This window comes from Hydrogenophaga sp. (assembly GCF_011390835.1).
Taxonomy (GTDB): Bacteria; Pseudomonadota; Gammaproteobacteria; order Burkholderiales; family Burkholderiaceae_C; genus Hydrogenophaga.
Genome location: NZ_JAABRQ010000018.1, coordinates 1 through 57,487, shown reverse-complemented (window position 1 = coordinate 57,487; position 57,487 = coordinate 1). Strand labels below are relative to the sequence as shown.

49 protein-coding genes and 4 tRNA genes (1 of these 53 cut by a window edge) are annotated in these 57,487 nt (G+C 65.6%); 30 read left to right on the top strand and 23 right to left on the bottom strand.

What is annotated here, in order from left to right:
- The 11 genes in view from GPT34_RS11955 to GPT34_RS11905 are tightly spaced (at most 55 nt apart) and all read left to right on the top strand, a layout consistent with a single transcriptional unit that may run on beyond the window.
- Positions 1-3,747, top strand: partial view of a magnesium chelatase subunit H gene (locus tag GPT34_RS11955; protein WP_291012666.1) — the 3' portion only. It extends 114 nt beyond the left edge of the window; only the last 3,747 of its 3,861 coding nucleotides appear in the window; the start codon falls outside the window, past its left edge; the stop codon is at positions 3,745-3,747.
- Positions 3,744-4,667 (top strand): ferredoxin:protochlorophyllide reductase (ATP-dependent) iron-sulfur ATP-binding protein, encoded by a 924-nt coding sequence (bchL, locus tag GPT34_RS11950; RefSeq protein WP_291012663.1) that lies wholly within the window; start codon positions 3,744-3,746, stop codon positions 4,665-4,667. Before GPT34_RS11955 ends, bchL begins: the two co-directional genes overlap by 4 nt.
- 13 nt (positions 4,668-4,680) lie before the next feature.
- Positions 4,681-5,394, top strand: coding sequence for a magnesium protoporphyrin IX methyltransferase (gene bchM / locus GPT34_RS11945; protein WP_291012660.1), 714 nt, complete (start codon positions 4,681-4,683; stop codon positions 5,392-5,394).
- A gap of 32 nt (positions 5,395-5,426) precedes the next feature.
- Positions 5,427-6,824, top strand: a complete 1,398-nt coding sequence (locus GPT34_RS11940) for a BCD family MFS transporter (RefSeq protein ID WP_291012657.1) — start codon at positions 5,427-5,429, stop codon at positions 6,822-6,824.
- Between the two features lie 55 nt (positions 6,825-6,879).
- Positions 6,880-7,638: a photosynthetic reaction center subunit H gene (gene puhA, locus GPT34_RS11935; RefSeq protein ID WP_291012656.1), complete on the top strand. Its 759-nt coding sequence runs from the start codon at positions 6,880-6,882 to the stop codon at positions 7,636-7,638.
- On the top strand, positions 7,635-8,327 hold the full coding sequence (gene puhB / locus GPT34_RS11930) for a photosynthetic complex putative assembly protein PuhB (protein ID WP_291012653.1): 693 nt from the start codon (positions 7,635-7,637) through the stop codon (positions 8,325-8,327). Before puhA ends, puhB begins: the two co-directional genes overlap by 4 nt.
- Positions 8,324-8,794 (top strand): photosynthetic complex assembly protein PuhC, encoded by a 471-nt coding sequence (gene puhC / locus GPT34_RS11925; protein ID WP_291012651.1) that lies wholly within the window; start codon positions 8,324-8,326, stop codon positions 8,792-8,794. Before puhB ends, puhC begins: the two co-directional genes overlap by 4 nt.
- On the top strand, positions 8,791-9,918 hold the full coding sequence (gene acsF / locus GPT34_RS11920) for a magnesium-protoporphyrin IX monomethyl ester (oxidative) cyclase (RefSeq protein WP_291012649.1): 1,128 nt from the start codon (positions 8,791-8,793) through the stop codon (positions 9,916-9,918). Before puhC ends, acsF begins: the two co-directional genes overlap by 4 nt.
- Before the next feature lie 15 nt (positions 9,919-9,933).
- Positions 9,934-10,785 (top strand): putative photosynthetic complex assembly protein PuhE, encoded by an 852-nt coding sequence (puhE, locus tag GPT34_RS11915; protein WP_291012647.1) that lies wholly within the window; start codon positions 9,934-9,936, stop codon positions 10,783-10,785.
- A gap of 9 nt (positions 10,786-10,794) precedes the next feature.
- Positions 10,795-12,381, top strand: coding sequence for a phytoene desaturase (locus GPT34_RS11910; RefSeq protein ID WP_291012645.1), 1,587 nt, complete (start codon positions 10,795-10,797; stop codon positions 12,379-12,381).
- Between the two features lie 14 nt (positions 12,382-12,395).
- A complete protein-coding gene (locus tag GPT34_RS11905) occupies positions 12,396-13,487 on the top strand; it encodes a phytoene/squalene synthase family protein (RefSeq protein ID WP_291012643.1) in 1,092 nt (363 codons plus the stop codon).
- Positions 13,488-13,499: 12 nt separating this feature from the next.
- On the opposite strand, the gene GPT34_RS11900 is transcribed toward GPT34_RS11905, so the two are convergent.
- Entirely contained in the window at positions 13,500-14,216 is a 717-nt protein-coding gene (locus GPT34_RS11900) for an SUMF1/EgtB/PvdO family nonheme iron enzyme (RefSeq protein ID WP_291012641.1), read from the bottom strand.
- A gap of 113 nt (positions 14,217-14,329) precedes the next feature.
- Between GPT34_RS11900 and GPT34_RS11895 the strand changes: the two genes are divergently transcribed.
- Positions 14,330-14,728: a DUF393 domain-containing protein gene (locus GPT34_RS11895; protein WP_291012638.1), complete on the top strand. Its 399-nt coding sequence runs from the start codon at positions 14,330-14,332 to the stop codon at positions 14,726-14,728.
- Positions 14,718-15,284 carry a pyridoxamine 5'-phosphate oxidase family protein gene (locus GPT34_RS11890; protein WP_291012636.1) on the top strand — a complete coding sequence of 189 codons (567 nt, stop codon included), beginning with the start codon at positions 14,718-14,720 and terminating at the stop codon, positions 15,282-15,284. The genes GPT34_RS11895 and GPT34_RS11890 overlap by 11 nt, the downstream gene beginning before the upstream one ends.
- Positions 15,285-15,304: 20 nt before the next feature.
- On the opposite strand, the gene GPT34_RS11885 is transcribed toward GPT34_RS11890, so the two are convergent.
- From GPT34_RS11885 to hpnC, 22 genes are all read right to left on the bottom strand, one after another.
- Positions 15,305-15,526 (bottom strand): TIGR02450 family Trp-rich protein, encoded by a 222-nt coding sequence (locus tag GPT34_RS11885; RefSeq protein WP_291012633.1) that lies wholly within the window; start codon positions 15,524-15,526, stop codon positions 15,305-15,307.
- A gap of 25 nt (positions 15,527-15,551) precedes the next feature.
- The gene (locus GPT34_RS11880; RefSeq protein WP_291012631.1) at positions 15,552-16,457 is read right to left on the bottom strand and encodes a carotenoid 1,2-hydratase; all 906 of its coding nucleotides are present in this window, start codon (positions 16,455-16,457) and stop codon (positions 15,552-15,554) included.
- The gene (gene crtD / locus GPT34_RS11875; protein WP_291012628.1) at positions 16,391-17,947 is read right to left on the bottom strand and encodes a 1-hydroxycarotenoid 3,4-desaturase CrtD; all 1,557 of its coding nucleotides are present in this window, start codon (positions 17,945-17,947) and stop codon (positions 16,391-16,393) included. Before crtD ends, GPT34_RS11880 begins: the two co-directional genes overlap by 67 nt.
- The gene (locus GPT34_RS11870) at positions 17,944-18,756 is read right to left on the bottom strand and encodes a hypothetical protein (protein ID WP_291012625.1); all 813 of its coding nucleotides are present in this window, start codon (positions 18,754-18,756) and stop codon (positions 17,944-17,946) included. Before GPT34_RS11870 ends, crtD begins: the two co-directional genes overlap by 4 nt.
- An 11-nt stretch (positions 18,757-18,767) precedes the next feature.
- A complete protein-coding gene (gene ispH / locus GPT34_RS11865) occupies positions 18,768-19,709 on the bottom strand; it encodes a 4-hydroxy-3-methylbut-2-enyl diphosphate reductase (RefSeq protein WP_291012623.1) in 942 nt (313 codons plus the stop codon).
- A gap of 41 nt (positions 19,710-19,750) precedes the next feature.
- Complete coding sequence (gene pufC / locus GPT34_RS11860) at positions 19,751-20,830, bottom strand: photosynthetic reaction center cytochrome PufC (protein WP_291012620.1); 1,080 nt, start codon at positions 20,828-20,830, stop codon at positions 19,751-19,753.
- Entirely contained in the window at positions 20,830-21,807 is a 978-nt protein-coding gene (pufM, locus tag GPT34_RS11855; RefSeq protein WP_291012617.1) for a photosynthetic reaction center subunit M, read from the bottom strand. The genes pufC and pufM overlap by 1 nt, the downstream gene beginning before the upstream one ends.
- Positions 21,808-21,828: 21 nt before the next feature.
- Positions 21,829-22,668: a photosynthetic reaction center subunit L gene (gene pufL / locus GPT34_RS11850; RefSeq protein ID WP_291012615.1), complete on the bottom strand. Its 840-nt coding sequence runs from the start codon at positions 22,666-22,668 to the stop codon at positions 21,829-21,831.
- 116 nt (positions 22,669-22,784) lie between these two features.
- Positions 22,785-22,985: a light-harvesting antenna LH1, alpha subunit gene (gene pufA / locus GPT34_RS11845; protein WP_291012613.1), complete on the bottom strand. Its 201-nt coding sequence runs from the start codon at positions 22,983-22,985 to the stop codon at positions 22,785-22,787.
- Positions 22,986-22,997: 12 nt separating this feature from the next.
- The gene (locus GPT34_RS11840; RefSeq protein ID WP_291012610.1) at positions 22,998-23,222 is read right to left on the bottom strand and encodes a hypothetical protein; all 225 of its coding nucleotides are present in this window, start codon (positions 23,220-23,222) and stop codon (positions 22,998-23,000) included.
- A gap of 40 nt (positions 23,223-23,262) precedes the next feature.
- Positions 23,263-23,406 carry a light-harvesting antenna LH1, beta subunit gene (pufB, locus tag GPT34_RS11835; RefSeq protein WP_291012607.1) on the bottom strand — a complete coding sequence of 48 codons (144 nt, stop codon included), beginning with the start codon at positions 23,404-23,406 and terminating at the stop codon, positions 23,263-23,265.
- A gap of 142 nt (positions 23,407-23,548) precedes the next feature.
- Positions 23,549-25,042: a chlorophyllide a reductase subunit Z gene (gene bchZ / locus GPT34_RS11830; protein WP_291012604.1), complete on the bottom strand. Its 1,494-nt coding sequence runs from the start codon at positions 25,040-25,042 to the stop codon at positions 23,549-23,551.
- 118 nt (positions 25,043-25,160) lie between these two features.
- The gene (gene bchY, locus GPT34_RS11825; RefSeq protein WP_291012601.1) at positions 25,161-26,702 is read right to left on the bottom strand and encodes a chlorophyllide a reductase subunit Y; all 1,542 of its coding nucleotides are present in this window, start codon (positions 26,700-26,702) and stop codon (positions 25,161-25,163) included.
- A gap of 3 nt (positions 26,703-26,705) precedes the next feature.
- Positions 26,706-27,713, bottom strand: coding sequence for a chlorophyllide a reductase iron protein subunit X (locus tag GPT34_RS11820; protein WP_291012598.1), 1,008 nt, complete (start codon positions 27,711-27,713; stop codon positions 26,706-26,708).
- Positions 27,713-28,681 (bottom strand): chlorophyll synthesis pathway protein BchC, encoded by a 969-nt coding sequence (gene bchC, locus GPT34_RS11815; protein WP_291012596.1) that lies wholly within the window; start codon positions 28,679-28,681, stop codon positions 27,713-27,715. The genes GPT34_RS11820 and bchC overlap by 1 nt, the downstream gene beginning before the upstream one ends.
- A gap of 32 nt (positions 28,682-28,713) precedes the next feature.
- On the bottom strand, positions 28,714-29,934 hold the full coding sequence (locus GPT34_RS11810) for a methyltransferase (protein ID WP_291012594.1): 1,221 nt from the start codon (positions 29,932-29,934) through the stop codon (positions 28,714-28,716).
- Positions 29,935-29,945: 11 nt separating this feature from the next.
- A complete protein-coding gene (locus tag GPT34_RS11805) occupies positions 29,946-30,905 on the bottom strand; it encodes a polyprenyl synthetase family protein (RefSeq protein WP_291012592.1) in 960 nt (319 codons plus the stop codon).
- Between the two features lie 79 nt (positions 30,906-30,984).
- Positions 30,985-32,259, bottom strand: a complete 1,275-nt coding sequence (locus GPT34_RS11800) for a Coenzyme F420 hydrogenase/dehydrogenase, beta subunit C-terminal domain (protein ID WP_291012590.1) — start codon at positions 32,257-32,259, stop codon at positions 30,985-30,987.
- Positions 32,256-33,161 (bottom strand): alpha/beta fold hydrolase BchO, encoded by a 906-nt coding sequence (gene bchO / locus GPT34_RS11795; RefSeq protein ID WP_291012587.1) that lies wholly within the window; start codon positions 33,159-33,161, stop codon positions 32,256-32,258. Before bchO ends, GPT34_RS11800 begins: the two co-directional genes overlap by 4 nt.
- 2 nt (positions 33,162-33,163) lie before the next feature.
- The gene (locus tag GPT34_RS11790) at positions 33,164-34,963 is read right to left on the bottom strand and encodes a magnesium chelatase subunit D (RefSeq protein WP_291012584.1); all 1,800 of its coding nucleotides are present in this window, start codon (positions 34,961-34,963) and stop codon (positions 33,164-33,166) included.
- On the bottom strand, positions 34,960-35,988 hold the full coding sequence (gene bchI, locus GPT34_RS11785; RefSeq protein ID WP_291012581.1) for a magnesium chelatase ATPase subunit I: 1,029 nt from the start codon (positions 35,986-35,988) through the stop codon (positions 34,960-34,962). The genes GPT34_RS11790 and bchI overlap by 4 nt, the downstream gene beginning before the upstream one ends.
- A 110-nt stretch (positions 35,989-36,098) precedes the next feature.
- Positions 36,099-36,998, bottom strand: coding sequence for a squalene synthase HpnC (gene hpnC, locus GPT34_RS11780; RefSeq protein ID WP_291012579.1), 900 nt, complete (start codon positions 36,996-36,998; stop codon positions 36,099-36,101).
- Positions 36,999-37,237: 239 nt separating this feature from the next.
- Between hpnC and GPT34_RS11775 the strand changes: the two genes are divergently transcribed.
- The 17 genes from GPT34_RS11775 to GPT34_RS11695 all read left to right on the top strand — a co-directional run bounded on the left by GPT34_RS11775 (position 37,238) and on the right by GPT34_RS11695 (position 57,349).
- Positions 37,238-38,344: an efflux RND transporter periplasmic adaptor subunit gene (locus GPT34_RS11775; RefSeq protein ID WP_291012577.1), complete on the top strand. Its 1,107-nt coding sequence runs from the start codon at positions 37,238-37,240 to the stop codon at positions 38,342-38,344.
- A 7-nt stretch (positions 38,345-38,351) separates the two neighbouring features.
- Positions 38,352-41,507 (top strand): efflux RND transporter permease subunit, encoded by a 3,156-nt coding sequence (locus GPT34_RS11770; RefSeq protein WP_291012574.1) that lies wholly within the window; start codon positions 38,352-38,354, stop codon positions 41,505-41,507.
- Between the two features lie 80 nt (positions 41,508-41,587).
- On the top strand, positions 41,588-42,469 hold the full coding sequence (locus GPT34_RS11765) for a MurR/RpiR family transcriptional regulator (RefSeq protein WP_291012572.1): 882 nt from the start codon (positions 41,588-41,590) through the stop codon (positions 42,467-42,469).
- A 39-nt stretch (positions 42,470-42,508) separates the two neighbouring features.
- Complete coding sequence (locus GPT34_RS11760) at positions 42,509-43,870, top strand: aspartate aminotransferase family protein (RefSeq protein WP_291012570.1); 1,362 nt, start codon at positions 42,509-42,511, stop codon at positions 43,868-43,870.
- 167 nt (positions 43,871-44,037) lie between these two features.
- The gene (locus GPT34_RS11755; RefSeq protein WP_291012567.1) at positions 44,038-45,015 is read left to right on the top strand and encodes a TAXI family TRAP transporter solute-binding subunit; all 978 of its coding nucleotides are present in this window, start codon (positions 44,038-44,040) and stop codon (positions 45,013-45,015) included.
- Positions 45,016-45,142: 127 nt separating this feature from the next.
- The gene (locus tag GPT34_RS11750) at positions 45,143-47,734 is read left to right on the top strand and encodes a TRAP transporter permease (protein ID WP_291012564.1); all 2,592 of its coding nucleotides are present in this window, start codon (positions 45,143-45,145) and stop codon (positions 47,732-47,734) included.
- A gap of 29 nt (positions 47,735-47,763) precedes the next feature.
- Complete coding sequence (locus tag GPT34_RS11745; RefSeq protein ID WP_291012562.1) at positions 47,764-48,408, top strand: aspartate/glutamate racemase family protein; 645 nt, start codon at positions 47,764-47,766, stop codon at positions 48,406-48,408.
- A gap of 131 nt (positions 48,409-48,539) precedes the next feature.
- Positions 48,540-48,626 (top strand) — tRNA-Leu (locus GPT34_RS11740).
- A 69-nt stretch (positions 48,627-48,695) separates the two neighbouring features.
- Positions 48,696-50,006, top strand: coding sequence for a trigger factor (tig, locus tag GPT34_RS11735; protein ID WP_291012560.1), 1,311 nt, complete (start codon positions 48,696-48,698; stop codon positions 50,004-50,006).
- Positions 50,007-50,196: 190 nt separating this feature from the next.
- Positions 50,197-50,814, top strand: a complete 618-nt coding sequence (gene clpP / locus GPT34_RS11730; protein ID WP_291012558.1) for an ATP-dependent Clp endopeptidase proteolytic subunit ClpP — start codon at positions 50,197-50,199, stop codon at positions 50,812-50,814.
- Between the two features lie 152 nt (positions 50,815-50,966).
- The gene (clpX, locus tag GPT34_RS11725) at positions 50,967-52,232 is read left to right on the top strand and encodes an ATP-dependent Clp protease ATP-binding subunit ClpX (protein ID WP_291012556.1); all 1,266 of its coding nucleotides are present in this window, start codon (positions 50,967-50,969) and stop codon (positions 52,230-52,232) included.
- A gap of 103 nt (positions 52,233-52,335) precedes the next feature.
- Complete coding sequence (gene lon, locus GPT34_RS11720; protein ID WP_291012554.1) at positions 52,336-54,768, top strand: endopeptidase La; 2,433 nt, start codon at positions 52,336-52,338, stop codon at positions 54,766-54,768.
- Positions 54,769-54,858: 90 nt separating this feature from the next.
- Positions 54,859-54,934 (top strand) — tRNA-Gly (locus GPT34_RS11715).
- An 86-nt stretch (positions 54,935-55,020) separates the two neighbouring features.
- Positions 55,021-55,094 (top strand) — tRNA-Cys (locus GPT34_RS11710).
- Positions 55,095-55,171: 77 nt separating this feature from the next.
- Positions 55,172-55,264, top strand: a tRNA-Leu gene (locus tag GPT34_RS11705).
- A gap of 53 nt (positions 55,265-55,317) precedes the next feature.
- The gene (locus GPT34_RS11700; RefSeq protein WP_291012552.1) at positions 55,318-55,950 is read left to right on the top strand and encodes a DUF6806 family protein; all 633 of its coding nucleotides are present in this window, start codon (positions 55,318-55,320) and stop codon (positions 55,948-55,950) included.
- Positions 55,951-56,029: 79 nt separating this feature from the next.
- Positions 56,030-57,349, top strand: coding sequence for an MFS transporter (locus tag GPT34_RS11695; protein ID WP_291012550.1), 1,320 nt, complete (start codon positions 56,030-56,032; stop codon positions 57,347-57,349).
- Positions 57,350-57,487: the final 138 nt, after the last annotated feature.

Sequence of the window (57,487 nt, the reverse complement as noted above, 5' to 3'; positions counted from 1 at the left end):
GCGCGTGCCCTGCCGGGCTTGTCGCTCAGCGTGCACGCCGCCGCCGAATGGACCGACGAGCCCGAGGCGCTGCGGCGCTGCATTGACGACATCGCGCGCGGCGACGTCGTGATCTGCACCATGCTGTTCATGGAAGACCACTTCCTGCCGGTGTTGCCCGCTCTGCAGGCGCGGCGCGACGCCTGTGACGCCATGGTCTGCCTGATGTCGGCCACTGAGGTCACGCGCCTCACGCGCATGGGCCGTTTCGACATGAGCGGTCCAGTCAGCGGGCCTATGGCGTTTCTGAAAAAGCTGCGCGGCAAAGGTACGGCCGACGTCAACGCCTCACCGGAAGACAAGAGCACCGCTGGCGCGCGCCAGATGCGCATGCTACGCCGTCTGCCCAAGATCCTGCGTTTCATCCCAGGCACGGCGCAGGACGTGCGCGCCTATTTCGTGTCCATGCAGTACTGGCTGGCCGGTTCTGAGGAAAACATGGTGAGTCTGGTGCAGTTTCTGGTGTCGCGCTACGCCGCGGGTTCGCGTGCTGGTTTGAAGGCTCGCTGCAACGTGGTCGCGCCGCTGGACTACCCCGAGGTGGGCGTGTATCACCCACGCATGAAAGCGCGCTTGTCGGCCGATGTGTCGGCACTGCCCCGCGTAGCCATCACCGGCCAGCGCGGCACGGTGGGCTTGCTGGTGATGCGCTCCTATTTGCTGGCGGGTAACACCGGGCACTACGACGGCGTGATCACCGCGCTGGAAGCGCGCGGCCTGCGCGTGATTCCGGCCTTTGCCACCGGGCTTGACAACCGGCCTGCGATCGAGGGCTACTTCCTGAAAGAAGGTCGCCCGGTGATCGACGCTCTGGTCTCGCTCACCGGCTTTTCGCTGATTGGCGGGCCTGCTTACAACGATGCCCATGCCGCTGAAGAAGTGCTGGCCCGGCTGGATGTGCCTTATCTCGCGGTCACGCCAGTGGAGTTCCAGACGCTGGACCACTGGGGCGGCTCAGCCCGGGGGCTGTTGCCAGTGGAATCCACGATGATGGTGGCGATTCCCGAGCTGGACGGCGCTACAGGCTCCATGGTGTACGGCGGTCGCGGCGGTGCGGCTTCGGTGCAGTGCATTGGTTGCAGCAAAGGTTGCCACTTCGACAACCCGCAAGACGTGCACGACATGCAGACCTGCAGCGAGCGTGCCGATGCGCTGGCGGCGCGCGTCGGTCGCCTGGTCGATCTGCGTCGATCGGATCGCGCCGGGCGCAAGGTGGCGGCGGTCATCTTCAACTTTCCCCCCAATGCCGGCAACACCGGCACCGCCGCTTTTCTGGGCGTGTTCGAGTCGCTTTACAACACTCTGGCCGCGATGCAGCGCCAGGGCTACACGGTGGAGCTACCGGCCAGCGTGGACGCCTTGCGCGAGCGCATCATCACCGGCAACGCCGCGCAATACGGTGCGCCAGCCAATGTGCACGCCCTCATCGGTGTGGACGATCATGTGAAGCGCGAGCGTCACCTGCGTGAGATCGAAGCCCAATGGGGCCCTGCGCCGGGCCAGCAGCAAAGCGATGGCAGCCGCATCTTTGTGATGGGCGAGCGCTTTGGAAATGTGTTCGTCGGCATCCAGCCCGGGATGGGCTACGAAGGCGACCCGATGCGCCTGCTGTTCGAGCAAGGCTTCGCACCGACTCATGCCTTTTCCGCTTTTTATCGCTGGATTCGCGAAGACTTTGGTGCCCACGCCGCGCTGCACTTCGGCACCCACGGCGCGCTGGAATTCATGCCCGGTAAACAGAACGGCCTGAGCGCCCTGTGCTGGCCCGATCGCCTGATCGGCGACCTGCCCAACATGTACCTCTACGCGTCGAACAACCCGTCGGAAGGTACGATCGCCAAGCGCCGCGCCGCCGCCACCCTCATCAGCTACCTCACGCCGCCGGTGGCGCAGGCGGGGCTGTACCAGGGGCTTCTTGAACTCAAGGATTTGCTGGAGCGTTTCCGCAGCCTTGAGCCCGAGGCCGCCGACGAACGCGACGAGCTGGCTGAACTCATTCACACGCAAGCGCAGGCGCTGGACCTGTGCGACGAACACGACGGCTGGGCCGGCGACCGCGACGCCTGCCTGGTCCGCCTGAACGCCGCGGTGCTGGAACTGGAGTACACGCTCATTCCCTGCGGCTTGCACGTTGTCGGTCAGGCACCGAGCGCCAGTGAGCGCATCGACATGCTGCTGTCCTGCGCCGAAGCCAGTCATGGTCTGATCGGCCAGAGCAGCGCGCTGCGAGAAGGTGTGCAGCGACTGGTGGATGGCGGGAGCGCCGAGGAGGCTGCCGCGCACACACTGACCAGCTTGCAGTCTGCCAGTTCGGCGCCCGTGGACGCCGCCACTGTGTCAGCGCTGATGACCGAGCTCGCCCGCATCGACGGCATGCTGGTGCAAGACCATGAGATCGAGGGCATTCTTCGCGCGCTGGATGGCCGTTTCCTGCGGCCCGCTCCCGGCGGTGATTTGCTGCGCACGCCGGCCATCCTGCCCACGGGCCGCAACGTGCACGGCTTCGATCCGTTTCGTATCCCCAGCGCCTACGCCGTCAAGGACGGCGCGCGCCAGGCCGAGCGGTTGCTGGCGCGCCACATGGCCGACGGCAATGCCTTCCCCGAGTCCATTGCCATGGTGCTATGGGGCACCGACAACTTGAAGAGCGAGGGCGGCCCGATCGGCCAGGCGCTCGCCTTGATGGGTTCGCGTCCGCGCTTCGACAGCTATGGCCGCCTGGCAGGAGCCGAGCTGATCCCGCTGATTGAGCTGGGTCGTCCGCGGGTTGACGTGGTGATCTCCCTCTCGGGCATCTTCCGCGACCTGCTGCCGCTGCAGATCCGCCTGCTGGCCGAAGCAGCATTCATGGCCGCCAGCGCCGACGAGCCGGTGGCCGAGAACGCGATTCGCCGCCACGCGCTGGCCTACCAGGCTCAACACGGCGTGGACCTGGAAACCGCCTCACTGCGCGTGTTCGGCAACGCCGAAGGCGCCTATGGCTCCAACGTAAACAGCCTGATTGACAACAGCCGCTGGGAAGACCCCGACGAGCTGGCCGAAACCTACAGCCGCCGCAAAGGTTTTGCGTACGGGCGTGGCGGCCGCCCGGTGCAGCACAGCCAGTTGCTCAGCAGTGTCCTGGCCGATGTGAACCTGGCATACCAGAACCTCGATTCGGTGGAGCTGGGCGTGACCACGGTCGACACCTATTTCGACACCCTGGGAGGCGTGAGCCGAGCCATTCAGCGCGCCAAGACCCGCCAGCACGGTAGCGCCGCCGAAGTGGCGCCGGTCTACATCGGCGACCAGACGCGCGACAGCCATGGCGGCGGTACGGTGCGCACGCTGGGCGAGCAGGTCGCTTTGGAAACCCGCACCCGCATGCTCAACCCCAAGTGGACCGAGGGCATGCTCAAGCACGGCTTCGAGGGCGTGCGCCAGATCGAAGTGCACCTCACCAACACCATGGGCTGGTCGGCCACCACAGGTCAAGTCCAGCCCTGGGTGTACGAGCAACTGACACAGGCTTTTGTGCTCGACCCTGCCATGCGCGAGCGCCTGGCCAAACTCAACCCCACCGCGTCCGCGCGTGTGGCCAGCCGCCTGATCGAGGCGTCTGAGCGCCAGTTCTGGCAACCCGACCCCGAGGTGCTGAAGGCACTTCGTCTTGCCAGCGAAGAGCTGGAAGACCGGTTGGAAGGCATCTTTGAAGGAGCCCCCGCATGATCACCGAATCCACCGTGCCGCTGACCGACCTGAGGCGTGCCTCAGGCCGCGCCGGTCGAGCCGATGGCGAAGGCAGCCTGCAGGTGCAGCTTGACCCTTCTGTCAAGATCGGCAACGCCAAGGTCTTTGCCATCTATGGCAAGGGGGGCATCGGCAAGAGCACCACCAGCTCCAACCTGTCCGCTGCGTTCTCCCACCTCGGCAAGCGGGTGCTACAGATAGGCTGCGACCCCAAGCACGACAGCACCTTCACCCTGACGAAGAAGATGCTGCCTACCGTGATCGACGTGCTGGAAACGGTGGATTTCCACGCCGAAGAACTGCGTGTGGAAGATTTTGTATTCCCGGGCTACAACGGTGTGATGTGCGTCGAGGCGGGCGGCCCGCCAGCGGGTACCGGCTGCGGCGGCTATGTGGTCGGCCAGACCGTCAAGCTGCTGAAAGAGCACCATCTGCTGGAAGACACCGACGTGGTGATCTTTGACGTGCTGGGCGATGTGGTGTGCGGCGGTTTTGCCGCGCCCCTGCAGCACGCCGACCGCGCACTCATCGTGACCGCTAACGACTTCGATTCCATCTTTGCGATGAACCGCATCGTGCAGGCGATTGGCGCCAAGGCGAAAAACTACAACGTGCGCCTGGGCGGCGTGATCGCCAACCGCAGCGCGGCCACTGACCAGATCGACAAGTACAACGACCAGATCGGCCTCAAGCTCGCTGCGCACTTCCCCGACCTGGACGTGATCCGCCGCAGCCGTCTGAAAAAGTCGACCTTGTTCGAGATGGAGACCTCGCCCGAGCTGGAAGCGGTGAAAAAAGAGTACATGCGTCTGGCCGCCTCGCTCTGGGCTGGCGTGGAGCCGCTGGCTGCGGTACCCATGAAGGACCGCGACATCTTCGACCTGCTGGGTTTTGACTGATCGGGACACACAGATGAAAACTTCAAACGCCAACTACCTGGAGCGGCGCTCCGAGATCGAAAACTATTTCGATCGCACCGCTGCGCAAGCCTGGGAGCGCCTGACCTCCACCGCGCCGGTCGGCCGCATCCGCGCCTCGGTGCGCGCTGGACGCGACCAGATGCGCGACACCTTGCTGGGATGGCTGCCGGCTGACATGCGCGGCCTGCGCTTGCTGGATGCTGGTTGCGGCACCGGCGCGCTGGCTATGGAAGCCATGCAGCGCGGCGCCGAGGTGGTCGCTATCGACCTCTCGCCCACGCTGGTGCAACTCGCCCGCGACCGCAGCACCACGCTCGCCCCCAACGGCAGCGGTGGCAGCGTGCAGTTCCTGTCTGGCGACATGCTGGACGATGCGCTGGGGCACTTTGATCACGTGGTGGCGATGGATTCCTTGATCCACTACGACACGCCCGATATCACGCAGGCCTTGCAGCGCCTTTCGCAACGCACGCGCAGCAGCATGCTGTTCACCTTTGCGCCGCGCACGCCGCTGCTGGCTGCCATGCACAGCGTGGGGCGCTGGTTTCCGCGGACCGACCGTTCTCCGGCGCTCACGCCGGTGTCGCAGTCGGTGTTGCGCCTGGGGCTGCTGCGCGGTATCGGGTCCGATGGTTGGAGTGAACGCCGATGCGAGCGAGTGGCCAGCGGCTTCTACACCTCACAGGCCTGGGAGTGGACGCGGTGAACCTAACCAAGCTGCTCTCACCCGCCTGGGCGATGAAAATCACCCAGCGCTATGTGCCGTTTGCCGACGCTGCGTCGAGCGAACTGCCCTTGGGTCGGCTGCTTCGCCTCTCCCTGTTCCAACTGTCCATCGGCATGACCATGGCCCTGCTGGTGGGCACGCTCAACCGCGTAATGATCGTGGAGCTCGGGGTTCCCGCTTGGTGGGTCGCGCTGTCGGTGGCGTTGCCGCTGGTGTTCGCACCGCTGCGCGCTCTCATTGGCTACCGCAGCGACACGCACCCCTCGGCCCTGGGCCTCAAGCGTATGCCCTACATGTGGATCGGCACTCTGCTCATGTTTGGTGGCCTGGCCATCATGCCTTTTGCCTTGCTGCTGCTTTCACTGCCCGCCGGGCATGGCATGGAAGTCTGGGCTGGTCGTGTGGGCGCCGCGCTGGCCTTTCTGCTGGTCGGTGCGGGCATGCAGATCACCCAGACTGCCGGCCTGGCCCTGGCCAGCGACATCTCGGCGGAAGACAAGCGCCCTCGTGTCGTGGCGCTCCTGTACGGCACGCTGCTGGTGGGCATGATCCTGGGCAGCGGCCTGCTGGGCTGGGTACTGCAAGACTTCAGCCCCACGCGCCTGGTTCAGGTGGTGCAGGGCGCTGCGGTGCTGGTGGCGGTGCTCAACATCACCTCGCTCTGGAAGCAGGAGCCGCGGCGGGCCAGGCGCGGTGCGCGCGCGGCCAATGGCTTCAGCCAGAGCTGGGCTCGGCTGATGGCCATGCCCAAGATTCGCCGCTTTCTATGGACCGTGGGTCTGGGCACGGTGGCGTTCAGCATGCAGGACGTGGTTCTGGAACCCTATGGCGGCCAGGTGCTGGGCATGAACGTGGGACTCACCAGCGCACTTACCGCCATGAGCGCGGGCGGCGCCTTGCTCGCATTTGCGCTGTCGGCCCGCATCTTGGGTAAGGGGCTGGACACCATCCGCCTCGCCGCCATCGGTGCCTTGCTGGGTTTGCCCGCGTTTGCCCTGGTGATCTTTTCGGCGCCAATGGCCTCGCCTCTGATGTTCCAGATCGGCGCTGCGCTGATCGGATTTTCCGGTGGCCTGTTTTCGGTCGGCATGTTGCTGACCGCCATGGCCTTTCCCGAGCGTGAACTCACCGGCCTGGTGCTGGGGGCCTGGGGCGCAGTGCAAGCGACCGCCGCTGGCGTGTCTATGGCGTTGGGCGGCGTGCTGCGCGATGCCGTCTCGGCCCTGGCCACGGGCGGCTGGCTGGGTGAGGTGCTGAACTCACCCGTCACCGGCTACAGCTTCGTGTTCCACCTGGAAATCTATTTGCTCTTTGTCGTGCTGATTGCACTGGGCCCGCTGGTCCGGCGCAGCGGTTCGGCACCGTCCCGATCCGCGCAACCCATCGGCCTGGCCGAACTGCCCGGCTGAGCCATCTCTATTTCTCCCCATCACCGAGCCCCGTACCCACCGAAGGAGTATCACCATGGAAACAGGCGCCATCACCCAGTATGTCGACGTCGCACAGCTCGTGCTGTACGCGTTCTGGGCCTTCTTTTTTGGCCTCATTTATTACCTGCAGCGCGAAAGCCACCGCGAGGGTTACCCGATGGACCCCGGTCGCGAGAACGGCCCCAAGATCGATGGCTGGCCGTCGGTCGAGTCCAAGACTTACAAGCTGGCCGATGGCCGCGAGATGCTCAGCCCCGACCCGAACCGCGTCGATGGCACTTACCACGGTCAGCCCAGCCACGGTTGGATCGGTGCACCGTTGGAGCCAGTGGGCGATCCGCTGCTGGCCGGTGTGGGTCCTGGCGCCTGGGCCGCGCGGGCTGACCATCCCGACATGACCTTTGAGGGTGAGCCCAAGATCGTGCCGCTGCGCGTGGCCGATGACCACGGCGTGGCGGTGCAGGACACCGACCCGCGGGGCCTGTCGGTGTTCGGTGCCGATGGCGAGGTGGCCGGTACGGTCAAAGACCTGTGGGTTGACCGCTCGGAGATGATGTTCCGCTACATTGAGCTCGATCTGCCGAGCGGCCGTTCGGTGCTGCTGCCGATGAACTTCGCGCGCATCAAGAAGAGCGGCATCTACGTGCACGCCTTGCTGGCCGAGCAGTTCGTCAACGTGCCCGGGGTGCGCACACCCAACCAGATCACGCTGCTGGAAGAAGAAAAGATCATGGCTTACTTTGGCGCCGGCCTGCTGTACGCCACACCCGATCGCCAGGAGCCGCTGGTATGAACGCGCACCACGAACATGAGTTCGAGGCAGCCCCCGGCTTGCCCGAGCCGCTACCGAAGGGTGAGCGCCTGTTGTGGCAAGGCAGTCCCAACTGGGTGCAGCTGGCGCTGCACGCCTTCCATGTTCGCAAGCTGGCGCTGTACTTCGTCGCCATGCTGGCGGTGCAATGGTTGTACCTGCTGGGCGACCCACAGGCGGCGCTCCTGCGCCCGTTGCTCACCAGTGTCGTGATGGCTTCGCTGGCTCTCGGCCTGCTATGTCTTACCGCTTGGTTCTCGGCGCGCACCACGCTCTACAGCCTCACCGACCGCCGCGTCATCATGCGCGTCGGCATCGTGCTCACGCTGACCTTCAACCTGCCGCTCAGGCAGATCGCGGGCGCCTCGATCAAGCCCTACGCTGACGGCCAGGGCGACATCGCAATCGCCCTCAAAGGCGAAGACCGCATCGCCTGGCTCAACCTCTGGCCCCACGCGCGCCCCTGGCAGCTCAAGCGACCCGAGCCCAGCCTGCGTTGTTTGCCGGACGCCGCGGCGGTGGCCGCTCGCCTGCAGACCGCCTGGCAGCTGGCCAACCCGACCGAGCAAGTGGTTGTGGGTGCAGAGGCTGCTGGGGTGGACATGCCGTTGCCGGTTCGGGTGCGTGCGGTGCGTGATCCGTCCATGCCTCACCACACGGCGGCGGTATGAGCGCGCAATACTCCGCGCCGCTCGGCACGGGAACCCCTTGGCCGATCTGGCTGATTGGCGCGGTGCTGGTGTCCACGCTGGCTGGCGTGGCCTGGGAGCGCCATGTCAGCGGTGGCGTGATTGCCAGTGAGACCCCTGCTGTCGCCTGGCAGCAGACCCTGCGCTTTGAAGACCGCCCCAACGGCGATGTGGCCGCGATTGACGCCGCCAGCGGCCAGGAGGTGGCGCGGTTCAAGGGCGAGCAAGGTTTTGTTCGGGGCAGCCTGCGTGCCCTGGCGCGCGAGCGGGCAACTCGTCAGCTTGGCCCTGAAGCCCCGTTTGAACTGATCGGCCATGTGGACGGCCGCGTCACTTTGCGTGACACCGCCACCGGCGAGCGCATCAACCTCGAATCCTTCGGCCCGACCAACGCCGCGGTCTTCAGCCAGCTGCGCTGGGCCCAACCCACCCAAGGAGTGAAGCCATGAACCCAGTTCTCGATACCGCCCGCACCGACACCCAGACCGACCATGTGGCTCTGCTGATGGACTCGATGGACGCCACCAAGGATTCCACCGCCCGCGCCGCGCAAGACACCATGCTCACGCCGCGCTTCTACACCACCGATTTCAAGGCCATGGACGCGCTCGACGTCACGCCGGTACGTGCCGAGTGGGACAAGATGATGGCCGAGTACGAGGGCGACAACAACCAGGACCACTTCAAGCGCGATGCTGCGTTTGCCGAGGAGCTCAAGGTCCTCGTGCCCCAGCTCTCGCCCGAATTGCGAAAGGAGTTTCTCGATTTCCTCATCAGCTCCTGCACTTCCGAGTTCTCCGGCTGTATCCTCTACAACGAGATCCGCAAGAACATCAGCAACCCCGACATCAAACAGCTGATGGCCTACATGGCGCGCGACGAATCGCGTCACGCTGGCTTCATCAACCAGTCGCTCAAGGATTTCGGTCTCGGCATCGACCTCGGCGCACTGCGCAAGACCAAGGCCTACACCTACTTCAAACCCAAGTACATCTTCTACGCCACCTACCTGAGCGAGAAGATTGGCTACGCACGTTACATCACTATCTTCCGCCAGCTCGAACGTCATCCCGACAAACGTTTTCACCCGATCTTTCGCTGGTTCGAGCGCTGGTGCAACGACGAATTCCGCCATGGCGAATCGTTTGCGCTCATGATGCGCGCCCAGCCTCACCTGCTGACTGGTGTCAACAAGCTCTGGATCCGCTTCTTCATCCTCGCGGTCTACGCCACCATGTACGTGCGCGACCACACGCGGCCGATGCTGCACGAGGCCATGGGTTTCGAGTCCACCGAATACGATTACGCGGTTTTCCGCATTACCAGCGACATCTGCCGCCAGGTGTTCCCGGTCGAGGTCGACATCGACCACCCGGTGTTCCGCCGCTGCATGGACCGCCTGCTGGCGATCTCGCTGGAAAACGACAGGGCGCGCGAACGCGGTGGCATGGTGGGTGCGGTGCAGCGAGCCAGCTGCGCGGTGCGCGCGTTTTTCACCTTCGGCCGGTTGTACCTGGTGCCGGTGATCCAGCGTGAACTGCCCAAGGACATCCGGCTGGAACCAGTCTGGTGAGCCTGAGCGTTTGAAATGATCGACACCTTGGCTGATTTCACCGACTCACTCACTGCACCCGCGCTGTTCGCGTTGGTGTGCTGGTGGTTCGGCACGGGTGCGCTGTTGTGGCTGGTGCGCCGGCCGGTGGCCAGTTTCCGCTGGAGCCTGTTGGCGTTCTCCGGACTGCTGGGAGCCAGTTTTTGGACCACCTGGCAAAGCATGCAGGCCCACACCGTGGCCAACGCCTACCTAGCGTTCGCCAGCGTGATCGTCATGTGGAGCTGGCACGAACTGGCGTTTCTCACTGGTTGGCTGGCTGGGCCTCGCAAGTTGCCTCTGCAGGCTGGCGCCACCGGCGCGAAGCGCCTCGCGCAGTCGCTGCAGGCTGTGCTGTGGCACGAACTGGCCTTGTTGGCTAACTTTGGCCTGTTGTGGTGGATGCAGCAAGGCCAGCCCAGCCACACCGCCATCTGCACTTTCGCTTTGCTGTGGTGCATGCGCGCCTCGGCCAAGCTCAACCTGTTCCTGGGCGTTCCCGAGGTTGGCGAACAGTACCTGCCCAAGCACCTGGTCTACCTGGGCTCCTACTTTAAGCGGGGGCCGGTTACCGCTTTTTTTTATGTGACGGTGGGCGGCGCCTGCGGGGTCTGGGCCTGGATGCTCTGGCAGGTGCCAGGCGGTGACGCGGCCATCACCACCGGCTGGGTGCTGCTGGCGGCACTGTTGGGGCTGGCCATCGTCGAGCATGTGCTCATGGTGCTGCCGGTACCCATGCAAAAACTCTGGGGCTGGGCGATGTCGCAGCGGCCCGCCAAACCGTTCACCAAAGCCGGAAAAGTCCAGGTCATCTCACCCAGCACCCGCCCGGTGATCAAACCAGACTGACGCTTTCGCATGAACGCTTTTCGCACCGAAGAAGACCGCTGGGAATTGCCTCCCTCGGCCACTCCCCAGTCGCCTCAACACCCACCTGGCACGCCGCACGCCGTCATCATCGGCAGCGGCTTTGGTGGCCTGGCGTCAGCGGTTCGCCTGGCTGCCAAGGGCTGGCGGGTCACGGTGCTGGAGAAGCTCGATGCGCCCGGTGGCCGCGCCTATGTGCACCATCAGGGCGGCCATGTGTTCGACGCCGGCCCGACCATCATCACCGTGCCGTTTCTGTTTGACGAACTCTGGGCTCTGGCGGGCAAGCGCCGCAGCGACGACGTCGAGTTGCGTTCGCTCGATCCGTTCTACCGCATTCGCTTTGACGACGGCGACCACTTCAATTACAGCGGCGATCCGGACAAGCAGCGCGCCGAGGTGCGCCGCATCAGCCCGAGCGATGCGGCGGGCTACGAGCGCTTCATGGCAGAGGCTGACTATTGCTACAAGCTCGGCTTCGAGGCTCTGGGCGCCAAGGCATTCGACACCGTAGGCGACCTCATCAAGGCCAGCCCCGCGATCTTCCGCATGCGCGGCTGGCGCAGTCTGCACGCCATGGTGGCCAGCCATATCAAGCACCCCAAGCTACGTATCGCGATGAGCCTGCAAAGCCTGCTGATCGGCGGCAATCCGTTTTCGGTCACCTGCATTTACAGCCTCATCAACGCGCTGGAACGCCAGTGGGGCGTGCATTGGGCGGTCGGCGGCACCGGCAAGCTGGTGCAAGGTCTGGCAGGCCTTTTGAAGGGGCAGGGCGGCACGCTGCGCTGCAACGCCGAGGTGCGGCGCATCGATATTGAAAACGGCCGGGCGCGCGGCGTCACCCTGGCCAGCGGTGAACACATCGCCGCCGACATCGTGATCTCCAACGGCGACACCGCGTGGACCTACCGCAACCTCGTGGCGCCCGAGCACCGCCGCCACTGGACCGACCGCCGCATCGATCGCGGGCGCTATTCCATGAGTCTGTTCGTCTGGTACTTCGGCACCAAGCGCCAGTACCACGACGTGCCTCACCACACCATGCTGCTCGGACCGCGTTACAAGGAGCTGCTGAAAGACATCTTCCGCCGCCATAAGCTGGCACCTGATTTCAGCCTTTACCTGCACCGCCCCACAGCGACCGACGCCAGCATGGCGCCACCCGGTCACGACACCTATTACGCGCTGGCACCGGTGACGCATCTGGACAGCGGCACGGACTGGGCCGAGCAAGCGGAGCCCATGCGCCGCGCGGTGGCCGAGGTGCTGGACCGCACGGTGATGCCTGGGTTTGAGCAGCAGCTCAGCGCCTCCTTCGTGCGCACGCCGCAAGACTTTCACGACCGCCTGCTGTCCTTCAAGGGCGCGGCCTTTGGCCTGGAGCCGTTGCTGATGCAAAGCGCCTGGTTCCGCCCGCACAACCGCAGCGAAGATGTGGACGGCCTTTACATGGTGGGCGCGAGCACCCACCCGGGAGCCGGTGTGCCGGGTGTGCTTATGTCGGCCAAGGCGCTTGACTCGGTGGTGCCCCACGCCCAGTTGTATGCCCAGGCCCGTGCGGCCCAAGGCGCATGATGCCGAGCTCCGCTTTGGAACAAGCCGCTGTGCAACGTGCTGCGGGCGCCGATGATCTGGCCGCCTGCGTGGCGCTGATGCGCACCGGCTCGCGCACCTTCTTCGCGGCCAGCCGCCTGCTGCCGCCCCGCGTGCGCTGCGCCGCGATTGCGCTCTATGCGTTTTGCCGCGTGGCCGACGACCTGGTCGACGATGGTGACCTGAGGCTGGATCAGGCCTTGGCCCAGCTCGGCCTGCGGCTGGACCATATTTACGACAACGATCCACTCGACCACCTGGAAGACCGCGCCCTGGCCGAGGTGGTGCGCCGCCACGACCTGCCGCGCCCGCTGCTTGATGCCTTGCTTGACGGCTTTGCTTGGGACGCGCAAGGCCGCGCCTACGACACGCTCGAAGACCTGCACGACTACGGCGCCCGTGTGGCCGGCAGCGTAGGGGCAATGATGTGCTGGATCATGGGCGTGCGCAGCGCACAGGCTCTGGCCCGAGCCTGTGAGCTGGGTGTGGCGATGCAGCTGACCAACATTGCGCGTGATGTGGGTGAAGACGCGCGCAAGGGTCGCCTCTATCTTCCGCGTCAGTGGCTGGTCGACGCCGGCATCGATGCCGATGCGTGGCTCGCCCGCCCAGGCTGCAGCCCGGCGCTGCAAAGCGTGGTCGATCGCTTGCTGGTGGAGGCCGACCAGCTTTATACGCAGGCCAGCAGCGGCATCGCGCTGCTGCCGCGAGACTGCCGTTCGGCCATCTTGGCCGCGCGCCTGGTCTACGCCGAAATCGGGCAGCAGCTGCGGCGCAACGGACTCGATCCGCTGGCGCAGCGCGCGGTGGTGCCGCGCTCACGCAAGCTGGTCCTGCTGGCCTGTGCCGGTGTGCAATCGGGCTGGGTGAGCCGCCGCCCGCCGGTGGTCCCGCCGCTGGCCGCGATTGCTTACCTGGTGGAGCATTGCCATGCCTCGGCCCTGGCACTGTCTGACGGCGAAGCGATGGCCAGTGCGTCGATCAACGGCCGGGTGGCCTGGATGCTCGATTTGTTCGAGCGGCTGGAAGCGCAGAAGCTGGCGCAGCGCGAAGGCGTGCCGCGCGCCCACCCTCGACTGTCGCACTGAGCCACCGCCCACTCAGCGGTTCGGGTAGACGCAGCGAAAGCCGATATAGACCGCGGCGAAGTCGGCGTCTTTCCAGGCGTTGACCTCGGCGCGCATTTGAGATGCGCCGTACCACCAGGAACCACCCATGGTTCGCCGCTCGGCGCCGCGCGCATCGCTCACCCATTCCCATGCGTTTGCCCCCATGTCGAGCAGGCCGTTGACGCCAGCGGCGGTGGCGCCTGCTGGCGCTGCGCGGGGCCAAGCGTCAGGCGCGCTGGTGTTGGCGCCTTGCGGACTGTCGCCGGTGGGGTAGTCGTAGGTCTTGCCACGTTGCCAGGGTGACGGTGGAGACGACCGCTGTTCGGTGTAGGCCGCGCTCATCCACTCGGCCGCCGTCGGTAGTCGTCCGCCAGCCCACTGGCAATAGGCTTGTGCCTCGCCGTGCGTGAGGTGAACCGCCGGCAGCTGGTCGCTGGCGATGGGGCTGCCGTCGGGCGTGCGCCAGGTCCAGCCAGCGCGTTGCTGCCAGCCCCCCACGTATTCAAAGCCACCGCCTTCGCGCTCGGCCCGCGTGCGCAAGCCTGTAGCAGCGGCGAAGCGGGTGAACTGGGCGATGGTCACCTCGGTGCGGTCGATGACGAAGTCGGGCAGTGTCACGCGGTCGGCGGGTTGGGCGGCAGCGCCGCAGACGGCGGTCAACAACGCGAGAGGCAGCGTTCGGCGATCAAGGGCGGCTGGAAAGGGCATGGCGCTATCGTGCCGCGATCGGATTTTCCCCGCAGTGGCTGAGGTCAAGGGCGGTGCATGGGCTGGAGCCTGTCCATGGGCAAGGTCTTGGGGAATGGGGCAAGATCCCCTTTATGCCTGCGACCCAGCCGCCTCTTCCCCTCACCGTCTACTTCGATGGCAGCTGTCCGCTGTGCCAGCGCGAGATCGGTTTCTACCGTCGTATGCCCGCGGCGCAAGCGCTGGGCTGGGTGGACGTGAGCCAGTCGGCTGAGCTGGGAGCGGGTCTGGACTGCCGATCGGCCATGGCGCGATTTCATGTGCGCGACGCCCAGGGCGAGCTGTTCAGCGGCGCGGCGGCCTTCTCCCAGCTGTGGCGGCAGTTGCCCGGCTGGCGCTGGCTGGGCTGGCTGTCAGCGGTCCCGCCGGTGTCCTGGCTGGCCGAGCTCGCTTACCGCGCCTTCCTGCCGGTGCGGCCCTGGATTCAGCGCGGCTTGAACCGCTGGCTCGGCGCGAGCGCCCATGGCCGCTGAACCCGAGCGCGAACACTTCGCCGATGGGGACGAACTTCGGCAACGGCTCTGGCAAGAGCTGCGGCGCGCTGCGGTGGACCGTCATCACGAGTGGCGCACCCCGGTGCTGGCCACCACTGGTCTGGACGGGCTGGCCCAGGCGCGCACCGTGGTGTTGCGCGAAGTGCGCCAGCCGCAAGCGCAGTTGTTGATTTACACCGATGCGCGCAGCCCCAAGGTGGCGGAACTGCTGGCACAGCCCGTGGCCAGTCTGGTGTGCTGGAGCACCCGCCTGAACTGGCAGCTGCGATTGCAGCTGCGCTTTGAGGTGTCGCAAAACGATGAAGAAGCCAGCGCCGCCTGGGAGCGGGTGCGGCAGTCGCCTTCCGCCAACGACTACCTCGCGGCGCGCGCACCCGGCAGCGCCTTGGCCGGTGCGTATGAGGCCGTGCTGGACACGCCACAGATCGCGGTTTTGAGCGGCCAGGTGATCGCCATGGACTGGCTGGAACTGGCGCGCGCCGGGCACCGCCGCGCGCGCCTCGATGCTCAGCGCGTGGAGTGGCTGGTGCCCTGACCGCGTTCAGGTGGCTGACCTCACACCCAGCCCTGGCGCCAGCGATTCGGGTCTTTGAGTTCGCGCCACGCGATGCGGTGCACAGCGCGCGACATCACGGCTTCGATCTCCACCCATTCGATGGCCTCGGCCGGCGGTTCGGGTTTCACCACCACGGTGACGAGAAAGTGTTTGTCTTTGTGCAACGGGGCGACCGCAGTCCATTTGCTCAGCAGCAGCTTTTTGGGATGGATGCGGTTCATGCAGGCGATTGTCCCGCACTCACCGTCACCCTCGCCTTGGCATGCGCCAGGGCAGCATGGCCTGCACCACGGGCGACACAAGGCGCGGCACGTGCAGGGTTTCGTGGAAGCTGGTGACAGTCTCGCCCAGCAGCTGCTGGCGCAGCATGGCGCGCTGGTAGAACGGCGTGTCTTCCAGCTGCTCGACGATCTGTGGCGGCGAGTCGCTGCGCTGTCGGCGCGCGACGCGCCAGGCGGTGTGGGGCAGGGCGTGCTGCGGCGGCGCTTCGAAAGGCGTGACCTGGCCGTCGCGCTGGAAGCGCAGCGCCAGCAGGCGGCCGTGGTCTTGCTCGGGCTCTACGTCGTACAACACCGCGGTGCTGCCGTCGGCGAGGCGGCTGCGTGACCAGTCCCATTCGGTGAAGGCGCGCTCCACCGGCTCATCGCCTTCGTTGCTGTCCAGATAGGCCGATCCGCTCCAGCGCTGAGCCGGGTGCCGCAGCTCCACTTCCACACGCGCCTGCGGCGCGAGTGGCCCCCAGCGATGCCGGCCTTCGGCATCGAGCGTCGTGCTGAAGCTGAACAGTTGCTCGGGAAAGAGGCGGATGCGGCCCTGGATGCGGCGCGGGATGGGCACACCAACCTCGTCGATGTGGATGTCCAGCGAGCTGCCGTTCCAGTGCATTTGGCTGGGGCCGATGCTGAAGTGAGTGCGCTCGCGGTGGTTGTGGCGCTCACCGCGCTCGGTCATGCTCCAGCGCCTCGCGTGGCGGCTGTAGAGCGCGACGTTGAGCGCGCAGTGGTTGTCTGGCCGGGTGGCGGCGCCACCGCGCCGGGCCCAGGCGTAGTAGGGGGAGAAGACGCTGCCGACGAAGGCGATCAGGCTCAGGCCGTGCGTGCCGTCGTCGCTGAGGGCGTCGATGTACCACCAGAGGTAACCGCCGCTGGGCACCGCCTGGTCAAAGCGGGGCTCGCCATCACGGCCGCGGCCGCCAGCTGGCCTGACAACGCCGCCATCGGCACGCCCGGCCCCGGGTGCACGCTGCCCCCCGCCAGAAACAGCCCTGGCACCGAGCTGCTCGCCCCCGAGCGCGCGAAGGCCGACATCCAGCCGTGGCTGGCCTGGCCGTACAGTGCCCCGCCCGTCGCGGGAAACAGGCGATGGAAGTCCACCGGGGTGGTGCGGATCGGCGTTTCGTGGCCGGGCATGATCGTCAGGCCACAGCGGTGCAAGAGGTTGAAGCTGCTGGTCTCGCATGTCTCGATGTCCTTGGCGGTGAGGGTGTCGCTGTCGCCGGTGGCGGGGGCGTTGACCAGGCACAGCAGGCGCTCGGACCCTGTGGGTGCAAGGCCGGTGCCGCGGTCCTGGGCACAGACATAGACTGTGGGCGCTTGCGGCAGCTGGTGTCGCTGGAAGATGTCGGTGAACTCGCTGGCGTAGTCGCGCTGGAAAAACACGTTGTGGCGGTCGAGCGCGAGGCCCTGCGTGGGGGCGTGCATCGACCAGGTGATGGCCGAGAGTGAGCGAGGTGGGGCGCTGGTGGACACAGCGCGTTTCGCGGGCGCGCCGAGCAGGCCGCTGCGCAGCGCAGCGGTGTCGCCGTTGAAGACCACGGCCTCGGCGCTCAGGCGTTCGCCGTTCTCCAGCCGCACGCCCACGGCGTGGCCGTTGTGCATCTCGATCGTTTCGCAAGCCGTGCCATAGCGAAAGCGCGCGCCGCGCGCGATGGCCAGGCGCTCCAGGCAGCGCGCCAGGGCGTGCATGCCGCCATCGATAGTCCACACGCCATCGAGCTCCACCTGCGCAATCAGCATCAGCGTGGCGGGTGCCTGCCAGGGGGAGGAGCCGGTGTAGGTGGCGTAGCGGCCGAACAGCTGGCGCATGCGCGGGTCGCGGAAATGACGCCCCAGCGTGTACCAGAGGCTGCGCATCGGACCGAGCTGGGCGAGCGTGTTGAGGCCTCCAATGCCGAGCGCCCTCGTCAGGCCCCAGAAGTCCGGCGCCGGTCCTCGGATGTAATGCGGCTCCAGCGTGCGGTAGACCTCGGCGGCCTCCAGGCAGAAGCGGCGAAAGCGGTGCGCCTCGTCGAGCCCGGCAAAACTCGTGACCGCATCAAACGATCGCGCCGGGTCTGCAAAAAGGTCGAGCGAGGAACCGTCGTCCCACCAGTGCCGCGCCAGCACCTCCAGTGGTCGGATGGTGAGCTCGGCTTCCAGCGAGGTGCCGACCGAGGCAAGGATCTGGTCGAACACCCAGCGCATGGTGAACACCGTGGGACCGCTGTCGATAGCGCCGCCGCCAACCTGCAGCTGGCGCAGCTTGCCGCCGGGTGCGGCCGCGCTGTCAACCACGGTCACGTCCACGCCCTGGTGTGCGAGCTGCAAGGCCGACACCAGCCCACCCATGCCCGCACCGACCACAACCACCCGTTGTTGCGTCATGGAGGAGGCCCTGGCATCAGAGGTGGTGGTGGGCCTTCTGGCGGGCTGGCGGCCTGGGCCGCGGCTTGCGAAGCGGGGGACGGCCACTGCCCCTGCTGCTCCAGCAGGCGCATGCGCACAAACATCGATTCGGAAAAGTAGTGGTGGCGGTAAGCCGCCTCTATCGCCGCCTGGTGCGCGCCCTGGTGGGCATAGGCCAGCATCGAGGGTGTGTCATCCCAGAGGCTGAAGGTGCACTGCCGGATCAGCGGTGCCTCGCCCAAGCCCACGGCCAGCGAACAGCCTTTGGCGTGCTGCATGGCGTTTTGCGCCGCCGGTGCATTGCGCCAGAAGGCCATGGCCTTGGCGGGCCGTATGCTGGCGCGGGTGAGCGCGGCGAGTGGTCGGGGTGGCTCGGCGTCGTTGGCGGCGCAGGCGTGTGAGCCGAGCTGGGTGGCCGGCGTGGTGCCCCAAGCCTGGCCGTCCCATTGGCCGCGGGCCGAGACCACTTCGAGCATACCGGTCCAGAAATCGGCCGCCCTTTCCTGGTAGGTGTTCACCAGGGGGCTGGCGAGAAAGGCGCGCGCCTGATCGGCGTGGTCAAACACCGTGATAAGACCCTGGTGGGTCGCGCTGGGCCGCAGGCCAAAGCCGCCTTCGTGACCGCTGCCCATGACCTTGGCGAAGATCAGCCCGGGCGTGTCCTTGAGCGCCCCGGGGCCTTGCACCAGCCGCATCCAGGCCCAAGCCTGATGTTCGCGCAGCGTGTTCACAAGCACCACCACCACCACGCCCGAGAGCGTGATGAGGTCGGGATTGGCGGTGGCCATCCGGTGATGCCTCAGCTGACAGGCTCGCTGAACTCGGCTGGCAGCCGGAACAGCACGTCTTCCTGCACCCCTGGCAACTGCAGCACCGGGACCACCGGCCCGTTGTGCCGGGCCTGAAGGGCATGGACCACTTCTTGAACGAGTAACTCGGGCGTGGAGGCGCCCGAGGTCACGCCCACGCGGGCGGCACCTGAGAGCCACTCGGCGCGGATCTCGGTGGCGTCTTGCACCAGGTGAGCATCCACGCCGACGCGATCGGCCACTTCGCGCAAGCGGTTGGAGTTGGAGCTGTTTCGCGCGCCGACCACCAGCACCAGATCGACTTGCTCGGCCAGCGCGCGGACCGCGATCTGGCGGTTCTGCGTGGCGTAGCAGATACCGTCCACATCGGGACCAACGAGGTGCACAAAACGCTTTGAGAGGGCATCAATGATGTCTCGCGTGTCGTCGATGCTCAAGGTGGTCTGCGTCACGTAGGCCACCGGGGCATCGGCAGGCAGGCGCAAGGCGTTCGCATCGGCGGTGCTGCTCACCAGGTGCACCGGCGCGTTGACGCAACCGATCGTGCCTTGCACTTCCTCGTGACCGGCGTGACCGATCATCACCAGCACATGACCCATGCGCGCGAAGCGCTGCGCCTGCTGATGGACTTTGCTCACCAGTGGGCAGGTGGCGTCGATGGTGTTCAGGCCGAGCCGCCGAGCCTGCGCCACCACCTGGGTGGACACGCCATGGGCACTGAACACCACGGTGCCGCCGACCGGCACCTGTTCGATGCTGTCAACAAACACCGCACCGCGGTCACGCAGATCGTTCACCACCCACTGGTTGTGCACGATCTCGTGGAATACATGGACCGGCGCCCCATGCCCGGCGAGTGCGCGCTCAACGATCTCGATCGCTCGCGTCACCCCAGCGCAGAAGCCGCGCGGCTGGGCCAGCACAACTTGCATGGGGGACACATCCTGTGGCAAGACCGCTGGTGCTCAGGCAATCACTGTGCAGCAGCGGGCGTTGCCACCGGCTCCACCACCGCAGGCGCTTTGGCAAAGGCCGCGCGCAGCGTGGCCAGTTCCGGGTGATCCTTGAGCATGGACTGGCCAAACAGCGGCTTGTACGCGCCCTGGTGGCAGGTGGCGCAGTTGAGCTTGGCCACGTCGCCCAGTTCGCCCTTGCGCTCGGTGGGGAAGGTGTCGGTCAGGGGCACGAGGAAGTCGTTGTTGACCTCGCGGGTCATGCGGATACCGTGGTATGCGGTGGCACGCTGCGGCGGTGCGCCGTCCCAGGCGCCAAAGGAGTGTGTGTTGTGGCAGAAGGTGCAGTTCACGCCCAGCGAGCCCGCCATGTGCGTCATGAGCGCGTAGGTCTTTTCGGTGCGCTGGATGCTGCTGGTGTTGCCGGCGGGCAGGGCGGTGGTGCCGGCCACGCGGATCGGCTCGTTGCCCAGCAGATACGACGTAAACGGGTCGTAGGGCAGCGAAGTCAGCTTGACGCTTGGCGCTGGCGTGTTCTGCCCGGCCTTGTCACCGATGAAATTGGATCCCTGGGGCTGCGAATCGGCGGTGAACCAGACGAACTTGGGCACGGGTTGACCGCGGTGGCAAGTGAAGCAAGTGACACCTGCCTGACCCACGTGGTTCTGCCACTTGCTGTTGATGGTCTGCGTCATCTGCACCATCTTGCGAGCCACGATCTTGGTGTAGAGGCTGTCGTCGGCGAAGTTGCCGGCGTTGTGGCAGTAGTTGCAACCCTTCTCGGGCGATACCCAGGCCGTCATCGACACCATCAGCCGGGTGAACTCACCCACGCTCAGGTCGCCGAGCACCTTGACGTTCTGATAAACATCGCCGGCCTTGGGGCCATCTGCCGAGGCGGGCGGTTGGGCCTCTGGAACCACGTTGGCCTCGATCACGCCCTCCAGGGTGCGCGGGTTGTACACCTGGACCATGCCAGTGCCCCGGTAGCCGTGTTGCACGGTGTCCATGGGTGGACGCTCGCAGGCAGTAAGCAGTACCAGGGAGCCGAGCGCCAGCGTCTTGAGCCAGGTGGCGGGGGTTTTGAGCAGGTCTTTCATCACTGGCCTCCTGGGGTCAGGGCCGGATCCATCACGGCCGGGAACACATTGGGGTAGGCCGGTGCGACGCCGTGTTTGACGGCCCACAGGTACCAGTTGTCGACCACGGTGCCCGTCAGCAGGATGCCGATGCCGCCCACCAGGGGGCAGAGGACCGCAAACCACCAGGCCCAGCGGTGAATGGATTCCATGGTGGCGTTGAACCCCATGGTCCAGCGCCAGAACAGGGCCGCGCGCTCGCTGGCGGTGCCGCGGTCCACGATCTGTTCGATCTCGCGCTCGCCACCGAACTTGCTCACCGCGAGGATGGTTGCGCCGTGCATGGCAAACAGCAGGGTAGCGCCATACAGGAACGCAATCGACAGCGCGTGAAAGGGGTTGTAGAACAGGTTGCCATAGCGCAGTGAAAACGCCGCGGTCCAGTCGAGGTGGGGGAAGATGCCAAAGGGCACGGCTTCACTCCATGAGCCCATCAGGATGGGGCGGAAGAACCCCAGCACCAGAAACAGCCAGATGGCGGCAGCAAATGCCCAGGCCACGTGCGTTCCCATGCCGAGCTCTCGGGCACGCCTGTAGGTGCGAGCCCACCAGAGCAGCAAGGAGGCGGTCAAGAGGCCACCAGCCATCAGCCACCAGCCGCCCTGGTTGAGCGGCGGCAACGACAGGCCGTATTGCGGCGGCGGCGGCTCCAGCGAGAGCCAGAACAACTGGCGGATGAACTGGATCGGATCCCAGTTCACCGAGGCCAGCATGTTCATGCCCATGATGTTGAAGGCCAGTGTGCCCAGGATCAGCGAAGCAATGCCCAGACCGCCCAGGTAGATGGGTCCGATCTGGGCATTGCCCAGCCGGCCCAGCAGGTGAAAGCTCGCCGGCTTCTCACCGGTGCGCGGACTGTTGCCGTGGCCCAAGGGTACACCGTGGTGCAGCGGCCCAGTGGCCTGCACCGTGGTGAAGAGGTTTTGGTATTGCGCCATGTTGTGCTCCTCGTGTTGTGCTTATTGCAGCGGCCACTGCGCCCAGATCGGCATGTTCAGCCACCAGCCCCACCACTCGGGCCATCCACGGCTCCAGAACGGTCCGCTGATGACGATGCACAGCGCGCTGAACAGCACCGCGGCCAGCGCCAGGAACAGGCCCAGGCGGTGGATGCCGAGGGTGCCGATCGAGTAGCCGATGGTGTCGCGGAAGAAGGTGTCCTCGTGCTCAGGCGTCTTGACCGTCTCACCCTTCATGGGATTGGTCGCCGAGAGGATGAGCGAGCCGTGCAGCGAGAGCGCAAACACGGTGGCGAAAAAGAAACTCACCGCGATCATGTGTGCGGGGTTGTAGTGGAAATGCAGGTACTGGTAGCCCACGTTGGACACCCAGTCGAGGTGGCTGAAGATGCCGTAGGGAAAGCCGTGCCCCCAGGCGCCCAGCAGCACCGGGCGAATCACCACCAGCGTCACATAGGCCAGGATGGCCACCGCAAAGGCGGCTGGCACGTGGTAACCGATGCCGAGTTTTCGGCAGATCTCCACCTCGCGCATGGCCCAGGAGCCGAAGGCCCCGATGGCGCACACGGTGATGAGCTGCCACAGGCCGCCCTCCATCAGCGGAGCGAAGCGCAGGCCGTAGGACAGGTCGGGCGGGGCGATGCTGATCTGCCAGAGGTTCCAGGTCGGCCCTTGCGAGGCGCCCCAGAGGATCATGGCGGTGCCCAGGATCGTGAAGAAGATCGTGGTGACACCAAAGAAGCCGACCCAGAACGGGCCCACCCAGAAATCAAACAGGTCGCCGCCAACCAGTGTTCCGCCTCGAACACGGTATTTCTTTTCAAAGTTGAGCATGGCCATGGTGCGGCCCTCCTGACTCAGGTGGTGTTGTGGTCGTCAAGCAAAAAATGGGGAGGGGGCAGATGCTGCGCCAAGCCAAACGCGCGGTCGCGGCATCTGCACACCTCGTGCAACGTTCAGGACGTCGCAGCTGGGGTGGCAGCAGGCATGGGCGCGATGAGCGCCGAGCCAGCTGGGGCCTTCTTGGGGCCGTCGAGCCAGTTGAACTTGTTGGTGCTCAACAGGATGAGGTGGATCATGGCTGCGAGCGCAAACAGAAACACTGCCTGGGCAACCATGGTGCGAAGGGGGTCGAAAAGACGCCAAATTCTCCACATGATGAATACTCCTTAAATCAGTTGGGACATGAGTGTGAAAACCGCGGCATGCACGCCCGCAAAGAGGTTGGTCTTGTGCTCTGCGCCCGGCAGCCAGTCCTGCCAGTGCAGCCCGACCAGATGGCCCAGCAGCGCGACAGACAGCAGCAGCACGAAACACGGTGCGAAGATCAGGACAAACGACAGCTTGTCTTCTCTCGGCGTTGACTTATGGGTGTCATAAGACATGTCGTTCATGGCGGTTTCTCCATTCATGAAAAGTTAAGCCGGTCTCGACTCAGAGCCAGGGCCGCCAGAACCAGACCAAGAGATGGGCCACCACGGCAATTGCCGTGAACCCAATAAAGCCTTGGATGTAGTACTGGTGGAACTCCTGAGCTTCCTCGTCGGTCAGGCCGGAAATCGATGTCCGCGTTGCCATACGAATGCTCCTTCTCAAATTGGCCGTGAGGCCAGTGCTGCGCCCAACCCGCGCAACATGGGTAGCCGCAGCGAGATGCCACGACATGGGGTGGACCGGGCCGCAGGGCCCGAATCGCGAATGGGGGTGAGGGCAGCGCGGCTCATGCCGGCTCCCGCTCTGCCTGGGCTGTCATGCCCAGCGTTTCGCCGGCGGTGTTCACATGGCTGGCAAGGACTGTGGGTGCACCGGCCTCCCGGGCCTGCTGCTCGGCGGTGTCGCGCAGCCGCTTGGCCACCGAGATCTGCACCAGCACCGGCTGGTTGGCAATGAGGGCGTGCAGCCGGACCTGGGCCTGGTCATCCCAAGGTGTGGCGGCAGCGCTCGTGCTGCGCGCCAGCGTGGGGTCGACCTTGTCCATGTCGGTACCCAGCGGCAGGATGTGGAACAGCGCATCAAACAGCGCGTTGCACACTTCCTGAATCAGGTAGGTGGCACCGCTGTAGCCCATGAACGGCGTGCCGGTGTGGCGGCGAATGATGGCGCCTGGGAACGAGGCCGGGATGAAGGCGGCACGCATCGGGCCCGTGCTGCCGGCCTCGGCCAAGTACATGCGTTCGTTGTAGCTGCCGAACAGAATCAGGGGTGTCTGCGTCTTCACCAGCTCGCGCACCGCCGCGTTGTCGGTCTTCTCGCCGGACTTGCGCGAGACGGCGAACTTGCAAGGCAAGCCCATCTCGGTTTCCAGGAAGTGCTGCAGGCCGCGCGCGTAGGTTTCGGTGGCCACCACCGCAAAACTGGCGGTGGCGAAAAAGTCTTGCGTGACCGAGCGCCAGAGGTCCCACACCGGCTTGATGGTGGTGTGCTTTTCGCGCTCGATGAAGGGCTCGGGGTCCAGTCCCAGCAGTTCGCCAAGCTTGCGCAAAAACTTGGTTGTGCTGTGCAGGCCGATCGGCGCTTGCAGATAGGGCCGATCCAGTGCTTCGCAGAGCATGCGGCCAAACTCGCGGTACATGCAGATGTTCACATCGGCTTCGACCAGGCGCGATACCTCGGACAGGTGCGACCCCAGCGGGAACACCAGGTTGATCTCGGCGCCGATGCCTTGCACCAGGCGGCGGATCTCGGCAAGGTCGCTGGGGCTGTTGAAGGTGCCGTAGCTCGGCCCGATGATGTTGACGCGGGGCTTTTCACCTGCGGGGCGCTCGGCGAAAGGCTTGCGGGCCGGCACCTGTTTCATGCCGAATTCGCTCCAGAGCCAGAACATGGCGCGGTTGGCGCACTGCCACTGGTCTTCGTCGATGGTGCGCGGCAAGAAGCGCATCAGGTTCGTGCCCTCGGGTGTCACACCACCGCCGATCATCTCGGCAATCGAGCCGGTGACCACCACAGCAGGAAGCTCAGGGTCGAGCACGGCATGGGCGCGCTTCATCGCGCCTTCGGTGCCTTCGCGACCAAGCTGTTCTTCGGCCAGGCCGGTGACGACGATGGGCAGCTCGTGTGGAGGCAGCGCGTCGGTGTAGTGCAGCACCGAGGTGACCGGTAGGTTCTCGCAGCCCACCGGGCCGTCGATCACCACCTGCAGGCCTTTGATGGCGGTGAAGACATACACCGCGCCCCAGTAGCCGCCGGCTCGATCGTGGTCTAGAACCAGCATGTCAGCACCTCCGTTGAGAGCGGGGAAGCGTTCCAGCACATGCCGAAGATCCGGCTTTTCTGGTCAGATCGCTTGGCCCTCTTGAGGGGGTGGCGACCGCAGGTCGACGCGAGGGTGTTCATGATCCGATCGCCTCGCGCTTCTTGGCGGCTTTTTCATTCTGGCGTCGCATTTCCTTGCGGAAGTTCGGGAACGCCTGGGGCACGCCTTCCCACACGCCAGCTTTGTCGCCTTGGCCGACGCTGCCGAAAAAGTCTTTCATTGCGTCGAAGCGCGCCTGGTTGCCTATGGCGGCGTTGATCACCTGGATCAACGATCCGGCGCCAGCGACGCCCATCAGAGGGCGCGCCGAAATCAGGTTGGTGTAGTAAAGCGCCGGCACGCAGGCTTCCTTGGCGGCCTGCACCACCGGCGTCGTGCCGATGGCCAGCTGCGGCTGGTATTCGTGCAGCGCGTCGAGATCGTTTTCGAGTGAGGCGCGGAACTGCACCTGAACACCCTTGGCGCGCAGCCACTCGGCATCATGTGCATTCCAGGGCGTGGCCGGGCAGGCCGAGCCGACATAGCGCAGATCGGCGCCGCACTCGACCAGCAGGCGGCCCACCAGCAACTCGGAACCTTCGTAGCCGCTGAGCGTGATCCGACCGTGGATTTTCTGTTGTGACAGCACGCCGCGGATGGCGGCCAGCGTCTGGTTGCGCGCGGCGTCAATGCGCGCCTGCGGCACACCGGTGGCCTGTCCAATGGCGCCCAGCCAGTCGTGCGTGCCGTCCACGCCCACCGGCGCCGAGCCGACGATGGGCCGGCCAGCGGCCTCAAACTCCCGGATGCTGGCGGTGTAGAAGGGGTGGATGGCGGCCACAGCCGTGCCGTCCAGCGCGGCATACAACTCGCGCCATTCGCGGGTGGGGGCGACCGTGCCCACGGCCAGGTCCATGGGCGCGATCATCTGCGCGATCAGCATCGGGTCTGCCGGGAACATTTCGCCCAGCAGCGTGATGGTGGGCTTGTCGCTGCGGGCCTGGCGCGGCGCCGGCACCGGGCCAGCCATGATCTCCTGGCGCGCGTACTTCAGCATCGCACCGGTGAGCACGTCTTTCGCCTCGGCGTGTGTCGGCACGCCAAAGCCGGGCACGTCGATGCCGATGATGCGAACGCCGTTGATGGCGGTGGGCAGCAGCTGCAGCGGTACGCCGCTGGCGGTGGGTACGCAGAGGTTGATGATGACGATGGCGTCGAGCTGGGTCGGATCCGCCTGGGCGTGCACCGCCTCGCGGATGTCTTCAAACAGCTTGCCGGTGACCAGCGATTCGCTGTTGAACGGCACATAGCCCACGCTGCGGCGCGCGCCGTAAAAGTGGCTGGTGAAGGTGAGGCCATAGACGCAGCAGGCCGAGCCGCTGAGGATGGTGGCGGTGCGACGCATGCGCAGACCGACGCGCAGCGAGCCGAATGCGGGGCACATGCTTTGCGGCTGGTCGTGCGGGCCTTGCTGTTCGCGCTTGGGATAGTCCTGGGCGTAGCGGTTCAGTACCTCGCTCTTGCCGGCGGACTTCGCCGCCGCCAGCAGCGTGTCACCGCCCGAATGGCAGCCCATGCCATCGCCGTCGACGGCCGTGGGCACCTTCAGCGGGACGATGGGGATGGTGGTGCCGTTCATGGCTCAGACCTCGTCGTAGACCACTTCGAGGGAGGGCTTGGTGGATTCGGTGCGGCCACACATGTCGAACTGCGTGGCAGGCTCAAGCACCACGTCGCGCCCCACCGAGGCGGCAGAGAACAGGGCGAGCAGGTCGTCTTGCGACAGCGGGTTGGGCCGCTTCGGGGTGGACTCGCCAACGTTGTGCGCCAGCTCGGCGAACATCGGACCCCAGACCGAGTCGGGCCGGCCAATGATTTCGTAGCTGGCGCTCTTGCGGCGGATGTCGTCGTCGGCCGGAATCACCGAGAGCACCGGGATGCCGACCTGCTCGGCAAAGGCTTTGGCCTCGCCGGTGCCGTCGTCGCGGTTGATCACCATGCCAGCCACGCCGACGTTGCCGCCGAGTTTGCGGAAGTATTCAACCGCGCTGCACACGTTGTTGGCCACATAGAGCGACTGCAGGTCGTTGCTCGCCACGACGATGACCTTCTGGCACATGTCGCGGGCGATTGGCAGACCAAAGCCGCCGCAGACCACGTCGCCCAGGAAGTCGAGCAGCACGTAGTCAAAGCCCCACTCGTGAAAGCCCAGCTTCTCCAGCAGCTCGAAGCCGTGGATGATGCCGCGACCGCCGCAGCCGCGGCCGACCTCGGGACCGCCGAGCTCCATGGCGTAGACGCCGTCGCGCTTGAAGCAGACGTCGCCGATGGCCACCGCCTCACCTGCCAGCTTTTTCTTGCTGCTGGTTTCGATGATGGTGGGGCAGGCACGGCCACCAAACAGCAGGCTGGTTGTGTCGCTCTTGGGGTCGCAGCCGATCAGCAACACCTTCTTGCCCTGCTGCGCCATCATGTAGCTGAGGTTGGCCAGGGTGAAGCTTTTGCCGATGCCGCCCTTGCCGTAGATCGCAATGATCTGCGTCTCTTTTTTCACCTCACCGGTGTGCACCGGATCGGGCTCGATGGCCGCTTCCTGGCGCAACTGGGCCTGGAAGTTGACCGGGTGACTCTTGATTTCGGGTGCGTTCATCAGTGTCTCCAGTCGAGGACCATCTTTAGACAGTCGGGGTCCGCAAAAGCGGTTTCGTAAGCCCGGGCCGCGTGGTCCGGGGTTTGCGAGTGGGTGATCAGGCCGTCGAGCGAAAGGCGCCCGCTTTGCACCAGCTGGGTCACGGCGAGCAGGTCGGCGCGTTTCCATTCGGCGGCAATGCGGATCTGCGCCTCGCGCATGAAGGCGGGGGCGTAGGCGAAAGAGATGTCTTGCTTGTAGAAGCCGGCCAGCACCACCTCGCCGCCCTTGGCCAGGCGCGGAATCACGCGGTGCAGGATGGCGGCGTCGCCACTCACGTCGTAGATCGCGCGGTAATCCTTGCGGTCGTCGTCATCGGGTGCGATCACGCTGTAGCCGTTGGCACCGGCTTGACGGCGAAGCTGGGTTTCCCAGACCACCGGAGCGGGAGCGCCGGCGGCCACGGTGAGGCGGGCCAGCAGCCGACCCATGACGCCGTGGCCGACGATGAGGTCGGGTGGGGCAGCTGGATCGCGTCCGCCGCCGCAGGCCACGGTGTGGTACGCGGTGGCAGCCAGGGCGAGGAGCACGGCGTCGGCGCCGAGGTCGCGCGCTAGGCGCACCGCACGGTCGTGGGGCACGATCAGTCGCGAGCCTGCGCCGCCAAACAGGTTGTGCACGCCTTCGAAGCTGTAGGAGCCGGGCACAAACACCCAGTCTCCGACGCTGATGCAGCCCTGGCCCTGGCCTTGGCCACAGGCTCCCTGGGTGCTTACCACCCGGCCCACGGTTTCGTAGCCAGGAACCAGCGGGTAGCCCATGCCGGGGAAGGGCGGCATGCTGCCGTCCCAGAGCAGGCGCTCGGTACCGGTGCTGATGCCGCTGTGGCTCACTTCGACTTCCACGTCACCGTCCACCATGGCGCGCATTGGCAGGCTACGGACCGAGAGCTGGCAGGGCTGCTGGAAAACAATGGCGTCGGCGTTCATGAAATGTATTAAAGAACTGACAACTACAACTGTCAATCTAAATTGACGCTTTTACCCAAGTCAGCGGGTAAACCCCTAGATTTGCGACCCACCAGCAACTGCGCGTGCAGCGGCATGGGGTTGGGCACCAGCTCGATATGGGTGAAGCCGGCCTCGCTCATCAGCGCGCTCAGCGCCTGGGGAGTGCGCAGCCGGCCGGAGCCCATGGCCATCAGGTAGAAGTGGTAATAGGGGTCGCTGCTGGACGGCTGGCCATCGGTCTTCGCCATAGGCTCGGCAAGCAACAGGGCCCCTCCCAGCGGCAAGGCTTTGTGAATGGCGCGCAACACGGTGAGCACGGTGCGGTCGTCGTGGTCGTGGGCCACACGCACCAGCGTGGCCAGATCGGCGCCGCCCGGGAGCGCGTCGGTCGTGAAGCTGCCGCCGTGGGTGGTAATGCGGTCCGCCAGCCCTCGGCGGATGATTTGCTCCTGGGCCAGGGCGGCCACCGGCGGCAGGTCGAACAGCTGCAGAGACAGCTGGGGGTGGCGCTCTGCCAGCGCGCTGACCCAGCCGCCCATGCCGCCGCCCACATCGAGCACCCGCTGGTGCTGGGCAAACGGGTAGGCAGCCAGCAGCTCGTCGATCACGAAGCGTTGCGAGGTCGCCATCAGCGACGAGTAGCGCGCGAACTGTGCCTCGGGCGCGGGCGGCTGGGGTTGCCCTGCCTGCTCACCGACCTGATGATCGGTGTAAGGCCAGTAACGGTGCATGTGCGCGCCATCGGGGTCGCGCAGCAAGGCCAGCGGGTCGCGTAGGTCTTCATAGAGCGTGGCGTTGTGCTCGACCATGTCGCGGATGCCAGGGTGGGTGGCCACCGGCGCGCCAAGGGCGCCAAGGCCGTAGCGACTGCCGCTGCGCTGGTCGAGCAGCCGCATGGAAACGGCGGACGCCAGCAGGCGCTGCAGTCCCGCGGCGGGCAGCTGGGTGAGCCGGGCCAGCTCGTCGAGGCTGCGAGGCTGCTCCCGCACGGTTTCCAGCAAGCGCAACCGGACGCAGGCTAGCAAGACCTGCGAATGCACGAAGCCGGCCATCAGTTCAAACAGCTGGGCCGAGCGGCGGCGCACCAGCCAACGTGTCAGCGGGTTGTGCTGCGCCCAACGGTGCAGGGCGGGCCGGGTCATCCAATCGTCCACTTGCGAAGCCCATCGCTCGCGCCAGGATGGTGCGCTGAGCAGGCGGGGCAGAGGCTCGGGGGTGTGCAGAGTGGACATGGGCGGGGTGCTCAGGCGGCGATTTGCAGGGGCGCCGGGGCGCTGGCGATGCGGCCTTCGAGCACGGCGCGCTCGCAGGTGCTTTGGGGCATCAGCCGCTCGGATTCGCGCAGCACGATCTGGCGCATGGCGGTACGGCTGGGGCAGTCGGGCACCGAGTCGATGGCGTTCTGCATCAGGCGGCGAAACAGGTGAATGGCGTCGGCCAAGCCGAGGTCGTGCGCGGCGCTGGGCCGGCCGTGCTGAGCGTCCTGTCCGGCGGGTTTTCCCAACTGGTCCGAATGCAGCAGCACATCGCGGATGTCGTCGGCGACCTGGTAGGCCTCGCCCAGGCACTCGCCCAGACCGCGCCACGGCATGGGGTCGGCACCGGCCGCCTGCGCGCCAGCGCAGGTGGATGCCACAAACAGCGCGCCGGTCTTGGCGCGCTGGTACTGGCTGAGCGAGACTCTCGATTCACATTCCCAGGCTTGGCCGGCCACGATGCCGTCGGGTGCGCCCACGCCATCGCTTATGGTTTGCAGCAGGCCCGCGAGCCGCGCCGGCTGTGCGGCGCCGGCCCGCGCCAGGGTCTGGTAGGCCAGGATGATGAGGGCGTCGCCCGTGAGCAGGGCCAGCGGCTCGCCGAACACAGTGTGCACCGTTGCCTGACCGCGGCGTGTCGCCGCGTCGTCGAAGCAGGGCATGTCGTCGTGCACCAGAGAGGCGCAGTGCAGCATCTCGATGGCGCCGGCCGCGGCGTCGGTCAGCGCGGGGGCGTCTTCACCGCAGGCTTGCGCGACAGCCAGACAGAGCTGGGGCCTGATGCGTGCACCGCCGGGAAACACGGCGTGTCGCATGGCGGCAATCAATCGGGGCGGTGCGCTGGCGCCGGCAGCGCGCTGAAGCTGGGCGTCTAGCGCTTGCTGGATGCGTGACATCATGGGCATGGACTTCTCGCCTGCAGACGTGATGTCATCAACGTGTGACATCTACATGTGTCAATCTAACATGACACTATCGGATGTCAAGCGGCTTTGCGGCACCGCGGTTCAGGGTTTTCCCGTGGGTTTAAGTCGGGTCTGGGGGCGCAGGCGCGGCAACCTGCCCCGCCTGGGCGCGTGCGGCCAACCCATAGGGCCGCACCAGGTGCACCACGTGCTCGGGCACCATGGATTTCAGGCGTGCCGGTGATTCCCGTTCCAGATGCACCACCGTTTCCACCGCCTTCATCTCGACCCGCGCGCGTGCGAATTCCAGGCCGCGCGGCCCGACTCGCGGCATCAGCCAGCCCACGATGGGGCGCAGCCAGTCGGGCATGCGCCGCAGTGGCAGACCGCCCGCGGCACGTTCCACGTTCTTCAGAAAGCCTTTCACGGCGCCCGCGCGCTGGCCGGCCGAGCTCGGCGCGTGGGTGATGACCTCGTCACTTAGACTGTCCAGCAGCGCCTGGCCGCGCGAGTTGCGCACCAGCAGCCACTGCTCGCCGCGCCCGCCCATGTAACCCACCGTAATGTCGGACAGCGCATTGGTGTAGTCCACGCAGGTGCGGCAGGTCATGGGGAAAAAGTCGGGCGGCAGGGTAGACAGCGGCAGCTGCAGGAACGGGATGGTGCGCACCTCGCCACCCTTCATGCGGATCTCCACGTGGTAGTCGGCGCGGAACTCCAGGTAGGTCACGTCTTGTGGTTTGGGAGAGACCAGGGTCAGGAACTCATGGAATCGCTCGGTGGTGGTGTTATCGGAGCAGGGCGTGCCGATCACCAGCAGTTCTTTCAGGCCGTGTTCGCGCTCCAGCTGTGGCTGGATTGCGCGCAGCGCGTAGATCTGGCAGGGAATGCCGATCACCGCCAGCCGCTTGTGGCCTTGCGCCAGCGCGGGCTCCACCAGCGCCACCAGCGGTGCGTAACCCATGCGCATGCCGCGACAGCGGGCCATGTCCTCGGCGCGCGTCACCACCACGGGCAGCGGGCGCCAGGGGTCGTCGGGGTGCGGTGCCATCGCAATCACCGCGTCCACTTCACCGCGGGCCAGCAGCCGCTCGGCTATGCGGGTGGTGATGCCCGTCCACTGCGCACCCACCAGCGGCGTTTTCAGCCGCGCCTGCAGCATCTGCTGGTGTGGTCCGAAAAACAGCTCGTCGTCCGCCGCGCCATCGGCCCCAGGCAGGCGCCGCGCGCGGCCATGCACCTGCTGCTCCAGGCGCGGGTAGTCGGGTGCGATGAACTGACAAGCCTGGCCGCAGCGCTTGGGATCCTGGGTGCGCGAGAGACCGCAGTCGGTGCAGAAATGGCGCGGTGGCGCGTCGGGTAGCGCGGGTGTCCAGGGCTCGCGAGCGGGGGTCATGCCACCTGCTCCGCGTCCAACAGGTATTCGGCCACGCGCGCCGGGTCTTCCTCGTGCGCCAGGTGACCCAGCCCGTCGAGCACGGTGATGCGTCCGCGCGCTGCATCGCTCAGGCGGGCCAAGACGCGCTGCGCCTGCTCCGGCGGCACGGTGCGGTCGCGCGAACCCACCAGCAAATCGAGTGGCACCGCCAGTCGCGGTAGGTCGGCGGCCAGGGTCGGGAGATCCCAGTTGGCCATCATCCCCAGTGCGCCGGTGGCGTGTGCCGGGCTACTGACCAGGCGCCGGTAGAGCGCGGTGCCGGTGGGGTCGAGCGTGGAGCCGGTGCTCTGCAGCAGGCGCTGCAGCACGGCCGGCTCGCCCGCGCGCCAGGCAAACAGGCGCGGCACGAGCGGCACAGACGCCATCAGCTTGGCGGCCGGTGAAAACACCGCGCCGGCGAGCCCGCCCAGCGGCAGCAGGGCCGCGTTCAGCCCGCTCAGGCGCTGCGGGTTGATGAGGCCGTCCAGGCACATGCGCACCGCGATCGCCGCGCCAGCTGAATGACCCACCACGCGGGCTGGGCGCTGGTCGAGGGCTTGCATCAAACCCTTTAGCGCAGCGGCCATGCCGGGCAAGGTGAGTTGGGGCGAACCCACCCCGCCGGGTGGCAGGCCGGTGAAGGCATGGCCGGGCAGATCGGGCGCGATGACCTGATAGCGCTTGGCCAGCAGTGGTGCCAGGTCCCGCCAGGAGTGGGTGGAGGCGCCGGTGCCGTGCAGCAGCAGCAGGCAGGGCGCATCAGGCGCCGGTCCCGGGAAGTGCTGCACATGCCAACGCAGACCAGCCGCATGCACAAAGCGGCTGTGCTGTGCGTGCGGCCATTCAGGGCCGTCGCGCTCCCAGTCCAGCGCGCCGGACATGCTCACCGCACCGCCGCTGGCGAGGCGGCCAGCGACACCACCTGGCTCAGACCCTGGGCGCCGGCGTGTGGCAGGGGTATGTAAGACGCGGCCATCTCGACCGACAGCAGGCGCGCGGCTTCGCTGGGTTGTGGTGAGGTGTCGATCAGCAGGGCGCTGAGAGCCTGCGTCCTGAACTCGGCGGCGGCCTGCAGCGCATCGGCGGCGGCCTGGGTGCGACCGGGCGTGCCGTCGGCGGCGATGTTGGCGCGGCCGTCGGTGAGGAACACGACCAGCGGCGAGTCGCCTTGCCGCGCCAGCTGCGTGGCCAGTTCGCGCGCGGCGTGGATGCCAGCCGCCAGCGGTGTGCCGCCGCCGCCGGGCAGGGCGGCCAGAGAGCGTTTGGCGCGTGCCAGCGAGCGTGTGGGCGGCAGCAGCAGTTCCACGCCCGCGCCGCGAAACGCCAGCACCGCGACCCGGTCGCGCCGCACATAACACTCGGCCAGCAAGAGCTCCACCGCGCCCTTGGCCTCGGCCAGCCGGTGCAACGCAGCCGAGCCCGAGGCATCGACCACGAACACGGTGGTGGTCGGGCGGTGCTGCCGGAACCGCCGCACATGAAAGTCCTCGCGCCGCACCTCAATGCGCTTAGCAGGCGTGTCTGCCCGGCGCCGCAAGCGCTGCCATGGCGCTGCGGCGCGCAGCGTGTCGAGCACATGCAGCCGGGCCCCGTGGCGCGGTTCGCCGCGCCGCGTACCCACCGGGCGACCGCGGTGCGCGTGCTTTTGCTGAGCACCTGCGGTGCCGGCGGTTTTGGCTTGGGCCTGGCGCTGCTGGCCCAGCTGCAGCGCGGCGAGCAGGCCGGGCGGCAGCGCGGCCTGCATGGCTTCGATGAGCTTGTCCTCCAGTGCCTGGGGATCTGGCGCTGGTGGCCTTTGGGCGTCGTCTTCAGCCGCGGGCGGATCGTCGGTCGGTGGATCCTGGTCGGGTGGGCTTTCAGCCTCCGGTGGCTCCTCAGCTTGCTCGGGTGCTTCCTCTGAAGACGGCAACTGGGTGGCCCGTGGTGCCAGCACCAGGCGCGCGGCCAGGGTGGCGTGGTCTTCGTCGGCTTCGCTCAGGCCCGCCAGCGCCGCCAGGGCACGGGTCGCGCGCACCGCCATCACCGGCGCGCGCATCGATGGCACGCCCCAGGCCATGGCGGCGGCGCACAAGGCCTGCACCAGCGCGTCGGGCACAGCGACGCTGGGCCAGGCGGCGCGGGCGGCGGTGATGTCGGCGAGGTCGAACACCGGCGCATCCTGCTCCGCGCCCGCTGGCTCGAGCGACAGCCAGAATGCAAGCCGGTCCAGCAAGGTGGCAGGCAGGTGTTCGTCGTCGGCCTGTCCTTCGTCCAGTGCGATCAGCGCGAGCCGAGCCGGCGCGGCATGCGACAGGCCATCGCGTTGCAGATGCACCTCGTGTTGGTCGAGCGCCGCGCTCAGGTAGGCAGCCACGCCGGGGCCACAGCGCTCGGCCATGGCCAGCAGCAGCACACCACCATCGGCCCGCGCCAGCAGCCCTGGCAGGGCCACCGGCCGACCCGCGCTCAAGGTGGCGGCCAGATCGAGACCGCCCAGCAAGGCGCTGTCGCTGGCGTGGTGCGGCACACGCAGCCAGGGTGCCGAGGCCGGCAACAGGGATTTGGCCAAGGCCAGCCAGTCGCCGCGCAGCTCGCTGGCAGGCGCCCGAAGCGCCACGCCGCCCAGACCCACCGGGTCCACCGCGAGCAGCGCCGCGGCGAGCACCGCGTCGGGTGCCAGCGCGGGACGCTGGCTGATGTTCATGCCGGCAGCAGTTCGGCCACCGCCCGCTCCACGCGGGTGGACGAGCCGGCGTTGTCCAGCGGATTGCGGCGCAGTCGGTGGCGCAGGGCGGGCGCGGCGATGCGGCGGATGTGATGGTCCGCCACCGCCTTGTCGCCGTCCAGCGCGGCCAGCGCTCGGGCCGCGCGCAAGAGGGTAAGGTCACCGCGCAAGCCGTCGGTGCCTAGTGCGGCGCAGAGGCTGGAAATGCGCTCGCGCACGGCGTCGCTCACGCTCACCGCCGGCAGGCGCTTGCGGGCCGCGACGATCTGTTTGCGGATGCGTTCGTCGTCGGGCTGCCACTGCGCGATGAAGGCACTGCGGTCCTGTTCAAAGGCGTCGCGCCGCTTGACGACTTCCACCCGATCGACCAGCTGGTCGGGCGTTTTCACCTCGACCGACAGGCCAAACCGGTCCAGCAACTGTGGCCGCAGCTCGCCTTCTTCCGGATTGCCGCTGCCTACCAGCACAAAGCGCGCCGGGTGCCGCACCGACAGGCCTTCGCGCTCGACCACGTTTTCGCCCGAGGCGGCCACGTCGATCAGCAGGTCGACCAGGTGGTCCTCCAGCAAGTTGACTTCGTCGATGTAGAGAAAACCGCGATGCGCCTGGGCCAGCAGGCCGGGCTCAAACGCCTTCACACCTTGCGACAGGGCGCGCTCCAGATCGAGCGCGCCGACCACGCGGTCTTCGGTTGCGCCCAGTGGCAGATCGACCACGGGCACCGGAATGAGGTGGGTCTTGGGCGAGCTGCCCGCAGGCCGCAGGGTGGCACATTCGGTGCAGCCACCAGCGGCCTCGGTCGGGTCGCAGCCGTAGCGGCAGCCTTGCACTGCTTTCATCTTGGGCAACAGCGCGGCAAGTGCGCGCACCGCGGTCGATTTGCCGGTGCCTCGGTCGCCCAGCACCAGGATGCCGCCGATGCTGGGGTCGATCGCAGCGATCAGGATCGCCGTCTTCATTTCTTCCTGGCCGACGATGGCCGAAAAGGGGAATGCCTGTGCCATAAGGTAGTAAAGGTTGGGAATTCAGTATGGCACAGGCGGCGCGAAAGCCGGATTGGTTACGGTACTGAGTGTCCAAGTTCTAATACAGATTTCCTCTGCGGTGCCGGTGTTCAGCGCATCCACACCGCGCGCCACAGCAGCACCGGCACATCCCAGACCCGCAGGCGCGGTCGAACCTGCCAGCTGCGGTAGCCGCCGGCGGCCAGCTTGTCCAGGATGCGCAGTCCACCCTGGATCACCAGGCGCAACTCCCAGCCGGCCCGGCCCTGCACGCGGCGCGCCAGCGGCGCGCCTTCCAGCATCAGGCCATGCGCCTGCAGACACAGCGCGGCCACGGCACGCGCCATGCGCACCTGGGTCGCTGGTTCGGGCCGGGCGTCGGCCGCGAAGTCGGCCAACTGCACTCCGTGGCGGCCCAGCGCATCGATCGGCAGGTAGTGACGTCCACGCGCATGGTCGACCCGGATGTCTTGCCAGAAGTTGATCAGTTGCAAGGCGCTGCAGATCTGGTCGCTCTGTTTCAAGGACGCTGCATCGCGCACGCCATACAGGTGCAGCAGCAGGCGACCCACCGGGTTAGCCGAGCGGCGTGCGTAGTCGAGCAGCTCGGGGGTGTTGGCATAGCGGTGGCCGCTGGCGGTGTGGCGCACATCTTGCTCAAAAGCGCTGATGAGGTCATACAGCAGCGGGCCAGGCAGCTGATGCTGCGCCACCGCGGCGCGCAACGGCTTGAAGATGCCCGGCCAGCGGGCGTCGACCGGCGCCTCTCCCGCCAGGCAGCGGTCCAGCTCGTGGCGGTAGCCGTCCAGTTCGGCCAGGCGCTGTTCGGCAGAGGCCTCACCCTCGTCGGCCAGGTCATCGGCGGTGCGGGCAAAGTGATAGACGGCTTGAACCGCCGGGCGCAGCTCGGGCGGGCACAGCCAAGACGCGACTGGAAAGTTTTCGTAGTGCTCGACACCAGCGATCGGGGAGGGTGCGCGCGCAGCGGCACCTGGGTTGGTGGTGCTCATGGCCGGCTCCGCGCGTCCGCGGCCCTCCGCTGTGATGCGTCTGTCAGCCTTGCCAGCGTCGACCCCTGCTCGCGGACGTGGCCGTGCGACAGTACGCCCCACGCAGCCCCGATGGGGTTTGGCGATTGCACTACAATTTTGCTTACTAACCGGTCAGTCATTAATTTCCTGGTCGCTTTGTTGGCTTCAATCTCGCCGCGCTCGCTGCCTCGCCGGCTTCTCCCAGACTTTCGATGCCCATGAGAACTTTGCCCATTGTCTTCGCCTTCTCGGTTGCCCTGGCACTGGGTGCTTGTAGCAAGCCTGAGCCGCCGATGGAGCCCATCCGCTCGGTGAAGTTGCTCACTGTGCAGGCCGATGGCCTCAACCTGTCCACAGAATACGCGGGTGAGGTGCGGGCGCGGGTGGAATCGCGGCTGGGCTTTCGGGTCGGCGGCAAGCTGCTCCAGCGCCCGGCCGAGGTCGGCCAGCGCGTGAAGACCGGCCAGCTACTGGCTCAGCTGGACGCCAACGATCTCAACCTCGCCAGCCAGGCGGCCCAGGCTCAGGTGGCTGCTGCGCTCACGCAGCGCGATCTGGCGGCGGCCGATCTCAAGCGCTTCACCGATCTGCAGGCGCAGGGGTTCGTCAGCGGCGCCGAGATCGAACGACGCCAGGCCACGCTGCAGGCGGCCGAAGCAGGTCTGAAACAGGCCATGGCGCAGGGATCGGTGCAGGGTAATCAGGCGGGCTACACCCGGCTGCTGGCCGACGGTCCAGGCGTGGTGCTGGCGGTCGAGGCCGAGGTGGGCCAGGTGGTCAGTGCAGGCACGCCGGTGGCGCGCATCGCCCGAGATGGCGCGCGCGACGTCGTGTTTGCCGTGCCCGAAGACCGGCTGGCGCAGGTGCGAACGGGCTTGACCGCGCAAGTGCGTTTGTGGTCGACCACGGGTGGTGCGTCCGCAGCCGTCCTTAGCGGTGTGGTGCGAGAGGTGGCGGCGGCTGCCGACCCGCAGACCCGCACCTACCAGGTGCGCCTGGCTTTGCCTGATGACGCACCCGTGTCCTTGGGCGCGACGGCCTACGTGACGCTGCCGGCGCCAGCAGGGGCCGTGGCCCAGGCGATCAAGTTGCCGACCAGCGCGCTCATGAACGACACGACGAAAGGTTCTTCAGCCAGTGCGGTCTGGGTGTTCGACGCGGCCAGCGGCACGGTGCAGACGCGCCCGGTGGTGGTGGCGGGCGCCGACGGCAACCAGGCGGTGATCGCTGATGGGCTCAAGCCGGGTGAAGAGGTGGTGGCCACGGGCGTGCATGTGCTGTCTCCTGGGCAGAAGGTGGTGCGCTTTGCCACCCCCTCGCAGTGAGGGCAGCATGAACCCACATTCCCCCGAAGAAGCGTCGTCCTGGGTGTCGCGCTTCAATCTGTCCCAGTGGGCGCTGAATCACCAGGCCTTTACCCGCTACCTCATGATCGTGCTCATGCTGCTGGGCGTGGCTGCCTATTTCCAGCTCGGTCAGGATGAAGATCCGCCATTCACCTTTCGCGCTATGGTGGTGCGCGTTTTCTGGCCGGGCGCCACCGCGCAACAGATGGCCGAGCAGGTCACCGACCGCATCGAAAAGACGCTGCAGGAAGTGCCTTACGCCGACAAGATCCGAAGCTACTCCAAGCCCGGCGAGTCGCTGATCATTTTTCAGCTCAAGGATTCGTCACCACCGGGCGAGGTGCCGCAGATTTGGTACACCGCGCGCAAGAAGGTGGGCGACATTCGTGGCACGCTGCCGCAAGGGGTGGTCGGGCCGTTTTTCAACGATGAATTCGGCGATGTGTTTGGCGTCATCTATGCGCTGCAGGGCGAGGGTTTTTCGCCTGCCGACAAGAAGCAGGTCGCCGATGACGTGCGACAGCAGCTGCTGCGCGTGAAGGATGTGAACAAGGTTGACTTGTTCGGCGCGCAGGACCAGAAGCTGTACATCGAGATATCGCAGAAGCGCCTGGCGGTGCTGGGGCTCGACATCCAGCAGGTGCTGACCTCGCTTGGCCAGCAGAACGCGATTGAGTCGGCCGGCACGGTGCAAACGCCGCTGGACGCGGTGCAGGTGCGGGTGGCCGGCGCCTTCAACGATGTCGAACAATTGCGCGCGATGCCGATCCGCGCCGCCAACGGCCGCCAGATCCGCCTGGGCGACATCGCCGAGATTGGCCTGGGCTATGCCGATCCGCCGCAGGTGCAGGTGCGCCACAACGGGCTGGACAGCATCGCCCTGGGCATTTCCATGGCCAAGGGCGGTGACATCATCGCGCTGGGCAAGGCGCTCAAGGTGGCGGTGGCGAGTATCGAGCGCGACCTGCCGGCGGGCATGCAGCTGGTGCAGGTGCAGGACCAGCCCAGCGCGGTGACGAAGTCGGTCAACGAGTTCGTCAAGGTGCTGATCGAAGCGGTGGTAATCGTGCTGGCGGTGAGCTTTCTGGCGCTGGGCCTGCACCGACGCGAAGGCGGTCGTGGTTTCAAGCGCTATGTGCTCGACATGCGGCCTGGGCTGGTGGTGTTCGTCACCATTCCGCTGGTGCTGGCCATGACCTTTCTGGCCATGCAGTACTGGGGCATCGGCCTGCACAAGATATCGCTCGGCTCGCTCATCATCGCGCTCGGACTGCTGGTTGATGACGCCATCATCGCGGTGGAAATGATGGTGCGCAAGCTCGAAGAGGGCTACACCATGATGCGTGCGGCCACCTTCACCTGGGACGCCACCGCCATGCCCATGCTCACCGGCACACTGATCACCGCCGCGGGCTTCCTGCCGATCGGCCTGGCCAATTCGACCGTCGGCGAGTACACCTTCGCTATTTTTGCGGTGACCGTGATCGCACTGGTGCTGTCGTGGATCGTGGCGGTGATGTTTGTGCCTTACCTGGGCGTGAAGCTGCTCAAGGTCAAGCCGCACGTGGGGCAGGCGCACGAGGTGTTCGACGGGCCGTTTTACGTGCGTTTTCGTGCCCTGGTGAACTGGTGCGTGCTGCACCGCTGGATCACCATTGGCCTGACCATTGGCACGTTCGTGCTCGGCATTGTCGGCATGGGCAAGGTGCAGCAGCAGTTTTTCCCCGACTCCAGCCGCCCTGAAATCCTGGTCGATATCTGGCTGCCCGAAGGCGCCAGCTTTGCGGCCACGAATGCCATCAGCCGGCAGGTGGAGGCTCGGTTGGCCAAAGAAGACGGGGTGACCAGCGTGAGTACCTGGGTCGGCTCGGGGGTGCCGCGGTTCTACCTGCCGCTGGACCAGATCTTTCCGCAGACCAACGTGTCGCAATTCATTGTCTTGCCGCAAGACCTCAAGACACGCGAGTCGCTGCGCAAACGACTGCCGGCTTTGCTGGCGACCGAGTTCCCCGAGGTGCGTGGCCGCGTCAAGCTGCTGCCCAACGGGCCACCGGTGCCGTACCCGGTGCAGTTCCGCGTGGTGGGAGACGACCCGGCGGTACTTCGCGGGCTGGCCGACGAGGTCAAGGTGGCGATGCGCGAGAGTGCCAACACCCGCGGCGTGAACGACAACTGGAACGAGTCGGTCAAGGTGCTGCGCCTGGAGGTGGACCAGGCCAAGGCGCGGGCGCTCGGGGTGTCCAGCCAGTCCATCGCTCAGGCCTCCCGCACCATCCTGGTGGGCAGCACGGTCGGGCAGTACCGCGACGGCGACAGGCTGATCGATATCGTGCTGCGCCAGCCACTGTCCGAGCGCGACGCCATCAGCAGCCTGCGCAACGCTTACCTTCCCACGGCCAGCGGTCAGAGCATTCCGCTGGCGCAGATCGCTCGCCCGGTGTTCGGCTGGGAGCCCGGCGTGATCTGGCGCGAAAACCGTAACTACGCGATCACGGTGCAGAGCGATGTGGTCGAAGGACTGCAGGGCGCCACCGTCACCGCCGAGCTATTGCCCGCCATGAATACCATCAGCGGCCGCTGGGCCGAGCGAGGTCTCTCGGCTTACCGGGTCGAGGTGGCCGGCGCGGTGGAGGAGAGCAGCAAAGGTTCGTCGTCGATCGCCGCCGGTGTGCCGCTGATGCTGTTCATCACCTTCACGCTGCTGATGATCCAGTTACAGAGCTTCAGCCGGTCCTTGCTCGTGTTCCTGACCGGACCTCTGGGCTTGGCAGGGGTGGCCGGCGCGCTGCTCTTGCTCAACCGGCCGTTTGGTTTCGTCGCGCTGCTGGGTGTGATCGCCCTCATGGGCATGATCCAGCGCAATTCCGTGATCCTGATCGACCAGATCGAGCAGGACCGGCGGCGAGGTGTGCCGGCGTGGGACGCGATTGTGGAGTCGGCCGTGCGACGTATGCGGCCTATCGTGCTGACCGCTGCGGCGGCGGTGCTTGCCATGATTCCGCTGTCGCGCAGTGTGTTCTGGGGCCCGATGGCGGTGGCCATCATGGGCGGTCTGATCGTCGCCACCGTGCTCACCTTGCTGGCGCTGCCGGCGATGTACGCAGCCTGGTTCCGGGTGCAGCGGGAGCCGGCACCCAGCTGATCCAGGGCGTGGGCCGCACTGGACATGATTCAGATGTCTCACTAGAATTAAAGTGGTTCATTTGTTTCATTTTCTGCCCCTTGCCCTACCGCCACCTCGCCCAACTGCTGGATGCCCGCTTCGCCACGCTGAGCCCTGAGCTGCAGCGCGCCGCTCGCTGGGTGCGCGAGCATCCAGCCGAGCTGGGTCTGCAGTCCATGCGTCAGTCGGCCCGCTCGGCTGGTGTTGCCCCGGCCACCATGACTCGCCTGGCACAGGCCCTGGGCCTGGAAGGCTTTGACGCAATGCGTCGTCCGGCCATGGCTGCGCTGGCACGCTCGGCGGCCCAAGCCAGTGCCAACGACCCATCGGCAGAGGACCCTGACGGCGCGCCGATTAGCGCGTTGGCGCAGGCCCAGTCCCTCAACGTCGCCTCGGTGGTGGCGCGCAATGCCCTCGATCAGGTGCGGACTGCGGCCGGCGCCATCCTGGCGGCGCGCCAGGTTGCCTTTCTGGGGCAACGCGCCAGCTTCGGCATTGCCCACCACCTGCGCTATACATGCGACTGGCTGCGCGCCGGCACCCTGCTGGTGGCCGACCCGGCCGGGGCCGGCAATGACCAGCTCGCCGAGCTGACGAATGCCGACCTGCTGGTGGCGATCAGCCAGGCCCCCTACAGCGTGCAGACGGTGCAGTGCGCCCAACAGGCGCAGGCTCGTGGTGTACCGGTGCTGGCTTTGACCGACAGTGCGCTCTCGCCACTGGCCCGTGCGGCGTCGATCGTGCTGCTGTTTGACGCGGCTTCGCCCTCTTTTTTTCACTCCATGACAGGTGCCCAGGCCCTCGCCGAAACGCTGATGGCCGCCGTGGGCGAGCAGGGTGGTCCAGTCGTGGTCCAGCGCTTAACCGAGCGCCAGCAGCGGTTACAAAACGACCGTGTTTACTGGGACAAGCCCAACCGCCAGCGCCCTGCAGCCGCCTGACATTTCCGTTTTTCGAATGACTTTCAGCGAGGACCTCCCATGAACGCCCGCCCCCCCATTGCCATGCCGCAAGACGCCACCCATGTGTTCCACCGCCAACTGCACCACGACTTGCCAGTGGCCGTGAGCGGGCAGGGCATCACGCTCACCGATGCCACTGGCAAAACCTACCTGGATGCGTCTGGTGGCGCGGCCGTGTCCTGCCTGGGCCACGGCCACCCCGACGTGATCGCCGCCATGCACGCGCAGATCGACCGCCTGGCCTACGCCCACACCAGCTTCTTCACCACCGAGGTGGCCGAGGAGCTGGCCGACGTGCTGATCAGCACCGCTCCGGCTGGCATGAGCCATGTGTACTTCGTGAGCGGCGGCTCCGAAGCGATGGAAGCCGCGCTCAAGATGGCGAGGCAGTACTTCGTGGAGATCGGCCAGCCGCAGCGCCGCCACTTTATCGCCCGTCACCAGAGCTACCACGGCAACACGCTGGGCGCGTTGGCGGTGGGTGGCAACGCCTGGCGCCGCGAACAGTTCAAACCGCTGCTTATCGATGTGACCCACGTCTCGCCGTGCTACGAATACCGCCACCGGCGCGATGACGAAACCGCAGAGCAATACGGGCAGCGCCTGGTGGTCGAGCTTTCGCAGACCATTGAGCAACTGGGTGGCGAGAACGTGATGGCGTTTGTGGCCGAGACCATTGGCGGCGCCACCGCTGGTGTTCTTACCCCCGTTCCCGGCTATTTCAAAGGCGTGCGCGAACTGTGTGACCGTCACGGCATTCTGCTGATTCTTGATGAGGTAATGTGCGGCATGGGCCGCTGCGGCACGCTGCACGCTTGCGAAGCTGAGGGCGTTGTGCCCGACCTGCTGGCCATCGCCAAGGGGCTGGGCGGCGGCTACCAGCCCATCGGTGCGGTGCTGGCGCAGGAAAAATTGGTCGACGCATTCCGCCAGGGTAGCGGCCTGTTTCAGCATGGCCACACCTACCTGGGCCACGCGGTGGCTTGCGCGGCGGCGCTGGCGGTTCAGCGCGTGATGGTGCGCGACGATCTGCTGGCGCAGGTGAAGTCGCGCGGTCGTTACCTTCAGGCGGCGTTGGCGCATGCCTTCGGCGAGCACCCCCATGTGGGCGACATCCGCGGACGTGGCCTTTTCTGGGGCATCGAGCTGGTGGCCGACCGTGCGAGCAAACAATGGTTCGATCCCGCTCGCAAGCTCCACGTCAAGATCAAGCGTGCGGCCATGGCCGAGGGCGTGATGGTCTATCCCATGGGCGGCACGGTGGACGGCCGATGCGGCGACCACGTGCTGCTGGCGCCACCCTTCATCAGCAGCGAAGACGAGCTGAGCCAGATCGTGACGCGCTTGGGTCGTGCGATCGGCGTGGCGCTGAGCAGCTGATCTCAAATCACGAAATCGGAATTCGGTGACCGAAGTCAGGCTCGGGTAACTACGTAGGACCCCGAATCAATCGGCCTGCCGATTTCCAGTAGGATAAAAAAGTACCTATTTGGCCCACAAGGCTTGTATCGACAGTCCTGAAAAGCAGGACCCAACCAGGAGATTCCATGAAGAAGTTGTCTGCTTGCATCACCGCCATCGCTGCGGCCACCGCCATGCTGGCGCCCGTCACCAGCGTCCAGGCGCAGCAAAAGTTCATGACCATCGGCACCGGTGGCGTTACGGGTGTTTACTACGCTGCGGGCGGCTCGATCTGCCGTCTCGTGAACAAGGACCGCGCCAAGCACGGCTTCCGTTGCACGGTGGAATCCACCGGTGGCTCGGTGGCCAACATCAACACGATCAAGGGCGGTGACCTGGACTTTGGCGTCGCTCAGTCCGACTGGAATTACCACGGCTACAAGGGCACCAAAGCCTTTGAAAGCAGCGGCCCCTTCCCCGATCTGCGTTCGGTGTTTTCCATCCACCCAGAGCCTTTCACGGTGTTGGCGCGCGCCGATGCCAACATCAAGACCTTCACCGACCTCAAAGGCAAGCGCGTCAACGTGGGCAATCCAGGTTCGGGCACCCGTGCGTCCATGGACGAGTTGCTGGCCGCTCAGGGCATGAAGCTGTCCGACTTCGGTTTGGCTGCCGAGCTCAAGGCTGATGAACACGGCGCAGCCCTGTGCGACAACAAGATCGACGCCTTCTTCTACGGCGTGGGCCACCCCAGCGCGAACATTCAGGACCCGGTCACCACCTGTGGCGCCAAGCTGGTGAGCATCACCGGCCCGGGCGTGGACAAGCTCGTGGCAGCCAATTCGTACTACGCCAAGGCCAACATCCCGGGCGGCCTGTACAAAGGCAACGATGCCCCGACGCCGACCTACGGTGTGCTGGCCACGTTTGTCACCTCGGCCAAGGCCTCGGACGACATGGTCTACACCCTGGTGAAGGCGGTGTTCGAGAACTTCGACGATTTCAAGAAGCTGCACCCGGCGTTTGCCAACCTGAACCCAGAGAACATGGTGAAGGACGGTCTGTCGGCACCCCTGCACAACGGCGCGGCCAAGTACTACAAGGAAAAGGGCTGGATCAAGTAAATCGGTCCCCCGCCTGATCGAGCACCCCATGCGCGGCCAGCCCGCCCATGGGGTTTTTTGATTCAGGCTTTTGAATTTCGCTTGTCAGGCGGGCCGAACGCGTCCGCGGAAAGATGGAGTTGCCCTCATGAGCACAGACAACAAAAATCCCTCGCCGGCCGAAATCGACGTCAACCAGCTGGTGGCCGACAACGACTCGGGCGGGCGACAGCCGGGCCCGGTAGTGGCCAAGCTGCTGCTGGCGGTGGCCGTGGCCTGGTCGCTGTTCCAGCTCTGGATAGCCTCGCCGCTGCCGTTCAGCCTGGGCATCTTCGTGCTCAACGACACCGAGAGTCGCGCGATCCACCTCGCGTTCGCGGTGTTCCTCGGCTACATGGCCTACCCGGCCAGCAAGCGTTCACCGCGCGATCGGGTGCCCATCACCGACTGGGTGCTGGCGCTGGTGGGCGCCTATTGCGCGGCCTACCTGTTCATCTTTTACCGCGAGCTGGCCACCCGGCCCGGCCAGCCCACACCGATGGACGTGTGGACCGCTGCTGTCGGCATCCTGCTGCTGCTGGAGGCCACGCGCCGGGTGCTGGGTCTGCCCATGGTCATCGTGGCCGTGGTGTTCTTGATATACACCTTTGCCGGCCCCTACATGCCCGAGCTGGTGGCGCACCGCGGTGCCTCGCTGGACCGCGCCATGACGCACCAGTGGCTGACCACCGAGGGCGTGTTTGGCGTGGCGCTGGGGGTGTCCAGCGGCTTCATTTTCCTCTTCGTGCTGTTCGGCTCGCTGCTCGACAAGGCGGGCGCGGGCAACTACTTCATCAAGTCGGCGTTTGCGCTGCTGGGCCACATGCGAGGCGGTCCGGCCAAGGCGGCCGTGGTGGCCTCGGCCGCCACCGGCATTATCTCAGGCTCGTCGATCGCCAACGTGGTCACCACCGGCACCTTCACCATCCCGCTCATGAAGCGCGTGGGTTACCGCGGTGACCAGGCTGGCGCGGTCGAGGTCTCTTCGTCCGTCAACGGCCAGATCATGCCGCCTGTGATGGGGGCTGCGGCCTTTCTGATGGTCGAGTACGTCGGCATCCCCTACATCGAGGTCATGAAGCACGCCTTCCTGCCCGCGATCATTTCCTATATCGCGCTGTTCTACATCGTGCACCTTGAAGCCCTCAAGGCCGACATGCAGGGCCTGCCGCGGCGCGTGCAGTCCACCGGCATGCAGCGGCTGATCTCGTTCGTGACCACGGTCACGGGCTTCATCGTGCTCGCCGGCATCACCTACTACACGATCAGCTTCATCAAGTCGTCGCTCGGCGCTGCGGCAATTCCAGCCATTGGCGTGCTGCTGTTGTCCGCGTACCTTGGCCTGCTGTGGGTGGGCTCGCGCCAGCCCGATCTGCAACTCGATGACCCCAACGCCCCCGTTTTTGAACTGCCCGAGACCGGACCCACCGTGCGTTCTGGCCTGCACTACCTGCTGGCCGTGGTGGTGCTGGTTTGGTGCCTGATGGTGGAGCAGCTGTCGCCCGCACTCTCGGCGTTCTGGGCCACCATGTTCATGGTCTTCATCATCCTGACGCAGAAACCCATCATCGGCGTGATGCGCGGCGCGCACAACATCTCGGCCGACCTCAAGGCCGGTCTGGCCGATCTGATCTCGGGCCTGGAGACCGGCGCCCGCAACATGATCGGCATCGGGGTGGCCACGGCGGCGGCAGGCATCATCGTCGGCACGGTCTCGCTCACCGGCGTCGGCTTGGTGATGACCGAGATCGTGGAGATCCTCTCCGGCGGCAACCTCATGCTGATGCTGGTGCTGGTGGCGGTCATCAGCCTGATCCTGGGCATGGGACTGCCGACCACGGCCAACTACATCGTAGTTTCCACCCTCATGGCGCCGGTGGTGGTGGAGCTGGGCGCTCAAAGTGGCCTGATCGTGCCGCTGATCGCAGTGCACCTCTTCGTGTTCTATTTCGGACTCATGGCTGACGTGACGCCGCCGGTGGGGCTAGCCTCGTTTGCGGCCGCCGCCATTGCGCGTCACGACCCGATCCAGACCGGTGTGACCGCCTTCTTCTACAGCATGCGCACGGCCATCCTGCCTTTCTTGTTCATTTTCAACACCCAGTTGTTGTTGATCGGACTGGACGGGCCCTTTCATCTGATCATGACGGTTGGAACGGCGGTGATTGCGATGCTGGTCTTCGCCGCGGCAACGCAGGGTTTCTTTATCGTGCGCAGCCGCTGGTACGAGTCCGTGGCCATGCTGTTGGTGTGTTTCACGCTGTTCCGCCCCGGTTTCTGGATGGACATGATTCACCCGCCGTTTGACGAGATCAAGGGCGAGCAGATGTTCCAGACCATCGCCGAGGCGCCCGCCGGCACCAGCAAGCGGGTCTGGATCGAAGGGCTGAACCTCAATGGAGATGAAATCCGCAAGGGGGTGTTGCTGCCACTGGGTGACCTGGCCGATGCCAAGACGCGACTGGGTACCTCGGGACTGACGGTCATGGCTGATGGTGACGCCCTGATGGTCGCCGGGGTGAAGTTCGGTAGCCAGGCGGAAAAGCTTGGTATCGAGCAGAGCTTCCGCATCACCTCGATCGAAGTGCCAGCCGATCGTCCCGCAAAGGAGTGGTTGTTCCTGCCCGCGTTCGCTTTGCTGGGTTTGGTAGTCTGGCTGCAGCGGGCTCGCCGTCCAGCGCCTAAGCTGAAGCCCGCGTGAATGGAGCTGCCCCATCAGCGCCACTACGCGTGGCGCTGATCCACGCGCTGGCGCATTCGGTAGATCCGATCAACCAGGCGCTTCAGCGGGATTGGCCAGAGGCCGTGCGCATGAACCTGCTGGATGACAGCCTTTCGGCCGACCTTGCGCGCAGCGGCACGGGGCTGGACGCAGCCATGCACCAGCGCTTTGAGGCGCTGGCGGCCTACGCCGAAGGCACGGGCGCACAAGCCATTCTGTTCACCTGTTCGGCCTTTGGCGCCTGCATCGAGGCGGTAGCGAACAAGCGCCCTTACATGCCGGTACTCAAACCCAACGAGGCCATGGTGGCCGAGGCCAGGGCGCTGGCGGGTGCGCAGGGGCGCATCGGTCTAATCGCTTCGTTTGCACCTACTCTGGCATCCATGCCTTCCGAGTTTCCCGCCGATATCGATCTGCGCACAGCGCTGGCCGACGGCGCCCTGGATGCATTGAACGCAGGCGATGGGGCTCAACACGACGCGATGGTGGTGAACGCGGCCAGGCAGCTGAAGGGGCAGGGCTGCACCGCGATCGCCCTGGCCCAGTTCAGCATGGCGCGGGCCCGTCAGGCCGTCTTGGATTCGGTTGGCCTGCCAGTGCTGACCACGCCCGACAGCGCGGTGCGCCTGCTGCGCCGCCTTCTGGGGGCCTGAGCTGGCCCGCATTACCTGCTCCCCTCCGAACGGGCGAGCAGATGCCAGCGGCTACAATAGAAGGTTGCCGAGAAGCGGGTCGAATCCGCACGAACACCTTGTGTGCCGTGCTTCGACCCGACATGTCAGGCGCGCGGGTGGCGAAATTGGTAGACGCACCAGGTTTAGGTCCTGACGCCAGCAATGGTGTGGGGGTTCGAGTCCCCCCCCGCGCACCACAACAATGCACAGATTTATCCCCCGTCGGCCGGACTGGCTGGCCGACGGTCCATCTTCTGGAGAATGCCATGACCGTGACCGTTGAAACCCTGGAAAAGCTCGAACGCAAGATCACGCTGACCTTGCCCGCCGATGTGATCCAGAACGAAGTGACCCGCCGCCTCAAAGATGTGGCACGCAAGGTCAAGATGGACGGTTTTCGTCCAGGTAAGGTGCCTCTGAACGTGGTGGCGCAGCAGTACGGCTATTCAGTGCACTACGAGGTGATGAACGACAAAGTCGGTGAGGCTTTTTCCATGGCGGCCAACGAAGCCAAGCTGCGCGTGGCCGGTCAGCCCAAGATCACCGAGAAGGAAGGGGCCCCCGAAGGCCAGATCGCCTTTGATGCGGTGTTTGAGGTCTACCCGGAGGTCAAGCTCGGTGACCTCAGCACAGCCGAGATCGAAAAAGCGTCTACCGAAGTCAGCGACGCGGCCATCGACCGCACCCTGGACATCCTGCGCAAGCAGCGCCGCACCTTCGCCCAGCGGGCCCAGGACCAAGCGGCGGTCGACGGCGACCGCGTCACCATCGACTTCGCTGGCAAGATCGACGGCGAGGCGTTTGAAGGCGGCAAGGCCGAAGCTTTCCAGTTCATCGTGGGTGACGGCCAGATGCTCAAGGAGTTCGAAGACGCGGTGCGTGGCATGAAGTCGGGCGAGTCCAAGACCTTCCCGCTGGCCTTCCCGGCCGACTACCACGGCAAGGATGTGGCCGGCAAGACCGCCGACTTCCTGGTCACGGTCAACAAGATCGAAGCGGCTCACCTGCCCGAGGTGGACGGTGCGCTGGCCAAATCGCTCGGCATCGCCGAAGGCACGGTGGAAGGCCTACGTGCCGACATCAAGAAGAACCTGGAGCGTGAGGTGAAATTCCGCCTGCAGGCGCGCAACAAGCAGGCCGCCATGGATGCGCTCGCTGCCAAGGCCGAGCTCGACCTGCCCAAGTCGGTGGTGCAGGCCGAGCTGGAGCGCCTGGTCGAAGGTGCCCGCGCCGACCTGAAGCAGCGCGGCGTGAAGGACGCCGACAAGGCCCCGATCCCCGACGACCTGTTCCGCCCTCAGGCCGAGCGCCGCGTGCGCCTGGGTCTGGTGGTGGCTGAGCTGGTGCGCGAGAAGGCGCTGCAAGCCAAGCCCGAGCAGATCAAGGCACACATCGAAGAGTTGTCGGCGTCATACGAGAAGCCGGCTGATGTGGTTCGCTGGTACACCGGCGACAACCGCCGCATGGCTGAAGTGGAAGCCATCGTGATCGAGAACAACGTCACCGAGTACGTGCTGGCACAGGCCAAGGTCACCGAGAAGTCGATTGACTTTGACGAATTGATGGGCCAGTCCTGATCGTCTTGCCTTGCAGGACTGAAGAGGGCGGAGCAATCCGCCCTTTTTTGTCTCTGGGATCTTGCCTTTGCCGACATGCCCGCCATATGCCCGGTGGTGTCATGTCCGTCTGCGCCGATCCGTATCGGCAGGTTGGTTACAGTAAGGGCATGGCGCACACACTACCCCGCGCCACCACACGGAGAACCGCATGAGCGTTATGGACATTCAAGGCCTGGGCATGGTGCCCATGGTGATCGAACAATCGGGCCGCGGCGAGCGCGCTTACGACATTTATTCGCGCCTGCTCAAAGAGCGCGTCATCTTCCTGGTCGGTGAGGTCAACGACCATTCCGCCAACTTGCTCGTGGCGCAGCTGCTCTTTCTGGAGAGTGAGAACCCCGACAAAGACATCTCGTTCTACATCAACTCGCCCGGCGGCTCGGTCACGGCGGGCATGGCGATTTTTGATACGATGAATTTCATCAAGCCCGATGTGTCGACCCTCTGTGTGGGCTTCGCCGCCAGCATGGGCGCCTTCCTGCTGGCTGCCGGTACCAAGGGCAAGCGCTTCTCGCTGCCCAACTCCAAGATCATGATCCACCAGCCCTCGGGCGGAAGCCGGGGCCAGGCCACCGAGATCGAGATTCAGGCGCGCGAGATCCTCAAGACCCGCGAACAGCTCAACAAGATCTTGGCTGAGCGCACCGGGCAGCCGCTGGAGCGCATTGCCCGTGACACCGAGCGCGACTACTACATGACAGCCGCCGAGTCGGCGGACTACGGCCTGATCGACAAGGTGATCGACAAGCGCCCCTCGGCAGCCTGATGGCGCGGTTTTGCGCAAAAAAGCCGGCTCGAACCCAGTAAACAGCGCTGAATCTGCCCAAATACAGCGCTTTTCCCGGTTATGGGCGCATCCTCGCTTGAACTATCATCAACGACACGGCATCAACTCGTTACAACTGAACCACGCAACTCATGGCCGATAAAAAAGCCGCCTCTGGCGAAAAAGCTCTCTATTGCTCCTTCTGTGGCAAGAGCCAGCATGAGGTCAAGAAGCTGATTGCCGGTCCGTCGGTGTTCATCTGCGACGAGTGCATCGAGCTGTGCAATGACATCATCCGAGACGAGTTGCCCGGGCTGGAGTCGGTCAAATCCTCGGGCGATGAGGTGCCTACGCCAGCCGAACTCAAGGCCAACCTGGACCAGTATGTGATCGGCCAGGACACCGCCAAGCGGGCCTTGGCGGTGGCGGTCTACAACCACTACAAACGCCTTCGCCACAAGCAGACTGCCCGCAAGGACGAGGTGGAGCTGGCCAAGAGCAACATCTTGCTGTTGGGGCCCACCGGATCGGGCAAGACCCTGCTGGCGCAGACCATGGCGCGTATGCTTAACGTGCCGTTTGTGATGGCCGATGCGACCACTCTGACCGAAGCCGGCTACGTGGGCGAAGATGTGGAAAACATCGTGGCCAAGCTGCTGCAGAGCTGCAATTACGATGTGGAGCGCGCCCAGCAGGGCATCGTCTACATCGACGAGATCGACAAGATCACCCGCAAGTCGGACAACCCGTCCATCACCCGCGACGTGTCGGGCGAAGGCGTGCAGCAAGCGCTGCTCAAGCTGATCGAAGGCACCATGGCGAGCGTGCCGCCCCAGGGCGGTCGCAAACACCCCAACCAGGACTTCCTGCAGGTCGACACGACCAACATCCTGTTCATCTGCGGCGGCGCGTTTGCTGGGCTGGAGAAGATCATTGAGAACCGCACCGAGGCCTCTGGCATGGGGTTCGGCGCCGTGGTCAAAAGCAAGAAGCAGCGCAGCCTGACAGATGCCTTCAAGGAAATCGAACCTGAAGATCTGATCAAGTTCGGTCTCATCCCAGAGCTGGTGGGGCGCGTGCCAGTGATCGCCGCGCTATCGGAGCTGAGCGAAGACGCACTGGTAGAAATCCTGACCGCGCCCAAGAATGCGGTGGTCAAGCAGTTTTCCCGCCTGTTGTCGATGGAGGGCGCTGAGCTGGAAGTGCGCCCCGCTGCACTCAAGGCCATCGCCCGCAAGGCGCTGGCGCGCAAGACCGGCGCGCGTGGACTGCGCTCGATCCTGGAAAACGCGCTGATCGACACCATGTTTGATTTGCCCGGTATGAGCAATGTGGAGAAGGTGGTGGTGGACGAGTCCACCATCGATGAGAACAAGCCGCCTCTGCTCGTTTACCGCGAAGCGGCCAAGCAGGCCTGAACGACCCCGGGGCGGCACCTGCGCCGCGCGGCCGATTACGACGATGCGTCCGGTTGATATCGCCCGCATCTGCCCCATCTGTCCATTTTGTTGAGGTTGAGAAATGTCCGGACAAACCCCTTTGCCGAGTACCCCCGTGGAACTGCCCCTGTTGCCCTTGCGCGATGTGGTGGTGTTCCCGCACATGGTCATTCCGCTGTTCGTCGGCCGCCCCAAGAGCATCAAAGCCTTGGAGGCTGCGATGGAGTCGGAGCGCCGCATCATGCTGGTGGCGCAAAAGGCCGCTGCAAAGGACGAGCCGTCGACCGACGACATGTTCGAGATGGGCTGCGTGGCCACCATCCTGCAGATGCTCAAGCTGCCCGACGGAACCGTGAAGGTGCTGGTCGAAGGCGTTCAGCGCGCCAAGGTCTTGTCCATCACCGAAGGTGAAAGCCATTTTGTGGCCAGTGTGAACCCGGTGGATCCGGCGGTCGAGCGCACCGAAATGTTGTCGACCGAGCTCGAAGCGCTGCGCCGCGCGGTGATGCAGCAGTTTGACCAGTACGTCAAACTCAACAAGAAGATTCCGTCAGAAATACTCACCTCGATCTCCAGCATCGACGATCCAGGCCGGCTGGCCGACACCATCGCAGCGCACCTGCCGCTCAAGCTCGAATCCAAGCAGGTCGTGCTCGATCTCGACCCGGTCAACAAGCGGCTGGAAAACCTGTTCGAGCAGCTCGAGCGCGAAGTCGACATCCTGAACGTTGACAAGAAAATCCGGGGCCGCGTCAAGCGCCAGATGGAGAAGAACCAGCGCGATTTTTACTTGAACGAGCAGGTCAAGGCGATCCAGAAGGAGCTCGGCGAAGGCGAAGAGGGCGCCGACATCGAGGAGATCGAGAAAAAGATCAAGGCGGCCCGCATGCCCGCCGAGGCGCGCAAGAAGGCCGAAGCCGAGTTCAAGAAGCTCAAGCTGATGTCTCCCATGTCGGCCGAGGCCACGGTGGTGCGCAACTACATCGACGCGCTGGTCGCCTTGCCCTGGAGCAAGAAGACCAAGATCAAGCACGATCTGTCGTACGCCGAGGCCGTGCTCAACGAAGACCACTACGGGCTGGAGAAGGTCAAGGACCGCATCCTTGAGTACCTCGCGGTGCAGCAGCGCGTGGACAAGGTGAAGGCGCCGATCCTGTGTCTGGTGGGTCCACCCGGCGTGGGCAAGACCTCACTCGGCCAATCGGTCGCCAAGGCCACCGGTCGCAAGTACGTGCGCATGGCCCTGGGCGGCATGCGCGATGAAGCCGAGATCCGTGGTCACCGCCGCACCTATATCGGCGCCATGCCAGGCAAGGTGCTGCAAAGCCTGTCAAAGATCGGCACCCGCAATCCGCTGTTCCTGCTCGACGAAATCGACAAGCTGGGCACCGATTTCCGCGGCGACCCGTCCAGCGCACTGCTGGAGGTGTTGGACCCGGAGCAGAACCACACCTTCGGCGACCACTATGTCGAGGTCGACTTCGACCTGTCCGACGTGATGTTCGTCGCCACTTCGAACTCGATGAACATCCCGCCAGCGCTGCTGGACCGCATGGAGGTGATCCGCCTCTCGGGTTATACGGAAGAGGAAAAAACCAATATCGCGATCCGATACCTGTTGCCCAAGCAGTTGAAGAACAACGGCATCCAGGAGGGTGAGCTGGAGGTTAGGGAGTCGGCGGTGCGCGATATCGTGCGCTACTACACCCGCGAGGCTGGCGTGCGCTCGCTGGAGCGCGAGCTCTCCAAGATCTGCCGGAAAGTGGTCAAAGGCCTGCTGCTGAAGAAGTACACGCCCACGTTGGTGGTCGATGAGGACAATCTCAGCGAATTCCTGGGTGTGCGCAAGTACTCCTACGGTCGTGCCGAACAGCAGAACCAGGTCGGCCAGGTGGTCGGTCTGGCCTGGACCGAAGTGGGTGGCGATCTGCTGACCATCGAGGTGGCGATCATGCCGGGCAAAGGCGTGATCACCCGCACGGGTTCGTTGGGCGACGTGATGAAGGAGTCGGTCGAGGCCGCGCGCACCGTGGTGCGCAGCCGCGCCCGGGCGCTGGGTATCAAGGACGAGCGCTTCGACAAGCGCGACATTCACATCCACGTGCCTGACGGTGCCACGCCAAAGGATGGCCCGAGTGCAGGTGCGGCCATGACCACAGCGCTGGTGTCGGCCCTGACGGGCATTCCGGTGCGCGCCGATGTCGCGATGACGGGTGAGATCACGCTGCGCGGCGAGGTCACCGCCATCGGGGGACTGAAAGAAAAGCTGCTGGCCGCTTTGCGCGGTGGCATCAAAACCGTGATCATCCCCGAGGAAAACGTCAAGGACCTCGCCGATATTCCGGACAACGTGAAGCAAGGCCTGGAGATCGTGCCGGTCAAATGGATTGATAAGGTGCTATCGATAGCGCTTGAACGCAACCCGGTGGCGCTGACCGACGAAGAGGTCGCTGAGCAGGTGGCGGCCGCTTCCGTGGCAGCTTCTGCACCGGCTACGGACACGGTGAAGCACTGAGCCAAGAATTTTTCGGGGCCTAACCAGAGGTGCCAATTTTTCTGGCTATAATTCTGGTTTTCGACGAACACACCAATACGTCGAAGCGATGCGGGAATAGCTCAGTTGGTAGAGCGCAACCTTGCCAAGGTTGAGGTCGCGAGTTCGAGTCTCGTTTCCCGCTCCAGATCAAGAAAAAAGGGAAGCGCTGGCTTCCCTTTTTTGTCGGTGAGTGGGATGGCAGATGGCTGCACCCCACCGCCCATGTTTTGCGGCGCGATAGCAAAGCGGTTATGCAACGGATTGCAAATCCGTCTAGCCCGGTTCGACTCCGGGTCGCGCCTCCAGCCTCCCCATGCCCCGCCCAGTGCGGGGCATTTTGTTGTCTGCGGGCGCCGCGCCGACCCTGCCACAATGTGTCCAGGCCTCGATGGTGAAATTGGTAGACACAGCGGACTTAAAATCCGCCGCTTTCCCGTGAGGGGGCGTACCGGTTCGACCCCGGTTCGAGGCACCAGCCAGGCATGCAGGCCCTAGGCTTTTTCCGTCTTCAACGGTACAGTGAGTTTCATGACCCGATACAACGCGCCCTTCGAAATCCATCTGCATGGTGACGTGCCGCTGCGCGATGACGTGGTGTTTGCCCAGATCCAGGACGCACTCAGGCCGCTGTGGCAATACGCGGGTGCCAAGTCGCTCGCCGCCGCTGCGGAGAGCGCCTACGAAGACGAGCCAGGCATTCGTTTTGATGCCGAGACGCATGTGCTCAGCATCTGCTGGACCGTGCCTGGCGACGAGGATTTCCGCCAGGTGATGGAAGAGACCTGTATGGGTCTCAATGAGATCGCTTCGGCCGGCGCTCCGCTTGAGGTGTCTTTCTACGACACCGAGTACGACGAGGAAGAAGCGCCGGAGTCGGAAGAGGATGGCGAGGCCCGCGACGATTTCATGATGTGTTTCGTGGGGCCCACGCCCGCGGCCATTCTTCAGGTGCAGCGCGATCTGCTGGTGCAGGACGTGGTGCACATCATGGAGCGACATTTCGACGCCTCGGAGCTCAGCGGCGTGGTCGGTGCGGTAGACCAGCTGTTCACCGAGCGCTTTGACGCGTTGGTGAGCTCCATGCACCTGGGCAAACCCCCGCGTGGTCATGGCGGTTCGTCGGGTCATGGCGGCGGACGCAAGCCGCGCCACCTGCACTGAGTCCTGTGCCCCATCGCGCTGACCGGGACGCGCGCTAGACTCCCCGCGTGCCGGCGCTGTTCGCCGGCCTGGAGCACGCATGGCCCTGTTCAGCAACGAAGCCCTCAACCCCGGTGTGCGCAAGCGCGAGGTGTTCGGTTGGGCGATGTACGACTTCGCCAACTCGGGCTACACCACAGTGGTGCTCACCGCCGTGTTTGCCGCCTATTTCGTGGGTGCGGTGGCGGGTGGGGCGTCCTGGGCCACTTTTGTCTGGACGCTGGCGCTCAGCGTCTCCCATGCCCTGGTCATGCTCACCATGCCGGCTCTGGGCGCGTGGGCGGACCGCCACGGCGCCAAGAAGCACTTGCTGATGCTCAGCACCATCGGCTGTGTGCTGGCCACCGCTGGTCTCGCTTCGGTGGGACCGGGCGCGGTGTGGCTGGCGGTGGGCCTGGTGATTCTGTCCAATGTGTGTTTCGCCTGGGGCGAGTCGCTGATTGCAGCCTTTCTGCCTGAGCTGGCGCGGCCGTCGGCCATGGGGCGGGTGAGTGGCTGGGGCTGGAGCTTTGGCTATTTCGGCGGCATGCTGGCGCTGGGGCTGAGCCTGGCTTATGTGCTCTGGGCCCAGGCGCAGGGACAGAAGGCAGCCCAGTTTGTACCCGTCACCATGCTGATCACCGCGGTGATCTTCGCGCTGGCCGCGAGCGTCACGATGGCACTTCTGACCGAACGCGCCCAGCCGAATCCGAACGTCGGGGCTAGTGGCGTGCGCGACTCGCTTCGTCAGCTGCGCCGCACATTCGACAACGCCAAGCGGTACACGGACTACATGTGGCTGCTGGCCTGCGCCGTGGCGTACCAAGGCGGGGTCGCGGTGGCTATCACCCTGGCCGCGATCTATGCTGAGCAGGTGATCGGCTTCGTGCAGCAGGAAACCATGTTGCTGATCTTTGTCCTCAACATCGCCGCGGCCGTGGGCGCCTTTGCCTTTGGTTACTGGCAGGACCGGCTCGGCCACAAGCTGGCGCTGGGCATCACGCTGGTGGGCTGGATGGCCACTTGCATCATCGCCGCGCTCACCACCACAAAAGGCGGCTTCTGGTACGCCGCGGCCATCGCCGGTCTGTGTATGGGCAGTAGCCAGTCGTCAGGCCGGGCCATGGCGGGCCTGTTTGCCCCGCCTGCGCAGCTGGCCGAGTTCTATGGCCTGTGGACCTTTGCCACGCGGCTAGCGAGCATCATCGGACCGCTTAGCTACGGCGCCATCACCTGGATGACCGATGGCAACCAGCGGCTGGCGATCGGGTTCACCGCAGTGCTGTTCCTGGTGGGCCTGGTGTTGCTGCAGCCGGTGAACATGGCGCGCGGGCGAGCGGCGGCACTGGCGGACGCGCCGGCGCCTGCGCGGACCCGCTGAGTTCAGGCTGCAGCAACCTGCACCGCCATGCTCAGCCAGCGGGATGCGGCGTGCTCCAGGGACGTGTGGTCGCCTGTGCTCAGCAGCGTGAAGGTGCCTGACTCGGTGCCGACGGCAGGCGTTTCCAGACTCAACACC

Coding starts and splice junctions, on each gene's coding strand:
- bchL (WP_291012663.1), top strand. CDS start 3,744: ATGATCACCGAATCCACCGTGCCGCTGACCGACCTGAGGCGTGCCTCA.
- bchM (WP_291012660.1), top strand. CDS start 4,681: ATGAAAACTTCAAACGCCAACTACCTGGAGCGGCGCTCCGAGATCGAA.
- GPT34_RS11940 (WP_291012657.1), top strand. CDS start 5,427: ATGAAAATCACCCAGCGCTATGTGCCGTTTGCCGACGCTGCGTCGAGC.
- puhA (WP_291012656.1), top strand. CDS start 6,880: ATGGAAACAGGCGCCATCACCCAGTATGTCGACGTCGCACAGCTCGTG.
- puhB (WP_291012653.1), top strand. CDS start 7,635: ATGAACGCGCACCACGAACATGAGTTCGAGGCAGCCCCCGGCTTGCCC.
- puhC (WP_291012651.1), top strand. CDS start 8,324: ATGAGCGCGCAATACTCCGCGCCGCTCGGCACGGGAACCCCTTGGCCG.
- acsF (WP_291012649.1), top strand. CDS start 8,791: ATGAACCCAGTTCTCGATACCGCCCGCACCGACACCCAGACCGACCAT.
- puhE (WP_291012647.1), top strand. CDS start 9,934: ATGATCGACACCTTGGCTGATTTCACCGACTCACTCACTGCACCCGCG.
- GPT34_RS11910 (WP_291012645.1), top strand. CDS start 10,795: ATGAACGCTTTTCGCACCGAAGAAGACCGCTGGGAATTGCCTCCCTCG.
- GPT34_RS11900 (WP_291012641.1), bottom strand. CDS start 14,216: ATGCCCTTTCCAGCCGCCCTTGATCGCCGAACGCTGCCTCTCGCGTTG.
- GPT34_RS11895 (WP_291012638.1), top strand. CDS start 14,330: ATGCCTGCGACCCAGCCGCCTCTTCCCCTCACCGTCTACTTCGATGGC.
- GPT34_RS11890 (WP_291012636.1), top strand. CDS start 14,718: ATGGCCGCTGAACCCGAGCGCGAACACTTCGCCGATGGGGACGAACTT.
- GPT34_RS11885 (WP_291012633.1), bottom strand. CDS start 15,526: ATGAACCGCATCCATCCCAAAAAGCTGCTGCTGAGCAAATGGACTGCG.
- crtD (WP_291012628.1), bottom strand. CDS start 17,947: ATGACGCAACAACGGGTGGTTGTGGTCGGTGCGGGCATGGGTGGGCTG.
- GPT34_RS11870 (WP_291012625.1), bottom strand. CDS start 18,756: ATGGCCACCGCCAATCCCGACCTCATCACGCTCTCGGGCGTGGTGGTG.
- ispH (WP_291012623.1), bottom strand. CDS start 19,709: ATGCAAGTTGTGCTGGCCCAGCCGCGCGGCTTCTGCGCTGGGGTGACG.
- pufC (WP_291012620.1), bottom strand. CDS start 20,830: ATGAAAGACCTGCTCAAAACCCCCGCCACCTGGCTCAAGACGCTGGCG.
- pufM (WP_291012617.1), bottom strand. CDS start 21,807: ATGGCGCAATACCAAAACCTCTTCACCACGGTGCAGGCCACTGGGCCG.
- pufL (WP_291012615.1), bottom strand. CDS start 22,668: ATGGCCATGCTCAACTTTGAAAAGAAATACCGTGTTCGAGGCGGAACA.
- pufA (WP_291012613.1), bottom strand. CDS start 22,985: ATGTGGAGAATTTGGCGTCTTTTCGACCCCCTTCGCACCATGGTTGCC.
- GPT34_RS11840 (WP_291012610.1), bottom strand. CDS start 23,222: ATGAACGACATGTCTTATGACACCCATAAGTCAACGCCGAGAGAAGAC.
- pufB (WP_291012607.1), bottom strand. CDS start 23,406: ATGGCAACGCGGACATCGATTTCCGGCCTGACCGACGAGGAAGCTCAG.
- bchZ (WP_291012604.1), bottom strand. CDS start 25,042: ATGCTGGTTCTAGACCACGATCGAGCCGGCGGCTACTGGGGCGCGGTG.
- bchY (WP_291012601.1), bottom strand. CDS start 26,702: ATGAACGGCACCACCATCCCCATCGTCCCGCTGAAGGTGCCCACGGCC.
- GPT34_RS11820 (WP_291012598.1), bottom strand. CDS start 27,713: ATGAACGCACCCGAAATCAAGAGTCACCCGGTCAACTTCCAGGCCCAG.
- bchC (WP_291012596.1), bottom strand. CDS start 28,681: ATGAACGCCGACGCCATTGTTTTCCAGCAGCCCTGCCAGCTCTCGGTC.
- GPT34_RS11810 (WP_291012594.1), bottom strand. CDS start 29,934: ATGTCCACTCTGCACACCCCCGAGCCTCTGCCCCGCCTGCTCAGCGCA.
- GPT34_RS11805 (WP_291012592.1), bottom strand. CDS start 30,905: ATGTCACACGTTGATGACATCACGTCTGCAGGCGAGAAGTCCATGCCC.
- GPT34_RS11800 (WP_291012590.1), bottom strand. CDS start 32,259: ATGACCCCCGCTCGCGAGCCCTGGACACCCGCGCTACCCGACGCGCCA.
- bchO (WP_291012587.1), bottom strand. CDS start 33,161: ATGTCCGGCGCGCTGGACTGGGAGCGCGACGGCCCTGAATGGCCGCAC.
- GPT34_RS11790 (WP_291012584.1), bottom strand. CDS start 34,963: ATGAACATCAGCCAGCGTCCCGCGCTGGCACCCGACGCGGTGCTCGCC.
- bchI (WP_291012581.1), bottom strand. CDS start 35,988: ATGGCACAGGCATTCCCCTTTTCGGCCATCGTCGGCCAGGAAGAAATG.
- hpnC (WP_291012579.1), bottom strand. CDS start 36,998: ATGAGCACCACCAACCCAGGTGCCGCTGCGCGCGCACCCTCCCCGATC.
- GPT34_RS11775 (WP_291012577.1), top strand. CDS start 37,238: ATGAGAACTTTGCCCATTGTCTTCGCCTTCTCGGTTGCCCTGGCACTG.
- GPT34_RS11770 (WP_291012574.1), top strand. CDS start 38,352: ATGAACCCACATTCCCCCGAAGAAGCGTCGTCCTGGGTGTCGCGCTTC.
- GPT34_RS11760 (WP_291012570.1), top strand. CDS start 42,509: ATGAACGCCCGCCCCCCCATTGCCATGCCGCAAGACGCCACCCATGTG.
- GPT34_RS11755 (WP_291012567.1), top strand. CDS start 44,038: ATGAAGAAGTTGTCTGCTTGCATCACCGCCATCGCTGCGGCCACCGCC.
- GPT34_RS11750 (WP_291012564.1), top strand. CDS start 45,143: ATGAGCACAGACAACAAAAATCCCTCGCCGGCCGAAATCGACGTCAAC.
- tig (WP_291012560.1), top strand. CDS start 48,696: ATGACCGTGACCGTTGAAACCCTGGAAAAGCTCGAACGCAAGATCACG.
- clpP (WP_291012558.1), top strand. CDS start 50,197: ATGAGCGTTATGGACATTCAAGGCCTGGGCATGGTGCCCATGGTGATC.
- clpX (WP_291012556.1), top strand. CDS start 50,967: ATGGCCGATAAAAAAGCCGCCTCTGGCGAAAAAGCTCTCTATTGCTCC.
- lon (WP_291012554.1), top strand. CDS start 52,336: ATGTCCGGACAAACCCCTTTGCCGAGTACCCCCGTGGAACTGCCCCTG.
- GPT34_RS11700 (WP_291012552.1), top strand. CDS start 55,318: ATGACCCGATACAACGCGCCCTTCGAAATCCATCTGCATGGTGACGTG.
- GPT34_RS11695 (WP_291012550.1), top strand. CDS start 56,030: ATGGCCCTGTTCAGCAACGAAGCCCTCAACCCCGGTGTGCGCAAGCGC.